At 71.4% G+C, this 56,622-nt stretch carries 54 protein-coding genes (2 of these 54 only partly in view); 27 read left to right on the top strand and 27 right to left on the bottom strand.

Annotated elements, in window-relative coordinates; genetic code table 11:
* The 4 genes in view from AC3AGO_RS09180 to AC3AGO_RS09165 are tightly spaced (at most 22 nt apart) and all read left to right on the top strand, a layout consistent with a single transcriptional unit that may run on beyond the window.
* A protein-coding gene (locus tag AC3AGO_RS09180) for an amino acid ABC transporter ATP-binding protein (RefSeq protein ID WP_487824585.1) crosses the window boundary here: on the top strand, positions 1-401 show its 3' portion. The gene continues 328 nt to the left of window position 1, outside the view; 401 of the gene's 729 nt are visible here — the last part of the coding sequence; its start codon lies off the left edge, out of view; it ends in the stop codon at positions 399-401.
* Positions 402-412: 11 nt separating this feature from the next.
* Positions 413-1,330, top strand: a complete 918-nt coding sequence (locus AC3AGO_RS09175) for a glutamate ABC transporter substrate-binding protein (RefSeq protein WP_487819651.1) — start codon at positions 413-415, stop codon at positions 1,328-1,330.
* Positions 1,331-1,352: 22 nt separating this feature from the next.
* Positions 1,353-2,006, top strand: coding sequence for an amino acid ABC transporter permease (locus tag AC3AGO_RS09170; RefSeq protein ID WP_487819650.1), 654 nt, complete (start codon positions 1,353-1,355; stop codon positions 2,004-2,006).
* Positions 2,007-2,011: 5 nt separating this feature from the next.
* A complete protein-coding gene (locus tag AC3AGO_RS09165; protein ID WP_487819649.1) occupies positions 2,012-2,896 on the top strand; it encodes an amino acid ABC transporter permease in 885 nt (294 codons plus the stop codon).
* 131 nt (positions 2,897-3,027) lie between these two features.
* On the opposite strand, the gene AC3AGO_RS09160 is transcribed toward AC3AGO_RS09165, so the two are convergent.
* From AC3AGO_RS09160 to AC3AGO_RS09150, 3 genes are all read right to left on the bottom strand, one after another.
* Positions 3,028-3,795, bottom strand: a complete 768-nt coding sequence (locus AC3AGO_RS09160) for a hypothetical protein (protein ID WP_487819648.1) — start codon at positions 3,793-3,795, stop codon at positions 3,028-3,030.
* 76 nt (positions 3,796-3,871) lie between these two features.
* Complete coding sequence (locus AC3AGO_RS09155; RefSeq protein ID WP_487819647.1) at positions 3,872-4,213, bottom strand: helix-turn-helix domain-containing protein; 342 nt, start codon at positions 4,211-4,213, stop codon at positions 3,872-3,874.
* Complete coding sequence (locus AC3AGO_RS09150; protein WP_487824584.1) at positions 4,210-4,593, bottom strand: type II toxin-antitoxin system RelE/ParE family toxin; 384 nt, start codon at positions 4,591-4,593, stop codon at positions 4,210-4,212. Before AC3AGO_RS09150 ends, AC3AGO_RS09155 begins: the two co-directional genes overlap by 4 nt.
* Before the next feature lie 127 nt (positions 4,594-4,720).
* On the opposite strand from AC3AGO_RS09150, the gene ggt reads away from it, so the two are divergent.
* The 5 genes from ggt to AC3AGO_RS09125 all read left to right on the top strand — a co-directional run bounded on the left by ggt (position 4,721) and on the right by AC3AGO_RS09125 (position 12,350).
* Complete coding sequence (gene ggt, locus AC3AGO_RS09145) at positions 4,721-6,580, top strand: gamma-glutamyltransferase (RefSeq protein WP_487819646.1); 1,860 nt, start codon at positions 4,721-4,723, stop codon at positions 6,578-6,580.
* A 158-nt stretch (positions 6,581-6,738) separates the two neighbouring features.
* Positions 6,739-7,347: a (2Fe-2S)-binding protein gene (locus tag AC3AGO_RS09140; RefSeq protein ID WP_487819645.1), complete on the top strand. Its 609-nt coding sequence runs from the start codon at positions 6,739-6,741 to the stop codon at positions 7,345-7,347.
* Positions 7,344-8,462: an FAD binding domain-containing protein gene (locus AC3AGO_RS09135; RefSeq protein WP_487819644.1), complete on the top strand. Its 1,119-nt coding sequence runs from the start codon at positions 7,344-7,346 to the stop codon at positions 8,460-8,462. Before AC3AGO_RS09140 ends, AC3AGO_RS09135 begins: the two co-directional genes overlap by 4 nt.
* Entirely contained in the window at positions 8,459-10,573 is a 2,115-nt protein-coding gene (locus AC3AGO_RS09130; RefSeq protein ID WP_487819643.1) for a xanthine dehydrogenase family protein molybdopterin-binding subunit, read from the top strand. The genes AC3AGO_RS09135 and AC3AGO_RS09130 overlap by 4 nt, the downstream gene beginning before the upstream one ends.
* 91 nt (positions 10,574-10,664) lie before the next feature.
* Positions 10,665-12,350: a hypothetical protein gene (locus tag AC3AGO_RS09125; protein WP_487819642.1), complete on the top strand. Its 1,686-nt coding sequence runs from the start codon at positions 10,665-10,667 to the stop codon at positions 12,348-12,350.
* 121 nt (positions 12,351-12,471) lie between these two features.
* On the opposite strand, the gene AC3AGO_RS09120 is transcribed toward AC3AGO_RS09125, so the two are convergent.
* The 4 genes from AC3AGO_RS09120 to AC3AGO_RS09105 all read right to left on the bottom strand — a co-directional run bounded on the left by AC3AGO_RS09120 (position 12,472) and on the right by AC3AGO_RS09105 (position 16,725).
* A complete protein-coding gene (locus AC3AGO_RS09120; RefSeq protein ID WP_487819641.1) occupies positions 12,472-13,026 on the bottom strand; it encodes an isochorismatase family protein in 555 nt (184 codons plus the stop codon).
* The gene (locus AC3AGO_RS09115; protein WP_487819640.1) at positions 13,023-14,471 is read right to left on the bottom strand and encodes an MFS transporter; all 1,449 of its coding nucleotides are present in this window, start codon (positions 14,469-14,471) and stop codon (positions 13,023-13,025) included. The genes AC3AGO_RS09120 and AC3AGO_RS09115 overlap by 4 nt, the downstream gene beginning before the upstream one ends.
* The gene (locus tag AC3AGO_RS09110; protein WP_487819639.1) at positions 14,468-14,899 is read right to left on the bottom strand and encodes a MarR family winged helix-turn-helix transcriptional regulator; all 432 of its coding nucleotides are present in this window, start codon (positions 14,897-14,899) and stop codon (positions 14,468-14,470) included. Before AC3AGO_RS09110 ends, AC3AGO_RS09115 begins: the two co-directional genes overlap by 4 nt.
* A 146-nt stretch (positions 14,900-15,045) precedes the next feature.
* Entirely contained in the window at positions 15,046-16,725 is a 1,680-nt protein-coding gene (locus AC3AGO_RS09105; protein WP_487819638.1) for a CocE/NonD family hydrolase, read from the bottom strand.
* Positions 16,726-17,032: 307 nt separating this feature from the next.
* Here AC3AGO_RS09105 and AC3AGO_RS09100 point away from each other — a divergent pair, with 307 nt between their 5' ends.
* The 4 genes from AC3AGO_RS09100 to AC3AGO_RS09085 are packed head-to-tail and all read left to right on the top strand — an operon-like array spanning position 17,033 to position 21,674.
* Positions 17,033-17,875: a nitrilase-related carbon-nitrogen hydrolase gene (locus AC3AGO_RS09100; protein WP_487819637.1), complete on the top strand. Its 843-nt coding sequence runs from the start codon at positions 17,033-17,035 to the stop codon at positions 17,873-17,875.
* Positions 17,875-19,218: an aspartate aminotransferase family protein gene (locus AC3AGO_RS09095; protein ID WP_487819636.1), complete on the top strand. Its 1,344-nt coding sequence runs from the start codon at positions 17,875-17,877 to the stop codon at positions 19,216-19,218. The genes AC3AGO_RS09100 and AC3AGO_RS09095 overlap by 1 nt, the downstream gene beginning before the upstream one ends.
* On the top strand, positions 19,215-20,624 hold the full coding sequence (gene hydA / locus AC3AGO_RS09090; protein ID WP_487819635.1) for a dihydropyrimidinase: 1,410 nt from the start codon (positions 19,215-19,217) through the stop codon (positions 20,622-20,624). Before AC3AGO_RS09095 ends, hydA begins: the two co-directional genes overlap by 4 nt.
* 36 nt (positions 20,625-20,660) lie before the next feature.
* On the top strand, positions 20,661-21,674 hold the full coding sequence (locus tag AC3AGO_RS09085) for a TIGR03842 family LLM class F420-dependent oxidoreductase (RefSeq protein ID WP_487819634.1): 1,014 nt from the start codon (positions 20,661-20,663) through the stop codon (positions 21,672-21,674).
* A 43-nt stretch (positions 21,675-21,717) separates the two neighbouring features.
* On the opposite strand, the gene AC3AGO_RS09080 is transcribed toward AC3AGO_RS09085, so the two are convergent.
* Positions 21,718-22,101 carry a cupin domain-containing protein gene (locus tag AC3AGO_RS09080; RefSeq protein WP_487819633.1) on the bottom strand — a complete coding sequence of 128 codons (384 nt, stop codon included), beginning with the start codon at positions 22,099-22,101 and terminating at the stop codon, positions 21,718-21,720.
* 70 nt (positions 22,102-22,171) lie between these two features.
* On the opposite strand from AC3AGO_RS09080, the gene AC3AGO_RS09075 reads away from it, so the two are divergent.
* Positions 22,172-23,149 (top strand): helix-turn-helix domain-containing protein, encoded by a 978-nt coding sequence (locus AC3AGO_RS09075; RefSeq protein ID WP_487819632.1) that lies wholly within the window; start codon positions 22,172-22,174, stop codon positions 23,147-23,149.
* Positions 23,150-23,179: 30 nt separating this feature from the next.
* Here the strand turns inward: AC3AGO_RS09075 and AC3AGO_RS09070 are convergent, their stop codons facing one another.
* A complete protein-coding gene (locus AC3AGO_RS09070; RefSeq protein WP_487819631.1) occupies positions 23,180-24,364 on the bottom strand; it encodes a glutathionylspermidine synthase family protein in 1,185 nt (394 codons plus the stop codon).
* Positions 24,365-24,377: 13 nt separating this feature from the next.
* Positions 24,378-24,851, bottom strand: coding sequence for a hypothetical protein (locus tag AC3AGO_RS09065; protein ID WP_487819630.1), 474 nt, complete (start codon positions 24,849-24,851; stop codon positions 24,378-24,380).
* Positions 24,852-25,663: 812 nt separating this feature from the next.
* On the opposite strand from AC3AGO_RS09065, the gene AC3AGO_RS09060 reads away from it, so the two are divergent.
* Together AC3AGO_RS09060 and AC3AGO_RS09055 are read left to right on the top strand one after the other, a co-directional pair.
* Positions 25,664-25,945: a MerR family transcriptional regulator gene (locus AC3AGO_RS09060; protein WP_487824583.1), complete on the top strand. Its 282-nt coding sequence runs from the start codon at positions 25,664-25,666 to the stop codon at positions 25,943-25,945.
* A 420-nt stretch (positions 25,946-26,365) separates the two neighbouring features.
* Positions 26,366-26,569, top strand: a complete 204-nt coding sequence (locus AC3AGO_RS09055) for a cold-shock protein (protein WP_487819629.1) — start codon at positions 26,366-26,368, stop codon at positions 26,567-26,569.
* A 68-nt stretch (positions 26,570-26,637) separates the two neighbouring features.
* Here the strand turns inward: AC3AGO_RS09055 and AC3AGO_RS09050 are convergent, their stop codons facing one another.
* From AC3AGO_RS09050 to AC3AGO_RS09040, 3 genes are all read right to left on the bottom strand, one after another.
* Complete coding sequence (locus AC3AGO_RS09050; protein WP_487819628.1) at positions 26,638-26,841, bottom strand: cold-shock protein; 204 nt, start codon at positions 26,839-26,841, stop codon at positions 26,638-26,640.
* A 268-nt stretch (positions 26,842-27,109) separates the two neighbouring features.
* Positions 27,110-28,174, bottom strand: coding sequence for a lipoate-protein ligase LplAB (gene lplAB / locus AC3AGO_RS09045; protein WP_487824582.1), 1,065 nt, complete (start codon positions 28,172-28,174; stop codon positions 27,110-27,112).
* A gap of 106 nt (positions 28,175-28,280) precedes the next feature.
* Positions 28,281-28,484 carry a hypothetical protein gene (locus AC3AGO_RS09040; RefSeq protein ID WP_487819627.1) on the bottom strand — a complete coding sequence of 68 codons (204 nt, stop codon included), beginning with the start codon at positions 28,482-28,484 and terminating at the stop codon, positions 28,281-28,283.
* 119 nt (positions 28,485-28,603) lie between these two features.
* Here AC3AGO_RS09040 and AC3AGO_RS09035 point away from each other — a divergent pair, with 119 nt between their 5' ends.
* Complete coding sequence (locus tag AC3AGO_RS09035; RefSeq protein ID WP_487819626.1) at positions 28,604-28,888, top strand: hypothetical protein; 285 nt, start codon at positions 28,604-28,606, stop codon at positions 28,886-28,888.
* On the top strand, positions 28,870-29,283 hold the full coding sequence (locus AC3AGO_RS09030) for a DNA-binding protein (protein WP_487819625.1): 414 nt from the start codon (positions 28,870-28,872) through the stop codon (positions 29,281-29,283). The genes AC3AGO_RS09035 and AC3AGO_RS09030 overlap by 19 nt, the downstream gene beginning before the upstream one ends.
* Positions 29,284-29,326: 43 nt before the next feature.
* On the opposite strand, the gene AC3AGO_RS09025 is transcribed toward AC3AGO_RS09030, so the two are convergent.
* Positions 29,327-30,151, bottom strand: a complete 825-nt coding sequence (locus AC3AGO_RS09025; protein WP_487819624.1) for an SIR2 family NAD-dependent protein deacylase — start codon at positions 30,149-30,151, stop codon at positions 29,327-29,329.
* A 254-nt stretch (positions 30,152-30,405) separates the two neighbouring features.
* Between AC3AGO_RS09025 and AC3AGO_RS09020 the strand changes: the two genes are divergently transcribed.
* The 8 genes from AC3AGO_RS09020 (at position 30,406) to AC3AGO_RS08985 (ending at position 40,390) form a co-directional block, all read left to right on the top strand.
* Positions 30,406-32,025, top strand: coding sequence for an ABC transporter substrate-binding protein (locus AC3AGO_RS09020; protein WP_487819623.1), 1,620 nt, complete (start codon positions 30,406-30,408; stop codon positions 32,023-32,025).
* Positions 32,022-32,975, top strand: a complete 954-nt coding sequence (locus tag AC3AGO_RS09015) for an ABC transporter permease (protein ID WP_487819622.1) — start codon at positions 32,022-32,024, stop codon at positions 32,973-32,975. Before AC3AGO_RS09020 ends, AC3AGO_RS09015 begins: the two co-directional genes overlap by 4 nt.
* Positions 32,972-33,898 (top strand): ABC transporter permease, encoded by a 927-nt coding sequence (locus AC3AGO_RS09010; RefSeq protein WP_487819621.1) that lies wholly within the window; start codon positions 32,972-32,974, stop codon positions 33,896-33,898. Before AC3AGO_RS09015 ends, AC3AGO_RS09010 begins: the two co-directional genes overlap by 4 nt.
* A complete protein-coding gene (locus AC3AGO_RS09005) occupies positions 33,895-34,914 on the top strand; it encodes an ABC transporter ATP-binding protein (protein WP_487819620.1) in 1,020 nt (339 codons plus the stop codon). The genes AC3AGO_RS09010 and AC3AGO_RS09005 overlap by 4 nt, the downstream gene beginning before the upstream one ends.
* Positions 34,911-35,945, top strand: a complete 1,035-nt coding sequence (locus AC3AGO_RS09000; RefSeq protein WP_487819619.1) for an ABC transporter ATP-binding protein — start codon at positions 34,911-34,913, stop codon at positions 35,943-35,945. Before AC3AGO_RS09005 ends, AC3AGO_RS09000 begins: the two co-directional genes overlap by 4 nt.
* A gap of 18 nt (positions 35,946-35,963) precedes the next feature.
* Complete coding sequence (locus AC3AGO_RS08995) at positions 35,964-37,760, top strand: gamma-glutamyltransferase family protein (protein WP_487819618.1); 1,797 nt, start codon at positions 35,964-35,966, stop codon at positions 37,758-37,760.
* A 94-nt stretch (positions 37,761-37,854) separates the two neighbouring features.
* Entirely contained in the window at positions 37,855-38,673 is an 819-nt protein-coding gene (locus AC3AGO_RS08990; protein WP_487819617.1) for an inositol monophosphatase family protein, read from the top strand.
* Between the two features lie 301 nt (positions 38,674-38,974).
* The gene (locus AC3AGO_RS08985) at positions 38,975-40,390 is read left to right on the top strand and encodes a phytoene desaturase family protein (protein ID WP_487824581.1); all 1,416 of its coding nucleotides are present in this window, start codon (positions 38,975-38,977) and stop codon (positions 40,388-40,390) included.
* Positions 40,391-40,427: 37 nt separating this feature from the next.
* On the opposite strand, the gene AC3AGO_RS08980 is transcribed toward AC3AGO_RS08985, so the two are convergent.
* The 12 genes from AC3AGO_RS08980 to AC3AGO_RS08925 form a co-directional block, all read right to left on the bottom strand.
* Entirely contained in the window at positions 40,428-41,846 is a 1,419-nt protein-coding gene (locus AC3AGO_RS08980; RefSeq protein ID WP_487819616.1) for an ABC transporter substrate-binding protein, read from the bottom strand.
* Positions 41,843-42,691: a carbohydrate ABC transporter permease gene (locus tag AC3AGO_RS08975; protein WP_487819615.1), complete on the bottom strand. Its 849-nt coding sequence runs from the start codon at positions 42,689-42,691 to the stop codon at positions 41,843-41,845. Before AC3AGO_RS08975 ends, AC3AGO_RS08980 begins: the two co-directional genes overlap by 4 nt.
* A complete protein-coding gene (locus AC3AGO_RS08970) occupies positions 42,688-43,659 on the bottom strand; it encodes a carbohydrate ABC transporter permease (protein ID WP_487824580.1) in 972 nt (323 codons plus the stop codon). Before AC3AGO_RS08970 ends, AC3AGO_RS08975 begins: the two co-directional genes overlap by 4 nt.
* A 407-nt stretch (positions 43,660-44,066) precedes the next feature.
* Complete coding sequence (locus tag AC3AGO_RS08965) at positions 44,067-44,708, bottom strand: hypothetical protein (protein WP_487819614.1); 642 nt, start codon at positions 44,706-44,708, stop codon at positions 44,067-44,069.
* Between the two features lie 827 nt (positions 44,709-45,535).
* A complete protein-coding gene (locus AC3AGO_RS08960; protein ID WP_487819613.1) occupies positions 45,536-45,817 on the bottom strand; it encodes a DUF6881 domain-containing protein in 282 nt (93 codons plus the stop codon).
* A 25-nt stretch (positions 45,818-45,842) separates the two neighbouring features.
* Positions 45,843-46,094, bottom strand: a complete 252-nt coding sequence (locus AC3AGO_RS08955; protein ID WP_487819612.1) for a DNA-binding protein — start codon at positions 46,092-46,094, stop codon at positions 45,843-45,845.
* Complete coding sequence (locus AC3AGO_RS08950; protein ID WP_487819611.1) at positions 46,091-46,501, bottom strand: hypothetical protein; 411 nt, start codon at positions 46,499-46,501, stop codon at positions 46,091-46,093. Before AC3AGO_RS08950 ends, AC3AGO_RS08955 begins: the two co-directional genes overlap by 4 nt.
* Before the next feature lie 123 nt (positions 46,502-46,624).
* Positions 46,625-47,053: a hypothetical protein gene (locus AC3AGO_RS08945; RefSeq protein ID WP_487819610.1), complete on the bottom strand. Its 429-nt coding sequence runs from the start codon at positions 47,051-47,053 to the stop codon at positions 46,625-46,627.
* 438 nt (positions 47,054-47,491) lie between these two features.
* Positions 47,492-47,713, bottom strand: coding sequence for a hypothetical protein (locus AC3AGO_RS08940; protein WP_487819609.1), 222 nt, complete (start codon positions 47,711-47,713; stop codon positions 47,492-47,494).
* 10 nt (positions 47,714-47,723) lie between these two features.
* The gene (locus tag AC3AGO_RS08935; protein ID WP_487819608.1) at positions 47,724-52,349 is read right to left on the bottom strand and encodes a putative T7SS-secreted protein; all 4,626 of its coding nucleotides are present in this window, start codon (positions 52,347-52,349) and stop codon (positions 47,724-47,726) included.
* A complete protein-coding gene (locus AC3AGO_RS08930; RefSeq protein WP_487819607.1) occupies positions 52,349-53,005 on the bottom strand; it encodes a hypothetical protein in 657 nt (218 codons plus the stop codon). Before AC3AGO_RS08930 ends, AC3AGO_RS08935 begins: the two co-directional genes overlap by 1 nt.
* Before the next feature lie 172 nt (positions 53,006-53,177).
* Entirely contained in the window at positions 53,178-54,761 is a 1,584-nt protein-coding gene (locus AC3AGO_RS08925) for an FAD-binding oxidoreductase (RefSeq protein ID WP_487819606.1), read from the bottom strand.
* A gap of 390 nt (positions 54,762-55,151) precedes the next feature.
* On the opposite strand from AC3AGO_RS08925, the gene AC3AGO_RS08920 reads away from it, so the two are divergent.
* Complete coding sequence (locus AC3AGO_RS08920; RefSeq protein ID WP_487819605.1) at positions 55,152-56,294, top strand: glycerate kinase; 1,143 nt, start codon at positions 55,152-55,154, stop codon at positions 56,292-56,294.
* 102 nt (positions 56,295-56,396) lie between these two features.
* On the opposite strand, the gene pssA is transcribed toward AC3AGO_RS08920, so the two are convergent.
* Positions 56,397-56,622 carry the end of a CDP-diacylglycerol--serine O-phosphatidyltransferase gene (gene pssA / locus AC3AGO_RS08915; protein WP_487819604.1) on the bottom strand. 626 nt of this gene lie beyond the right edge of the window, so only the last 226 of its 852 coding nucleotides appear in the window; its start codon lies beyond the right edge, outside the window; it ends in the stop codon at positions 56,397-56,399.

The raw sequence follows: 56,622 nt of genomic DNA, 5'->3' as shown, positions 1-56,622 counted from the left end.
AGGCGGAGGCGGAGAAGAGCGCGCGGCAGCTGCTGGACCGGGTCGGCCTGGCCGCGCACGCGGAGAAGTACCCGGCGCAGCTGTCCGGCGGCCAGCAGCAGCGCGTCGCCATCGCCCGGGCGCTGGCGATGGACCCGAAGGTGATGCTCTTCGACGAGCCGACCTCCGCGCTCGACCCGGAGATGATCAGCGAGGTGCTGGACGTCATGCAGCAACTCGCCAGCGAGGGAATGACGATGGTCGTGGTCACCCACGAGATGGGCTTCGCCCGGTCCGCGGCGAACCGGGTGGTGTTCATGGCGGACGGCCAGGTCGTCGAGGACCGCACCCCCGAGGACTTCTTCACCGCTCCACGGAGCGACCGCGCCAAGGACTTCCTGTCCAAGATCCTGAAGCACTGAGAGGGCGGACCGTGCGCACCACCCGTACCATCCGCTGCGCCGTCGCTCTGTGTGCCGCGGCGCTGTTCGCCGCCGGCTGCGGCCGCTCAGGCAGCCCGCCCGCCGCGGGCCCGCAGCCGGGCCAACTGCCCTCGTACACCGTCGACAAGGGCTTCGAGCTGCCCGGTTCGGCCACGTGGAAGCGGGCCAAGGCCCGCGGCAAGCTGGTCATCGGCTCCAAGGAGGACCAGCCGGGCATGGGCGAGATGAACCCGGCGACCGGCACGTACTCCGGATTCGACGTCGAGATCGGCAAGATGCTCGCCGCATCTCTCGGGTTCGACCCGAAGACACAGGTGACGTTCAAGGCCATCGCCTCCGCGAACCGCGAGACCGCGCTGCAGAACGGCCAGATCGACACGTACGTCGGCACGTACACCATCAACGACGGCCGCAAGAAGCTCGTGGGCTTCGCCGGCCCGTACTACATCGCCGGACAGCGGCTGTTGGTGCGCTCGGACGAGAAGCAGGTCACGGGTCCGGACACGATGAACGGCAAGAAGATCTGCTCGGCCGTCGGCTCCACGCCGTACCAGCGGATCGCGGACGACTATCCCAAGGCGCAGGCCGTCGCCTACGACAGCTACGCCATCTGCGTCGACAACCTCCTCAACAAGCAGGTCGACGCCGTCACCACCGACGACACCATCCTGCTCGGCTACGCCGCCAAGAAGCCGGACGAACTCAAGGTCGTCGGGCCGCAGTTCTCGAAGGAGCCGTACGGCATCGGCATCCCCAAGTCCGACAAGCCGCTGGGCCGCGCACTGGACGCGGCCCTGGAGAAGCGGGTGCAGAACGGCGACTGGAAACGCGCCTACGACGTCACCCTCGCCCTCTCCGGCGTGCCCGCGCCGCGTCCGCCCGCCGTCGACCGCTCCCTGACGAGCTGACAGAAGGAGGGCCGACGCCACCATGAACGGACTCGACGTCCTCACCGACAACTTCGCGCTGTACGGCGAGGGGTTCCTCGGCACCATCAAGCTGACGGTCTACTCGTCCGTGCTCGCCCTCGTGCTCGGCGTGATCATGGCCGGGTTCCGGGTGGCGCCCGTCGGGGCGCTCCGCTCGCTCGGCACCGCGTGGGTGACCGTGCTGCGCAACACCCCGCTGACGCTGCTGTTCTTCGCGATGCTGCTGGGGCTGCCACGGTTCGGAGTGGCGCTGCCCTTCGAGGTGTTCGCCGTGCTGGCGCTCGGCTGCTACACCTCGTCCTTCATCTGCGAGGCGGTCCGCTCCGGCATCAACACCGTGCCGGTCGGACAGGGGGAGGCGGCCCGCAGCCTCGGGTTCGGCTTCGGCCAGACCCTGACCGGGATCGTGCTGCCGCAGGCCTTCCGCACCGTGATCCCGCCCGTCGGCTCGACCCTCATCGCGCTCGCCAAGAACTCCGCCATCGCAGGGTCGTTCAGCGTGATCGAGCTGCTCAGCACGTACAAGACCCTCAGCGAGAACGGCTACAGCGTGATCTGGAGCTTCGTCTGGATCGCGGTGGGCTATCTGATCCTGACCCTGACCATCAGCGCCCTCTTCCACTTCCTGGAACGGCGCTGGGGAGTGCCGAGGTGAGCCCGATGACAGCCCTGCGGAAATCGGCACTCCAGACCCGGTCCAGCGCGCTCTACGACATCCCGGGCCCCAAGGCCCGCGCCCGGCACACGCTGTACGGGGTGCTGACGACGCTCGTGATCGCGGTACTGCTCGCCGGGGTGATCTATCTCCTTGTCGACACGGGCCAGTTCGCCGCGATCCGGTGGAACCCCTTCACGTACGCGGGCATCCAGGAACTCCTGCTGCGCGGCCTCGGCAACACGCTGAAGGCCTTCGCCTGCGGCGCGGTCCTGGCGCTCGCCCTCGGGGCGCTGCTGGCCGCCGGGCGGCTGTCCGACCACAAACCGGTGCGCTGGATCGCCGCGCTGGTCGTGGAGTTCTTCCGGGCGATGCCGCTGCTGGTGATGATCTTCTTCATCTTCGTGGCGCTCCAGGTGCAGGCGCTGCCCGCGCTGGTGGCCGGACTCGCGCTCTACAACGGCTCGGTGCTCGCCGAGGTGTTCCGGGCCGGCGTCAACTCCGTCGACCGCGGTCAGCGCGAGGCGGCGTACGCGCTCGGGCTGCGCAAGACGCAGGTCATGACGCACGTCCTGGTGCCGCAGGCGGTACGTGCCATGCTGCCGACGATCATCAGCCAGCTCGTCGTCGCACTGAAGGACACCTCGCTCGGATACCTCATCACCTACGAGGAGTTCCTGCACGCGGGCAAGCTCATCGCCATCAACCTCGACTACGGGATGCCGTTCATCCCCGTCGTCCTCGTCATCTCCGCGATCTACATCGGGCTGTGCATGCTGCTGTCCTGGTTCGCGCAGTGGGTCGCGCGGCGGGAGCGGCGGAGCGTGAAGACGGAGGCGGTGGCGGTGGCTTCGGCGGAGGCGGGTTCCACGATGCCTGGGGCGCGGTAGGCGCGCCCGGGTTTTCCGGTGATGTGACGGGGTGCGGTGTGCCTTGCGGGTGCGGTTGCGCTGTGCGTTTGCGCAGTTCCCCGCGCCCCTTATCTCGCGCCGTTCCCCGCGCCCCTTTATTTGGCCCCCGCTCAGGCTCCTGCTCTGTGGCGGCGGGTGGGGGTGGGGGAGGAGGTCGGGGGTGGGGTGCGGGCTTGGTCGGTGACGTCCGCTACGAGCTCCACCACATCGGGGCCGTACGCATGGGAGTTGACCACCTTCAGCAGCAGGCAGAAGCTGCCGTCCGCGCCGTACTTGCGGGCCAGCCGCGTGTGGTTGCGGGCGAGGTGGCGGGCCGCCGCCTGGTTGGACATGCCGGTCTGGCCGCAGAACAGGAACACCGGCCGCCGGCTGCCGTTCTGCCCCGCGGTGAGCCGCGCCAGCAGCGCGTACTCGGCGTCCGGCGCCATCCGGTACCGCTCCCCGCCGACGGTGAACGCGCCCCGCTCCGGGCCCGGTTCGGGGTCGGTGTTCACCGTGAAGCCGGGCAGCAGACTGTGCAGATGCGCGGCCATCCGCTGATTCGAGGACGGTCCGCCCAGGCAGAACTCCGTCCGCTCGCCGAAGCCCTGCCGGGCCTCGTCGTGCCCGGTGAAGTTCGCGTTGGCACCGCAGTCCTTGATGAGCGCGGCCAGTTCCAGCAGCGCGTACACGTCGGAACGGTGCACCGACCAGTCCTTCGGGCTGCTGACGTGCCGGTTGACGACGAGCAGGCACTCGGAGTTGGCCGGCAGCCCGAAGAACCGCTGCTTGCGCCGCAGTTTGCGGCGCCACAGGTACGTACGGCCGGTCCACCCCAGCGCCGTCGTCACCCCGGCGGCCAGCACCCCGAGCAAGATCTCCCGCAAATTTTCGACCATGAGGCGGGAGCGTAGTGGTGCTGACGTGTGCGTGACATCGGGGCCCGAGTGGGTGCCCGGTGCGCTGCCGTTCGGCTCAGGCGGCGTCGGAGCGGTGCGCGGTGAAGGTCACCTGTGTGTCGTCCTCGTCGAGGGCGATGTTCAACGCGGCATCCAAGGCCGTGGCCAGACGGGAGAGGAGCGGCAGCGTGGGGACCGTGTCCGAGCCCTCGATACGGGAGATCTTTGCCTGTGTCATGCCGGCGCGGGACGCCAGTTCGCTCTGGGTGAGGCCGAGTGCGGTGCGGCGTTCGTAGACGGCTTCGGCGAGGGCCATGGACAACCGGACCTGACGACGGGCCTCGGCCACCTCCGGGGCTTCGGAGGCGATTTCGGTCAGCTTGCGCTCACGCGCGGTCTTCCAGCGGCTGTGGCTCATCGCTCCAGCTCTCCCTTCCCGATGATCCGGACGAACTCCTCGTGGGCGGGCCCGTGTTGTGCCTCGCACGTCTGACGCGCCAGCAGGGCCCGCTTCACCTCGGCTTCCTCGCGCATCCGCGTCTTGCGGAAGACGGTCAGCAGGACGGCGGTGCGGCCGGGGGTCAGCCAGTACGTGATGCGCATGGCGGCGCCGTCCAGCGTCGGGCGCAACTCCCGTACTCCATCGCCCAAGTATCGCGCGTACGGCTCGCCGAGCGTGGCAGCACGCTCCGCGAGCAGTCCGGCGTATTCCTCGACCTTGAGGAAGTGTCTGGCCGGAAGGATCTCCAGCCAGTCCCGCACCTCGGGCTCGAGCTCGATGTTGAAGAGCGCATCCACCACTCGGACAACCATACATGTCGTTGACGACATGCGCTCGCCCCCGCGGACGGGAGTGTAGTGGTGCTGACGTGTGCGTGACATCGGGGCTAGTGTGCGTGGATCTTCGGTCGACAGGAGGAACGCCATGCGGCATCCGCGTCCGCGCCACCGCCGGTCCGTCAGACTCCTCGCCGCCTGCACCGCGGCGGCCGCCGCCGTGGGCACGCTCGCCGCGGGGACCATGACCCCGCCGGACACCCCACGTGACAACGGGAGTTCGGGTACGGCGCCCGCCGGTACGCCCGCCAAGTCGCCGGTCGCCACGGGCAGCGGCGGCGCCGTGTCCAGCGTGGACCCGGACGCGTCCGCCGCCGGTATCGAGGTGCTCCGCAAGGGCGGCAACGCCGCGGACGCGGCGGTGGCCACGGCCGCGGCGCTCGGCGTGACCGAGCCGTACTCGGCGGGCGTCGGAGGCGGCGGCTACTTCGTGCACTACAACGCGAAGACCGGCAGGATCGGCACCCTCGACGGCCGGGAGAAGGCGCCGCTGAGCGCCGACAAGAATCTGCTGCGCGGCGAGGACGGCAAGCCAATTCCGTTCGACGAGGCCGTCACCAGCGGGCTGGGCGTCGGCACGCCCGGTACGCCCGCCACCTGGCAGGCGGCGCTGGACAAGTGGGGCAGCAAGCGGCTCGGTGACACGCTGCGGCCCGCCACCCGGCTGGCCCGGGACGGCTTCGAGGTCGACAAGACGTTCCGGCAGCAGACCGCCGACAACGAGAAGCGGTTCAAGGACTTCCCCGCCACCGCGAAGCTGTTCCTCCCCGGCGGCCGCCCGCCCGCCGTCGGCTCGACGCTGAAGAACCCCGATCTGGCCCGTACGTACGACGAGTTGGCCCGCAAGGGCCCGGACGCCGTCTACAAGGGGGACATCGGCCGCGACGTGGTGCGGACCGTACGCAAGCCGCCCGTGGCCGACGGCGCCCAACGCACCGTGCGGCCGAGCGACATGACGGCACATGACCTGCGCGCGTACGAGGTGCGGGACCAGAAGCCGGCCAAGAGCGAGTACCGGGGCCTCGACGTGTACGGCATGGCGCCGTCGTCCTCCGGCGGCACGAGCGTCGGCGAGGCCCTCAACATCCTCGAGAACAGCGACATGGGGAAGCTGAGCCAGAAGCAGTATCTGCACCGCTATCTGGAGGCGAGCCGCCTCGCGTTCGCGGACCGCGGCCGCTGGGTCGGCGACCCCTCGCAGGAGGACGTGCCCACGAAGGGGCTGCTGTCGCAGCGGTTCGCGGACTCCCGCGAGTGCCTCATCGACGACGGCAAGGCCCTCACCAGCCCCGTCGCGCCCGGCGACCCGCGCCACCCGAAGGGCTGCGGCTCCGGCGGCGAGAAGGCGGCGCCCACCACGTACGAGGGCCCGAACACCACGCATCTGACGGCCTCCGACAAGTGGGGCAACGTCGTCGCCTACACGCTGACGATCGAGCAGACCGGCGGCAGCGGCATCACCGTGCCGGGCCGCGGTTTCCTGCTCAACAACGAGCTCACCGACTTCTCCTTCACCCCGGCACAGGAGGGCGTACACGACCCGAACCTGCCGGGCCCGGGCAAGCGGCCCCGCTCCTCGATGTCGCCGACGATCGTGACGAAGGACGGCAAGCCCGTCTTCGCGCTCGGCTCACCCGGCGGCGCCACCATCATCACGACGGTGCTGCAGTCCCTGGTCAACCACGTCGACCGGGGCATGCCGCTGGTCGACGCCATCGCCGCGCCCCGTGCCAGCCAGCGCAACGCGGCCACGACCGACATCGAGCCGAAGCTGTACGACAGCCCCGTACGGGCCCAACTGGAGCAGCTGGGCCACAAGTTCAAGAAGACCGCGGAGATCGGCGCGGCCACCGGCGTACAGCGGCTGCCGGACGGCCGCTGGCTCGCCGCGGCCGAACGCGAACGGCGCGGCGGCGGCTCCGCGATGGTGGTGCATCCGCAGAAGTGAGCCGCGGTGACCCGCGGATGCCGGGCACCTGATGCCGGGTCCGTGATGCCGGGTCCGTGAGCCCGCGCGGGTGACCGCGCGGCAGCGCACCGAGCGCCCCTGTACCGAGATGTGCGGGGGCGCTCGCCGCTGCGGCCGTCATCAGCTATGACCTTCGCATGACGACAAACGGTGAACCGACGCTGTTCCTCACCGTCAACGGGGAGAAACAAGAACTGCCGGGTGTCGACGCCCGGACCACGCTGCTGGACCTGCTGCGCGACCATCTCGGCCTGACCGGCGCGAAGAAGGGCTGTGACCGGGGCGAGTGCGGTGCCTGCACCGTGCACGTGGACGGCCGCCGGGTGCTGTCCTGTCTCACCCTGGCACTCGCGGCCGGGGAGCGGGAGGTCACCACTGTCGAGGGTCTGGCTACCGCGAACGGCCAACTTCACCCCATGCAGCAGGCGTTCCACGACTACGACGCCTTGCAGTGCGGCTACTGCACTCCGGGCCAGCTGATGTCCGCCGTCGCCTGTGTCCGGGAGGGGCACACCCGCGACGCGGCGGAGATCCGCGAGTGGATGAGCGGCAACCTGTGCCGCTGCGCCGCCTACCCGCAGATCACCGCCGCCATCGCCGCCGTGGCGGAACAGTCCGGCGCGGATACGGGCGGTATGGATACGGGCGGAACGGCTACGGCCGGCACGGTCACGGGCGGCACGGAACAACCCGGCGCGGGCCGCACCCGTACGGACGGCGGCACAGCCAACGGAGGCCGGTCATGAAGGAGTTCGTGTATCTGCGGGCCGCCGACGAGGACGCGGCCCTCGCCGCGCTGGCCGAGCCCGGCACCCAGCTCCTCGCGGGCGGCACCGAACTGCTCAACTGGATGAAGGAGGGCATCGAGACCCCCGACCGGCTGGTCGACATCGGCGGTCTGCCGCTGGACAGCGTGGCCTACGGCCGCGCCGGACAGGTCATCGGCGCCCTCGCCCGGCTGAGCGACCTCGCGGAGAAGTTCACGGCGCCCGGGGCGCTGGGCGACGCGCTGCGCGCCGCCGCCTCCCCGCAGCTGCGCAACATGGCCACCCTCGGCGGCAACCTCCAACAGCGCACCCGCTGCCCGTACTTCCGCGCCGACCACGAGCAGCTGCCCTGCAACAAGCGCCGCCCCGGCTCCGGCTGTGGCGCGCTCCAGTCCGGAGAGACGGAGACGCACGCACTGTTCGGCTGGACCGAGGAGTGCGTCGCCACCCACCCCTCCGACATCGCCGTGGCACTCGCCGTGCTCAACGCCAGGATCACCGTCCGGGAGGCCGACGGCGGCTGGCGCCAGATACCGGCGGAGGAGTTCCACCTCACCCCGCAGGACGCACCGCCCGAACAGCACACCGCGCTGCAGCCGGGCGAGCTGATCCTGTCCGTGCTGCTCTACTTCGGTGCGGACGGCTGGAGTTCGCGCTATGTGAAGGTCCGCGAGCGCGCCTCGTACGAATTCGCCCTGGTGTCCGCCGCCGCGTCGGTGGCGCCGTCGGAGGTGCCGTCGGAGGAGGGCGTCTTCTCCGGCGTACGGATCGCGCTCGGCGGCGTCGCCCACCGGCCCTGGCGGCTGTACGCGGCCGAGGAGGCGCTCGTGGGCGTCGGCCTGTACGACACGGCGGGCCAACGCCGCGCCCTGGAGCTCTCGTTCGAGGACGCGCGGCCGCTGCCCGGCGGCCGGAACGCGTACAAGAAGGAACTCGCCCTGCGAACCGCCCTCCGGGCGCTGCGCGACGCCGCCCACCGCGGCACGGCGAACGGCGCCACGGCCGGCCGCGGCACGGAGATCCCCGACGCCGACAGCAGCACGCAGGCCCCCGCCGCCGGCGCCGGCGCCCACGAGAACGGGGAGCAGTCATGACCGCCTCACCGCCCACCGACGGCTTCCGGCGCCCCGACGGGCCGGCGAAGCTCACCGGCGCGGCCCGCTACTCCGGCGACACGCCCGCCGACGGCGCCGACCACGCCGTGCTGGTCACCGCGACCGTCGCGCACGCCCGGCTCGCCGGCATCGACACGGCGGCGGCACGGGCCGCCGCAGGTGTCCGCGCGGTGCTCACCGCGGCCGAACTCCCGCCCATGACACCGGAGTCGGCGCCCGTGCTCGGGCAGCCCCTGTTCCCGATGCACGGCGCCCTGGCCGACGAGGTGCGGTACGAGGGGCAGCCGCTGGCCGTGGTGCTCGCCGGCACGCCCGAACAGGCCCGGTACGCGGCCGGCTTGGTGCGCGTCGAGTACGCCGACGTACGGCCCGTCCTCGCCTTCGAGGCGGCGAAGGACGTGACGTCGCAGATCACCATGACCCCGCCGGACGAGGAGAAGGGCGACACAGCCGGCGGCCTCGCCGCCGCACACGTCACCGCGGGCGGTACGTACGAGACCGCCGACCGGCACCACAACCCCATGGAACCGTCCGCCACGTACGCCTCGTGGGACGACGGCAAGCTGACAGTGAACGACTCCGTGCAGTCCGTCTTCCTGACCCGGGACGCCCTCGCCGCCGCCTTCGGCATCCCGGCCGACGACGTCCGCGTCAACTGCCGCTACACGGGCGGCGGTTTCGGCTGCAAGGGGTACATCTGGCCGCACCAGATCCTCGCCGCGGCAGCCGCGAAGGTCACCGGCCGGCTCGTCAAACTCGTGCTGTCCCGCGCGCAGATGTACACCTCGTGCGGACACCAGCCCCGTACCCGGCAGACCGTCACCCTCGGCGCCGACAGGGACGGCCGTCTCACCGCGGTGCGGCACCACGCCGTCAACGCCTCCTCCCTCGACGGCGACCACTCCGAGGAGATGACGGCCGGAAGCACGTGGATGTACGCGAGCCCCGCGCTGGAGGTGCGGCGCCGCATCCGGCACGTCACGCGCGCCATGCCGACGCCGATGCGGGCCCCGCACGAGGGACCCGGCATGTTCGCGCTGGAGTCCGCGATGGACGAACTCGCCCTTGCCGCAGGCGTCGACCCCGTCGAGCTCCGGCTGCGCAACGAGCCGCAGACCGACCCCATGAGCGGGCTGCCGTTCTCCTCGCGGGAACAGCGGGCGTGCCTGCTGGAGGGTGCGGAACGGTTCGGCTGGGCCAGGCGCCCCGCCACACCCCGCAGTTGGCGGGAGGGCGACGAACTCATCGGCTGGGGCATGGCCGCCGCCACCATGGACACCTTCCGCTTCCCCTCCACGGCGCGGGTCGGCGTGGACCGCGGCGGGAACATCATGGTGCAGGCCGGTACGGAGGAGATCGGCACCGGCCAGCCCGGCATGATGGCGATCCTCGTCGCCGAGGTGCTGGGCATCCACCCCTCCGAGGTCCGGCGCCTGGACTGGGGCGATTCCACCCTGCCGACGACCTTCATGACGGCCGGCTCCAGCAAGACCATGGGCCTCGGCTCCGCGGTGCACGCCGCCGCGGTCACCCTCCAGGGGTGGCTGGCGGCGGGCGACGGGCCCGCGGAGGGCGAGGAACTCATCGCCGAGGCCACCTGGACACCGGGCACGGCGGACGCGGGCGCGTACTCGACGCACACGTACGGCGCGGTCTTCGCGGAAGTGCGGGTCGACGAACAGCTCGGCACCGTACGGATGTCCCGGTGCACCGGCGTCTACGCGGCGGGCCGCATCGTGAACCCGCTCGCCGCCCGCAGCCAGATGACCGGCGGCATCGCCTGGGGCCTCGGCCAGGCCCTGCTGGAGGACTCCCGCTTCGACGAACACTTCGGCCGCTTCGGCAGCAAGAACCTCGCCGGATACGCCGTACCGGTCAACGCGGACATCGGGGAGATCGACGTGGCCTTCGTCGACGACTTCGACGAGATCGCCAGCCCGATCGGCGCGAAGGGCATCGGCGAACTCGGCGCGGTCGGCGTCGCCCCGGCGCTCGCCAACGCCGTGCACCACGCCACCGGCGTACGGGTGCGGCAACTCCCCATCAGCGTGCGGGACCTCGTGACGAGCGGGGACGGGACCCCTCTCTGAGCGCAGCCGGCCCCTCTCTGAGCGGAGAAGGAAATGGGGGCTTAGCCCGTACGTAACACCGCCCGAAACACGGTGGTGTCCAATGCCGCCCATGGCAGAACCGTCCGTTCCGGATACCGTGACCGCGCCCCCGCCCGGGGGTGCCGTCGCCGCCTTCGCCGACGGCCTGCGCCGGCTGACGGCGCTGCTCGCGCCGCACGCCGGCTGGTACGCGGTGTTCACCGAGGGCGACCCGGACGGCATGCGGGACTGCCTCGAAGGCCGCGAGATCCCGCCGTGGGACGTGGTCGCGTCGCTGCTGCACGACGTGGCGGAGCGGCACGGGCACCGCGTGGCGGACGACGCGCAGGCGGAACTGGCGGAGAGGTACGGGCCGGCGGTCCGTGCGTACGACGAACTCTCCGGCGGGGAAGGCGCGTTGCGCGGCCGGCTGGACACCGCCCGCGGGGAACGGGACGCGGCGGCGTCCCGCGTGCACGCACTGACGGCGGCGGGCCCGGCAGGCGCCGCGGACCTGGCCTGGGCCCGCGACTACCACGCCCGTACGGCATCACGCTGCGCCGAACTCGAAGCACGGCTCCGCGCCTTCGCCCCGGGGCCGCGTGAGGCGGGTGGGGCGGTCGGCGCGGACGCCGGTGCGCGCCGTCGGGGCGGGTACGCGCTGGAGGACATTCCGTATACACAGCAACAGGGCGTGTGGCAGCCGGAGTCGGCGGGTGGAGGCGAGGTCGCCGGGTCCGCCGGGTCCGCCGGGTCTGCCGGGTTCTTCGGGGGCGAGGTCGCCGAGGCGCCGGACGGGGAGCGCGCGGGCCCTTCGCGGCAGGCGGCGGAGGCGCCGGACGGCTCCCGGTCGCAGGGGGGCGCGGAGCCCGTGGGGGAGTCCGCTCCCGGGACCTCACCCGCGCCCGCGTCCGCGGCCCGGGGCGACGAGCCGGCCGGGCACGCGCCGGCGGGGCCCGGTCCGGCGGCGGAGACCGGCGGACCGGGCGGGGGAGCGGCGGCCGGGCCCGTACAGGCGCCGCCCTCCGGGAAGAAGGCGCGGGCTGCCAAGAGGCGGACGCGCGGCCGGGGTTCACGGTTCGCGGGCGCGGAGGGCACGGACGAGGGGCCCTCCCTCGTGCCGCCCGGCATGGATGCCGCGGCTGCCGGACCGGCCCGGGGCGGGGCCCGGTTCGCCGGGGCCGTCGAGCGGGTGGAACCCGAACACCACGACCCCGGCCCCGGAGAGCTCTCCGCGGCGCGGGAACGGGCCCGCGACACCGTACGGCAGCTCGCCGCGCTGCACGCCGAGGACCGCGGCGGCGAGGCGCACGTACTCCTGTGCGCGGCCGCCGCCGGTCCCGCTCTCGAACTGGCCGCGCTCGCAGCCGAGTTGGAGCAGTCCGGGAGGGCGGCGGACGGCGCGACCCTGCTGTGGGAGGCGGCGTCGCTGCCGCCCGAAGCGCTCGCCGCCGCGGCGGACTCCCTCGCGGCGACCGGCCGCGACGCCGACTGCGCGCAGCTGCTGCGGCAGGGCGCCGCCCGCCCCGTGGACGAGACCGCCGCTGCGGCCCTCGCGCTGTACGCGGCGGGCCGGTTCACGGAGGTGACGCTCCTGCTGGCGGCGCTCGTACGGTCCCGTACTCCTGTGGAGGTCGCCCGCTGCGCGTACGCGGGCCCCGACGTCCTCGTCCCCGCGCTGCTCACCGCCTCCGGTGAGGTGTCGGACCACCACTACCGTTCCCTCGCCAACGCGCTGCGCGGCACGGGGCTTCCGGGGGTCCCGGAGGCGGGCTGAGTGCTGTGCGGGGGCCGCGTGCGGTGGCGCCCCGAAGGAGCGGCGGGGAACTGCGCGAACCCGGCCACAGCGAGGCCGCAGCCGCCCGACATCCGCACGGGCACCCGCGGCGGGGTGCTTGTCAGCCCAGCAGCTTCAGCAGCGCGTCCGTCGTGTCGCGTTCGCCGAGCCGCGGGAAGATCCGCTCGATGCTGTTCTCGTGCGCGTCGGCGTCCAGGTCGGTCATCGCGTCCGTCGCGAGGGTGACGTGGTAGCCGAGTTCGTGCGCGGCGCGGGCCGTCGACTCCACGCCGATGCTCGTGGCGATGCCGGTCAGCACGATCTGCGTGACACCGCGGCGGCGCAGCTCCAGATCGAGGGCCGTGCCATGGAAGGCGCCCCACTGCTGCTTGCTGACGAGGATGTCGCTGTCGCGGACGCCGAGTTCGGGCCGCAGCTCGGCCCAGTCGGCGGGCGGCGCCGCACCGTTGCCGCCGGCGGCCTCCGTACGTCCGGGGGCGCCGCCCGTCACGTTGACGAGCACCACCGGGAGTTCCTTCGCGCGGAACGCCTCGGCGAGCCGCGCCGAACGTTCGATGACGGGCTCGGCGGGGTGGACGGTGGGCAGCGCGGTGATGCCCTTCTGGAGGTCGACGACGACAAGTGCCGTACGGGGGTCGAGCGTGGTGGCTGTCATGACTGCGGGGCCTTCTCTTTCTGTGGTGCGGTCACCGGCGCGGCAGTGCTGTGCGCGGCGGGCCGGCGCAGCGCGCGGTCGGTGAGGGTGAGTGCGAGCAGGGCCAGGCTGAGCAGGCCCGCCGCGCCGGCGATCTGGTGCAGGCCCGCGTCGTCGGCGCGGGTCCCGTAACAGAGCGCGATGAGGCTGGAGGCGGTGATGGCCCCCAAGTACTGTGCGGTGCGCTGGAGTCCGGCCGCCGCGCCCACCCCGTCCCGCGGGGCCTGAGCGGCGACCGCGGCCTGGTTTCCCGTACCGGCCAGGCCCTGCGGCATCCCGAACAGCACCGCCGCCACGAGCAGCAGCGCGACCGGCGTGGCGTGCCCGGAGACCAGCAGCACGCCGGAACCCGCGAGGAGCAGCAGCCCCGACAGGGCGAGCGGCCCGCGGATCCCCTTCGTACGGGCACCCAGCAGCGAACACGCCGCGGCGGCAAGGGACATGGGCAGCGTGACGAGCCCCGCGTGGAACGCGGACATCCCGTGCGCGTCCTCCAGCCACTGCGCGAAGCCGTACATGACGAGGTAGATGACCAGATACGCCAGCCCGTGCCGCAGATAGGTGCGGACGAGCGGGCCGTTGCCGGCGAGCATGCGCAGATCGAGGAACGGTTCCGGGCGGCGCAACTGCCACCACACGAGGGCCGCGCCGAGTGCGGCGAACGGCGCCAGGAGCAGCCACTGCGGATGCCGGAGATCCATCAGGAACAGCATCCCGGCGGTGAGGGCCGCGGCGAACAGCAGAATCCCGAGCCCGTCGACGGAACGGCGCGGGCCGTTCCCTGGCGTCGTGCGGGAGTCCTTGGGCAGCCACAGCGCGGCGAGCAGCAGACCGGCCAGCGCCACGGGGACGTTGACGGCGAAGATGGCGCGCCAGCCGAGCGTCGCCGCGAGCGCGCCGCCGAGCACGGGGCCCACGGCGGCGCTGCCGAGCGAGGCGAGCGAGAGCCGCGCCAGCACCGTACGCGGTACGGGCGCGCCCAGTTCGGCCGCGCGACTGCGGAGCATCGTCATCGCGCACGGGTACGCGGCGGACGTGCCGATGCCCAGCAGCACCCGCGACACGATCAGCCACCCGAACGCGGGCGCCGCCGCGCCCACGACACCCGCGGCCACCACGACGACAAGACCGGCCTGGAACACCCGGCGCGCGCCGAGCAGATCGGCCAGCTTCCCCATGGTGGGCTGCGCGACGGCGCTCGCCAGATACAGCGAGGCGACGAGCCACGCGGTGTCGGCGGAGCCGACGCCGAAACCGTGCCCGATGGCGACCAATGCCGTGGCGATCATCGTGGAGTTGACCGGATTCAGCACGGCGCCGAGCAGCATCGGCGTCATGAGGCGGGCGCCGAAGGCGGGTATGTGAGGGGGTGCGCTGTCGCTCGGCGCCGTGCCGCCGCGGCTCATTCCTCGATCAGCCGCTTCATGAGCGCGGCGGCCTCGTCGAGCGTGCGCTGCTCCTCCGGCGCGAGCCGGGTGCCGATCGCCTCCGCCAGCCAGTCGTACTTCGCGCGACGCAGCTCGCTCAACGTACGGCGGCCCTCCTCGGTGAAGTCGAACACGACCTGCCGCCCGTCACTGGGATGCGCACTGCGCTCCAGCAGCCCGCGCTCCTCCAGCGCGCCGACGGTCGCCCGCATCGACTGCGGCCGCACGAGCTCCGCACGCGCGAGCGCGGCGATCGTGGTCGGCCCGCCACTGTGCACACGGTTGAGCACCGAACGCATGGAGGGCGACAGTTCGCCGACCGGCGACGCGGCCCTGAGCCGCCGCATCATCCCGCCGACGACGGTGGCGAGGTCGGTGGCGATTCGGTCCTGCTCGGCGTCGGGCATGAGTCCACGCTAAGCGAGCGACAGCCAAACTTGCAAGTTTGCCTGTCGAGTGTGGGTGCGGGGTGCGAACCCTGCGCGGGTGCGGTTCTGCGCTGTGCCCACCCTGCGCCCCTGGCGCAGACTGCCCACAGCGCAGCGCGCAGGGGCTAGTCCCTCACCGGGACGGTCAAGGTGGTGCCGGTCAGGGTGAGGGACGCGGGGCGTGGGTTGTGGTCGATGTAGAGGGGGTCCGCGCCGTCGACCACGACGGCCAGGCGGTGACCCGCCGGCACGTCGTACGCCGTCGAGAAGAGGTCGACGTTCACGCCGAACGGCGCACCCGGCGTCTTCCCGTGGAAGGTGAACGGCGCATGCGAAACCAGCTTCCCCGTACCGAGCGGCCCCACGTCGTACAGGTACGCGACCCCCGTACCGCTCTCGTTGCCGCTCGTCACCGTCGTGCGGAGGTTCGCCGTCCCCCGCACCCGCTGCTGCGACGCGTACCGCTCGCTCTGCCACACCGCCGCGCGCGAGCGCGACAGCAGCGGCACGTTGACCGACGGCGGGGTCCGGAGGAACTGGTCGAGGGTGTTGGACAGCAGCATCACGCCGCCGTTCGCGCCGGAGTCGCGCCCGTCGATGCGCTGCGTGCCGCGCAGCGGCAGCGAAGTCCGCTGCGAGGGGACGTCCTGCCAGCTGCGGTACCCCTCGTACGCGCCGGTGGAGCGGGACTTGAGCCGTACGGGCGCCTCGTGGTCGACGCCGTTCCGCTCGCCCTTGAGGTAGCGGTCGAACCACCGGTGCGCACTCGTCCACGTGTCGTTGGGCAGCCCGAGCAGTCCCGTCGCCTCCGCCGTGGCGTGGTCGCCGGGGCGGAACTCCAGCCGCTTGGGGCCCTTGAGCTTCTCGTAGAAGTCCGCGTACTGGTTCGGCGGGAAGATCGAGTCGCCCCACGCGTTGCCCAGCATGATCGCCGCGCCGTTCCGGTTGATCTTGTCGAGGTACGTCGCGGGGGAACGCTTCTTCCCCCAGGCGATCATCTCGTCCTCCTTGTCGAGCCGGGAGGAGAGGAAGTCCTTGAGCGTCTGCCGGAGTTCGTCGCTGGGCCGGCCGGTGAGCTCGCCCGCGCCGCCGAGCAGCCCGGCCGCCTGCGCGTGCTGCGTACGCCCGCTGTAGATGGAGCCGATGAGGTCCGCCCAGCCGCTGAGCGCGGCCACCGACCGGATCCGCTTGTCGTGTCCGGCGGCCAACAGGCTGATGCCCGCGCCGTACGACACGCCCGCCATGCCGACCTTCCGCGGGTCGGCGGGCGTGTGGGCCAGCGCCCAGTCGATGACCTTCGAGGCGTCCGCGACGTCCTGCGGCCCGGCCGTCTCGATCTTTCCGCCGGACCGCCAGAAGCCCCGCGAGGTGTAACTGACCACCACATAGCCGGAGTCGGCGAGCTTCTGCGCCTGCGCCAGATATTCGACCTGCGGCATGCTCCAGCTGGTCGGCAGCACGATGACGGGGAACCGCTCGCCGGGCGCGGCGCCGCGCGGGGTGACGGCGTTGCCCTTGAGGGCGATCCCGCCGGAGCCCGGGATGTCGGCGAACCGGATGCCGCCGCCGGACTGCCCGGCCGCCGCGGGAGCGGCCCCGGTGTGCCCGGCCGACGAGGCGTTCCCGGCCGACGAGACGTGCCCGCCCGGCGAGACCTGCGCGGCAGGCGCCGCGTGCACGTCCGGCGCCGCCGCCAGCGATCCCGTGGCGACGAGGCCGGCCGCCACGGCCGTGACCACGGTGCGGCGCGCGGCGCTCCTGGCCGCGGGGGAGGGGGCGGTCCGGTGCCCGGGGGAGACCGTCATGTACTGCTCCAGACGTCGTCGTCATGGGGGGTGAGCAGAGGTGCTGCGTCACGGCGGCCCCGCACACGGGAGGCGCCGGACCACTGAAGTGACCGAAGAGTAAGCAGAGTTGCTTACCTCAGGTAACCCGTCAGTAGGTTACGTACGGGTAACGACCCGTCAGGCGCCCCCGCGCCGCGGCGAATCGGGGCAGATCCCGCGACGTCCCGCAGATGGTCTTGCCACGGACGACCCGGGGTTTTACGGTCACAACCTCACGTGATCTACGCGTGTCGAAGCGGCTGACGCCCTTACGGAGGAGCCGATCATGCCCGACGTCGTGCGTGCCGCCCTGGTCCAGGCAACCTGGACGGGCGACACCGAATCCATGATCGCGAAGCATGAGGAGCACGCCCGCGCCGCCGCGGCGCAGGGTGCCCGGATCATCGGCTTCCAAGAGGTCTTCAACGCCCCGTACTTCTGCCAGGTGCAGGACCCCGAGCACTACAAGTGGGCCGAGCCGGTGCCGGACGGGCCGACCGTACGCCGGATGCAGGAGCTCGCGGCGGAGACCGGCATGGTGATCGTCGTCCCCGTCTTCGAGGTCGAGGACTCGGGCTTCTACTACAACACCGCCGCCGTCATCGACGCCGACGGCACGGTGCTCGGCGCCTACCGCAAGCACCACATCCCGCAGGTGAAGGGCTTCTGGGAGAAGTTCTACTTCCGCCCTGGCAACCTCGGCTGGCCCGTCTTCGACACCGCCGTGGGCCGCGTCGGCGTCTACATCTGCTACGACCGGCACTTCCCCGAGGGCTGGCGCGAACTCGGCCTCGCCGGCGCGCAGCTCGTCTACAACCCCTCCGCCACCTCCCGCGGTCTCTCCGCGTATCTGTGGCAGCTGGAGCAGCCCGCGGCGGCCGTCGCCAACGAGTACTTCATCGCCGCCATCAACCGCGTCGGCACCGAGGAGTACGGCGACAACGACTTCTACGGCAGCAGCTATTTCGTCGACCCGCGCGGCCAGTTCGTCGGCGAGGTCGCCAATGACAAAGAAGAAGAACTCCTCGTCCGCGACCTGGACTTCGCGCTGATCGACGAGGTCCGGCAGCAGTGGGCCTTCTACCGCGACCGACGGCCCGACGCGTACGAGGGACTGGTGCAGCCGTGATGCACGACTCCAGTGGCGAGCTCTACGACCGGCACCGCGCCGTCCTGCCCGACTGGCTCGCCCTCAACTACGGGCGGCCCATCGAACTCACCCACGGCGAGGGCCGGTACGTCTGGGACGGCGACGGCAACCGCTACCTGGACTTCTTCGGCGGCATCCTCACCACCATGACCGCGCACGCGCTGCCCGAGGTCACCAAGGCCGTCAGCGAACAGGCCGGACGCGTCCTGCACACGTCCACGCTCTACCTCAACCGGCCCATGGTGGAGCTCGCCGAGCGGATCGCCGCGCTCTCCGGAATCCCGGACGCGCGCGTCTTCTTCACCACCTCAGGCACCGAGGCCAACGACACCGCGCTGCTGCTCGCCACCGCGTACCGCCAGTCCAATCAGATCCTGGCGATGCGGAACAGCTACCACGGCCGGTCGTTCTCGGCGATCGGCATCACCGGCAACCGCTCCTGGTCGCCGACGAGTCTCTCGCCGCTGCAGACCCTCTACGTGCACGGCTCCGTCCGTACCCGCGGCCCGTACGCGCACCTCGACGACGAGTCCTTCATCGCGGCCTGCGTCGACGACCTGGAGGACGTGCTCGGGCAGACCGGCGGCAACGTCGCCGCGCTGATCGCCGAACCGGTGCAGGGCGTCGGCGGGTTCACCTCCCCGCCTGACGGACTGTTCGGCGCGTTCCGCGAAGTGCTCCAGCGGCACGGCATCCTGTGGATCAGCGACGAGGTGCAGACCGGCTGGGGCAGGACCGGCGACCACTTCTGGGGCTGGCAGGCGCACGGCCGGGCCGGGCCGCCCGACATCCTCACCTTCGCCAAGGGCATCGGCAACGGCATGTCCATCGGCGGCGTCGTCGCCCGCGCCGACGTCATGAACTGCCTCGGCGCCAACTCCCTCTCCACCTTCGGCGGCAGCCCGGTCACCATGGCGGCGGGCAACGCCAACCTCGGCTATCTGCTGGAACACGACCTGCAGGGCAACGCGCGCCGCGTCGGCGGACTGCTGCTGGAACGGCTGCGGGCCGCGGCTGCACCCCTCGGCGTGGTCCGCGAAGTCCGCGGCCGCGGACTGATGGCCGGCATCGAACTGGTGCTGCCCGGCACCGGAACGCCCTCGCCGGAAGCCGCCTCGTACGTCCTCGAAGCCGCGCGCGAGGGCGGGCTCCTCGTCGGCAAGGGCGGCGGCCACGCCACCGCCAGCGTGCTGCGCATCGCCCCGCCGATGACGCTGACCGTGGCGGAGGCGGAGGAGGGCGCGGCCATCCTGGAGCGGGCGCTGCGCGCGGCCGACGACAGGCTCGGAGACAGCAGGCTCGGCAAGAGGGGGGCACAGTGACCCGCACCCGTACGGTCGTCCGCGGCGGTCTCGTCATCACCGCGGCCGACGAACTGCACGCCGACGTCCTCGTCGAGGACGGCCGCGTCGCCGCGCTCGCCGCACACGGCAGCGACGCGGCGCGGGCCTGGGGCGACGACGCCCAAGTCCTCGACGCCACCGGCAAGTACGTGCTGCCGGGCGGTGTCGACGCACACACCCACATGGACTTCCCGTTCGGCGGGACGTTCTCCTCCGACGACTTCGCGAGCGGCACGCGTGCGGCGGCCTGGGGCGGCACCACCACCATCGTCGACTTCGCCGTGCAGACGAAGGGCCACCCGCTGCGCGAGGGGCTCGACCACTGGCACGCGAAGGCCGACCAGCAGTGCGCCGTCGACTACGCGTTCCACATGATCCTCTCCGATGTGAACCAGGGGACGCTGAAGGAGATGGACCTCCTCGTCGAGGAGGGCATCACGTCGTTCAAGCTGTTCATGGCCTATCCGGGCGTCTTCTACAGCGACGACGGGCAGATCCTGCGCGCCATGCAGCGCTCCGCGGACAACGGCGGACTGATCATGATGCACGCGGAGAACGGCATCGCCATCGACGTCCTCGTCGAACAGGCCCTCCAGTCGGGACGGACCGATCCGCGGTATCACGGCGAGGTCCGCAAGGTGCTCCTGGAGGCCGAAGCGACGCACCGCGCCATCCAGTTGGCGCGCGTCGCCGGAGCGCCGCTGTACGTGGTGCACGTGTCGGCGGAGGAAGCCGTGACCGAGCTGTCGCAGGCGCGCCGCGCGGGGCATCCGGTCTTCGGCGAGACGTGCCCGCAGTATCTGTTCCTCTCCACGGACAATCTGGCCGAGCCGGACTTCGGCGGCGCCAAGTACGTGTGCTCCACGCCGCTGCGGCCCCGCGAACACCAGGCCGCGCTGTGGCGCGGGCTGCGCACCGGCGACCTCCAGGTGGTCTCCACCGACCACTGCCCGTTCTGCTTCTCGGGCCAGAAGGAGCTCGGCCGCGGCGACTTCTCGAAGATCCCGAACGGGATGCCGGGCGTCGAGCACCGTATGGACCTGCTCCACCAGGGCGTCGTGGAGGGCCACTTGACGCGCCGCCGCTGGATCGACCTGGCCTGCGCCACGCCGGCCCGGATGTTCGGCCTGTACCCGAAGAAGGGCACCCTCGCGCCGGGCGCGGACGCCGACATCGTGCTCTACGACCCGCACGCCGAACAGACCCTCTCCGCCGAGACGCACCACATGAACGTCGACTACTCGGCGTACGAGGGCAAACGCGTCACCGGACGCGTCGAGACGGTGCTCTCGCGCGGTGAGACCGTCATCGACCGGCGGGAGTTCACCGGACGTGCGGGCCACGGCCAGTACGTACCGCGCGGCACCTGTCAACTGCTGGGCTAGCGACGCCCGTCCGGGCGCATACCACTGGGGAGCACCGTGGATTTCGGACTCGTCCTGCAGACCGACCCGCCCGGCGCGCGGACCGTCGGCCTGATGCGCCGCGCCGAGCGGAACGGCTTCCGCCACGGCTGGACCTTCGACTCGGCCGTGCTGTGGGAGGAGCCGTACGTCATCCACAGCCGCATCCTCGACAACACCACCAAGCTCACCGTCGGCCCCATGGTGACCAATCCGGGCACCCGCGCCTGGGAGGTCACCGCCTCCACCTTCGCCACGCTCAACGAGATGTACGGCAACCGCACCATCTGCGGCATCGGCCGCGGCGACTCCGCGATGCGCGTCGCCGGCCGCAAGCCCAACACCCTCGCCGTACTGAGCGACGCGATGCGCGTCATCCGGGACCTCGCCGAGGGCCGCGAGACGGACGTCGACGGCACGCCGCTGCGCCTCGCGTGGGTACGGGACGGCCGGCTGCCCGTGTGGATGGCCGCGTACGGGCCGAAGGCCCTGGCCCTCGCGGGACGCGAAGCGGACGGCTTCATCCTCCAGTTGGCCGACCCGTACCTGACGGGCTGGATGGTCACGGCGGTACGCGAGGCGGCCGCGTCGGCGGGCCGCGACCCCTCCGACGTCACCATCTGCGTCGCCGCGCCCGCGTACGTCAGCGACGGCACCCCGCAGGGGCTGGAGCACGCCAGGGAACAGTGCCGTTGGTTCGGCGGCATGGTCGGCAACCACGTCGCCGACCTCGTCACCCGCTACGGGGAGCGCTCCGACGCGGTGCCGTCCGAACTCACCTCGTACATCAAGTCCCGGAACGGCTACGACTACGCGCACCACGGCCGCGCCGGCAACCCGGACACGGCCTTCGTCCCCGACACGATCGTCGACCGCTTCTGCCTGCTCGGCCCGCCCGAGACCCACATCGACCGCCTCCGCGAACTCCGCGCCCTGGGCGTCGACCAGTTCGCCGTCTACGCCATGCACGACGCCATCGAACCCACCATCGACGCCTACGGCACAGACATCATCCCGGCCCTGCAGAACTGACCCCCAGGCAGGGCCGGCCGAAGCGGTGTCTCCCGAAGCGGCGTCAGCCCTCCGGGTAGAAGAGGAAGAGGGTGCAGCCTGTGGTGGTCTGGGGGATGTGCCAGGAGCCGGCGGGGGCGTGGAGGAACGTGCCCGCGGGGTGGTCGTGTTCGCCGTCGTTGAAGGTGCCGGACACCACGTACACCTCTTCCGGGCCCGGCTCGTGCACGTCGATGCCCTGCCACCGGCTGCCCGGGTCCATCTCCAGTACGTGGGCCGTCGCGCCGGAATCGCCGCCCCGCCACAGGGGGCGCAGGCGGATGCCGGGGAAGAGTTCACGGACCGGGGCCTCGCCGGTGCGGGCCCACTCGTAGCCGGGGCCGTTCGGGCCGCGCTCGGGGCTGTGCTCCTCAGTGCTCTGCTGTCCGGTGCTCTGCTGTGTGGTCATGCGACCAGCCTGGTCGCGGAGGCGACGCCGCCCCAGTGTCAGGAAAGACGCGATGCGGTACTTTTCTGCCATGGATGCCGCCGAGGCCATGGACGCCGCTCCGCACCGCGTCACCGCCGTGGTGAACTCGCCGCAGTCGCCCTTCGAACTGGCCTGTGCCACCGAGGTGTTCGGCCTCCGGCGGCCCGGCGTCGCGCCGCGCTACTCGTTCGGCGTGTGCGCGGTGGAGCCCGGAGCCGTCGCCACGCTCGGCGGCTACGACATGCTCGTACGGCAGGGGCTCGAAGCCCTGGAGGAAGCGGACACCGTCCTCGTCCCCGGCTGGACACCGGGCGACGTCCCGCCGGAGCTGGCCGACGCGCTGCGCGCCGCCCACGCGCGGGGTGCGCGGGTCATCAGCATCTGCTCCGGAGCGTTCGTCCTCGCCGCGAGCGGGCTGCTCGACGGCCGGAGCGCCACCACGCACTGGCGGCTGACAGGCGAACTGGCGCGCCGCTTCCCGGCGGTCACGGTCGACGCCGACGTGCTGTACATCGACCACGGCGACGTCGCCACCAGCGCCGGAGCGGGCGCCGGCATCGACTTGTGCCTGCACCTCGTACGGGAGGACCACGGCGCCGCGTACGCCGGCCGGGTCGCCCGGCACATGGTGATGCCGCCGCACCGGGAGGGCGGCCAGCTCCAGTACGCGGCGCCCGCGGAGTCCCCGGTACGGGAGGCCGACTCGCTCGCGCCGCTGCTGGAGTGGGTGGGCGAGCGGCTGGGCGAGCCGGTCGGCGTGGAGGAGATGGCGGCGCGCGAGGGTGTCTCGCCGCGCACCCTCGCCCGCCGGTTCACCGAACAGCTCGGCACCAGCCCGGGCCAGTGGCTCCTCGCGCAACGGCTGTCCGCCGCGCGGGAGTTGCTGGAGAACACCGACCTCCCCGTGGAGGCCGTCGCCACCCGCGCCGGACTGTCCTCCGCGACCAACCTCCGCCGCCGCTTCCAGGGCGCGCTGCACACGACCCCGGCCGCCTACCGCCGCGCGTTCCGCAGACGGCCGTCCTAGAAGCCCGAACGGCCGTACAGCGGACCGCGGTTACAGGATCACGTGCGGCAGGAAGCGGGCGTACTCGTCCGTGACGGGGCCCGCCGACTCGCGGATGCCGAGGCCGGCCGCCTCGTCGTCGACGACCCACGCGCCGAGCACCGTACGGTTCCCGTCGAAGTCCGGGAGCGGGTTCAGCGCCTGGTAGCAGCACTGTTCGGCCCGTACGAACGGCTCCGTGCCCGGCTCGTGGAGCGTCACGCCCGCGCCCTCCCGGCCCAGCAGCGGCTTCGCCGCCCAGCCCGTCGTACGCGACAGGTCACGCGGCCCGTCGAGATGGGCCGGCAGCAGGTTCGGGTGCTCCGGGTACAGCTCCCACAGGACGGCCAGCAGCGCCTTGTTGGAGAGCAGCATCTTCCAGGCCGGTTCGATCCACAGCGTGCTGCCCGTCCCGCCGCCGTTGTCCAGCGTGTCCAGGACGTGCCCGCCGAACGTGTCGGTCGCCAGCCACTCCCACGGATACAGCTTGAAGCAGGCCCGGACGAACTTGAGCCGCTGGTCGACGAAGCGGCCCGACAGCCGGTCCCAGCCGATCTCCTCGACGGGGATGGACACCGTCTCCAACCCGGCCTGCTCGGCGGTCTCCTGGAGGTAGGCGACCGTCATCAGGTCCTCGCCGAGCTCGTCGCCCGCCGAGTGCGCGAAGTGCAGCGGCGCGCCCGGCGGCAGCAGCGCCGCGTGCTTCTTCCACGCGTCGACCAGCCGCTCGTGCAGCGAGTTCCACTGGTCGGCGCCGGGAAAGCGCTCCTCCATCCAGAACCACTGCGGGGAGGCGGCCTCCACCAGCGACGTCGGCGTGTCCGCGTTGTACTCCAGCAGCTTCGCGGGACCCGTACCGTCGTAGCTCAGGTCGAACCGGCCGTACAGGGAGGGGAGTTCGTCCCGCCGCCGCCATGCCTCGCTGATCCGCGCGACGAGCGCCGGATCGGTGATGCCCAGGTCGGCGAACCGGTCCCGTTCCACGATGTGCGCGGCCGCCTCCAGGCACATGCCGTGCAGTTCCTCGACGACCTCCTCCAGCGCCTCCACCTCGGGAAGGCCGAACGAGTAGTACGCGCTCTCGTCCCAGTAGGGCCGCAGCGAGTCGTCGGGGAAGCGGGTGAGCGGGTAGATGCAGCCCTGCTCCTCGACGGTCTGCTGCCAGCCGGGGCGGGGTTCGATGGTGTGACGTTCCACGGTGCGCCGGGCCTCAGCCGCCGGACGTGCCGGACGAGTCCGAATCGTCGTCGTCGCAGCCGAAGCCGCCGCGCTCGACGGCGAGATTCCTGTCGAACGTGCCGTCGTGGGCGCGGCGTCCGTCCGTCTCCCCGTCGTAGTACCAGCGCGGTTCGGTGCTGCGCGCCGCGGTCCGCGCCGCCGTGGACGCGCCGGACGCGTGCGTGGCGGTGGAGGCGTGCACGGCCGTGGACGCCTGCGCCGCCGAGGACGCGGGCTTCGCCGCTGCGCCCGCCCGGTTGCCCGCCGCGCCGCTCTCGCACTGGCTCGCGCTGAGCGTCTTGTAGCCGCGTACGGCGTCGTAACTGTCCTTGTCCACGCACCGCTTGTCGGGCTCCGAGGCGCATCCGGACAGCGCTGCCGCGAGCGCTCCCATGCTGCCGAGTACGACGGTGCTGGACCGCAACTTCCGTGTCTTGCGGCCCTGTTGGCGTTCGGTCTGCGTCATGCCGACGTGACTCCCCCGTGTGGCAGTTCCCTTGATCGCGCGCCAGCCTAGTGGCTGCGGTGGCATGCCCGCGACGAGTGCTGGATCACAGTCAGGGCGTGCGCGCTGCCGGGCTCGGTGAGGGGCCGGCCAAGACCGCCGTACTGCCGCGCCGTCGCCCTGGAGAGCCCGGCGGTCCCGGAGTACAGCGGCAGCGGCTGGCGCAGGCTTCCGTCATATGGAGGGATGAGACTCACGGATATCCACCCTGGAGAAAACCTGTGATCGCGGGAGTAGACATGCGCGGGTGCCGGGGGTAGTGTCTTACTCGTACTCGCAGAGATCAGAAGGGCGGGGCAGCGGACGGATCTGCCCCGCATGCAGGTCAAGGAAGTTGTGGACCGGCGGTCGAGTGGTGTGGCCGGATGGTGAGGGCTCCACCGCTGGCCGCCGGGCCGGGCGACCCCAGGGGTCGCATGCAGTTCCGCAGTATCGAGCAGTGCAGAAGAGATCAGTAGAGAAGAAGAAGGAGGAGGAGAGAAGCGCCATCAGGATCGCCCGGGCAGGCACAACCGCCCGGGTACCGCAGGCCCCGGATTGGAAGGTGGTCCCCGGTCACGCAGCTGCGATCCCCGTACCCGTCCTCCCGGACGGCGGTGCGGACTAGGAACCCGGTGCATATAGCCGGTAGATGGTGTTGATCCCCTCGGGGCCCTGGTGCCGTACGGCGCCAGGGCCCCTCGACGCGCGTTACCCGAGAGGTGCCAGTGGCCGCAGAAAACCGCACGACCCCGTCGAGCAATCTCGACGACGACGATTACCCCGCCTTCACCATGGGGCGGGCCGCCGAGATGCTCGGCACCACGCCCGCTTTTCTGCGGGCCATCGGCGAGGCGAAGCTGATCGTGCCGCTGCGCTCGGAGGGCGGCCACCGCCGCTACTCGCGCTACCAGCTGAGGCTCGCCACCCGGGCCCGTGAACTGGTCGACCAGGGCACCTCCGTGGAGGCGGCCTGCCGCATCATCATCCTGGAAGACCAGCTCGAAGAGGCCCAGCGCATCAACGAACAGCTCCGCAACCCGGAAGCATCCTCGGACTCGAAGACCGACGCCTGACGACATCCGGCCCACCCCCTGCGATGAACCGGCGCCTGAACGCCGCCTTGTCCGCGGGGGGCCCACGGAGACGGAACCGGAGCGAGGGCCCCACCCCGTTCGGCGTCGCCGCTCGAAGCCGGCCGGCGAATTTCGACAGCCGCCCGGACATGGAACTCTCTTTTCGCCGTTACAGAAACACGAGTAATGCGCGGGGAGAAGTCCTGACCTCGCGAATCCGAAACGGAGAAACGTCGCACACGCCGGAAGACCCGTGTTACGGTTTCGTCAGTTGCGGTTGTGGTTCCCCAAACTCCAAGGCACTCCTCCAGGGCACCTGGAAAGAGTCTTGTGTATTCGGTTCTCCGTAGGGTTATCATCGCGGCAGCTCCGGTTCCCGCACAGTGCAGGTTCCGGGTACCGCCTTGAAGGAGATTTATTTTGGCTACTGGCACCGTGAAGTGGTTCAACGCGGAAAAGGGCTTCGGCTTCATCGAGCAGGAGGGTGGCGGCGCTGACGTGTTCGCCCACTACTCGAACATCAACGCCACCGGCTTCCGCGAACTGCTCGAAGGCCAGACAGTGAACTTTGATGTCACGCAGGGCCAGAAGGGCCTGCAGGCGGAGAACATCGTCACCGCCTGACGCTGACACGTACAACGAGCTGGGGCCGCACGCACTCGCGTGCGGCCCCAGCTCGTTGCGTCATGTCGTCAGACAGGAACGATGTTCTCGGCCAGGGGGCCCTTCGGGTACAGCACGATGTCGAAGGTGACTTTCTGGCCGTCGAGCAGCTCGACGAAGCCCTGGGCGGCGATGTTCGAGAAGTGGGCGAACACATCGGCGCCGCCGCCGTCCTGCTCGATGAACCCGAATCCCCTCGCTGCGTTGAACCACTTCACAGTGCCGGACGCCATGTCATCTCCTTCGGGTCAGCACGCCGGAATCGCAATTCACGGATACCGGGTTGCGGTCGTGGCGTACCGCCCGGACGTAATGGCTGAAGACAGAGCCCGCTTTCCGGTGGCTGAAGAGCCCACGAAAGCCTGGAAGTCCGGAACCACGACTGCAACTGAGGCCGACGCTAGCATGCGGTATCGGCCTTTCCGAAGCGGAGAATTTATCGATCCCGCTGTTTGCCGCTCGTGGCACCCAACTCTGAGGCCGTGGTGCCCACGACTGCGATCACGGCACGCGCGCGGTCCACTCCGGGTTGCCGAACTTCGTGCGGACGAGTTCCTCGGCCCGGGCCAGTTCGTGGTCGGTCACCCGGCCCGTGGTGAGGCCGTACCGCTTGCGGAAGGAGCCGATCATGCGGTCGATGACCTCCTCGCGCGGCAGGCCGGTCTGGCGGCGCAGCGGGTCGACGCGCTTCTTGGCGGACTTGGTGCCCTTGTCGGAGAGCTTCTCCTTGCCGATGCGCAGGACGTCCGTCAGCTTGTCCGCGTCCACGTCGTAGGACATCGTCACGTGGTGCAGCACTGCGCCGGGGCCGTGGTCGGGCCCCACCACGCGCTTCTGTGCCGCGCCCGCGATCTTGCCGACCTCGGTGGCGATGTCGTTGAGCGGCTGGTACCAGGCCTTGATGTTCATGTCCCCGAGCGCTTCGAGGACCCAGTCGTCGAGGTAGGCGTAGCTGTCCGCGAAGGAGAGTCCGGACACGAGCGACTGGGGCACGGCGAGGGAGTAGGTGATGGCGCTCTTCGGCTCGGCGAACATGGCGCCGCCGCCGGAGATGCGGCGCACGACGTCCACGCCGTGCCGCTCGGTGCCGGCGAGATCGACCTCGTTGCGGAGCGACTGGAAACTGCCGATGATCACGGCGGGGGAGTCCCACTCCCACACGCGGAGCGTCGGAGGGCGGTTCCCCGCGGCGACCTCGGCGGCGATCACCTCGTCGAGGGCCATGTGCAGGGCGGGAGGCTGCGGGGTGTCGTGGATGAGCTGCCAGTCGTAGTCGCCCCACTCGGTGGCCTGCGCGAGGGCCCGCCGTACAGCGGTGGCGACGCCTTCGGAGGTCAGGCCGAGCATCACGGTGGATTCGGGAAGCGCCGCGTCGATACGTGCTGCCAGGCCGGCCGCGTCCGTATTCGCGGGCGCGCCTTCGAGGGCCGCGTCGATGGCGAGGATGGCGTCGTCGGGTTCGAGGAAGAAGTCCCCCGCCACGCGCACGTCGTGCAGCGCGCCCCCTTCGACGTCGAGGTCCACGACAACGAGCTTGCCCCCGGGAACCTTGTACTCACCGTGCACGCCTGCCTCCAGCTCCGACCCGGTCACGTCCGTGATCAGTGACAACGCCGGCGGCGGGCGGTTTCATCCCCAGGGCCGGCGGCGGCCGCCGACGCCCCGCGGGCGGTCAGCGCCAGGTGTCGGGGCCGCCCTCGCACCATTCGATGAGCGTCTCGTCGTGCAGATCGATCGTGGCCACGTCGAGCCCGACCCTGCGCAGGAACTCGATGACGTCGACCATGCCGTACGCGTGGCCGAGCGTGTTGCCGTGGGAGGTGACCCGCCGGCCGCCGTCGGGCCCGGGCGGGTGCACCACGATCGATGCCGTCATGCTCCCCAGCCTGCGCCCGAGCCCCACCCGACGCATCCGCCCCGAGTACCGCGCTCCGGCCTTCGGCTCCTCCTCCGGAGGGGGTAACGGGTTTCCCACTCCTTTGATAAAAAGAGTGCATGGCGGAGACGGAGTACGGCATCGGTGAGGGCCCGGCGGTCCGGGTCAGCCTGTCGTTGCCCGAGGGCACGGCCCAGGCGATAAGAGGGCGCGCGGGCAAGCGGGAGTTCTCCGCGTTCATCACGGCCGCTGTCGAGCGGGAGCTGCGCGGCCAGGCGCTCGACGAGTATCTGGCCGACTACGAACGCCGTGAGGGGCCGATTCCGGACGCCGACCGGGAGCGGGCACGCACGGCTTTCGACGAGGCGCTCGGAGGGGAAGCCGAGTGGCCCGCCGCAAGTTGAGCCACGAGGGGACGCTCGTCCTCGACTGTGCGGGTCTCTCAGGGCTGATCGGAGACGAAAAGCCTGTGGTGGCACTGGTTGCGGAGGCCCGGGCCCGCGGTATGGAAGTCATGTACTGCGCCATGACGCTGATCGAGGCGGTTCACGCCCGTACGGACCGAGCGCGCCTGAACTGGCTGCTGTCGACGCTCCGTTCGGAGCCCGTCACGGACGAGAACGCCAGAGCGGCCTCCGCCCTCCTCGCGGACACGGGGCTGCACGGCCACAAGTACGCGATCGAGGCCGCCGTCGCAGAGGTCGCTCTGCGGCAGCGGCGGCCCGTTGTCATGCTGACGTCCGACATCGACGACATGACGAAGCTGTGCGGCGACCGGGTCCGGCTCGTCGCCGTCTGAGCGCCCTTCACGTGTGTGCGGGTGCGACCGGTGTCCATGATGATCACTCGCCGAAGCCCGTCTCGCGCAGGGTCTCCTCCGTGCGTGCGGAGGTGTCGCCGCGTCCTGAGCGGCCCTTGCCGATGAAGGGCTCGGTTCCCGCAGGGGCCAGGCTCTCCAGGAGGCGGGGCAGCGCCTCGCCGATCGGGTCGCGGACTACCTCGTCGGCGAGGTCGTCGTACGGGGTGGGTTCCGCGTTCACGATGACGAGGCGCGCGCCGTGGTCGACGGCGAGGCCCGCGAGCGACGCCGCGGGCTGGACCTGGAGGCTCGTGCCGACCGCGAGGAGCGTGTCGCACGACTTCGCGACCGTCATCGCCTCGCCCAGCACCTCCGGGTCCAGGGCCTGGCCGAACATCACCGTCGCCGACTTCAGGATGCCGCCGCACGCCTCGCACGCCGGGTCCGGGTCGCCGGCCTCGACCCGCTCCAGGGTCTCCGCCATCGGGGACCGCGCACCACACCCGGTGCACAGCACGGTCCGTGAACTGCCGTGCAGCTCCAGCACCTTGCGGTCCGGGAGACCCGCGAGCTGGTGCAGCCCGTCGACGTTCTGGGTGATGACCCGTACGGGCACGCCGGAGCGCTCCAGCCGGGCCACCGCCTCGTGCGCGGCGTTCGGGCGGGCGCTCCACGTCGTGCTCTCCCGCCGCATCCGCCAGGAGCGGCGCCGGATCTCGGGGTCGTTCATGTAGTAGTCGTACGTGACGAGCTTCTCCGCCTCCGGGTCGCGGCGCCAGAGGCCCTGCGGGCCGCGGTAGTCGGGGATGCCGGAGTCCGTGGAGATCCCCGCGCCGGTGAGCAGGGCGACCAATCGCGGTGCTGACATGTGGGCAGGGTAACGCCGCCGTTCCTCGTGTGGCCCGGGCGTTGCTGGGCGGGTGCGGTTCCGCCGGGGTTTGCGCAGTTCCCCGCGCCCCTTGTCCGCGCCCCCCGTTCGCGCCGTTCCCCGCGCCCCTTGTTCGGCGGGTCGTACCTGCGCAAACGACCAAACGATCAAGCGTGTACGCGGTCTTGTCAGGTGACTGCATACGGCATACGGTCGCCCGCATTCCGCGCCAAGTCCCCAGGAGGTGGGGGTCGTTGCACTGCCGCAGACGCCGGACCGCCCTCGTCGCGGCCGTGCTCCTCGCGACGGCCACGGCCGGCTGCGCCCCGCTGACGACGGCCGCCACGGACGCCGGGCAGGTGCGCATGAGGGACGACCGGCCCGTACGGGACGGCGGCACGCTGACCGTCGGCTTCAAGTCCGACCCCGACAAGCTCGACCCGAGCCTCGGCTCCACGCTCGTCGGCCGCACCGTGTTCGCGGCCATGTGCCAGAAGCTGTACGACACCGACGCGCACAACCGCATCCGGCCCCAACTGGCCACCGCCCTCCCGAAGGTGACCGACCGCGGCAGGACCGTCACCATCCCCGTACGGGACGACGCCCGGTTCAGCGACGGCACCCGCCTCGACGCCCGCGCCGTCCGCACCTCGCTGCTGCGCCACCGTGATCTGCCCGCCTCGGCGCGCGCCAGCGAGCTGGAACCGGTGCGCAGGGTGCGGGTCCTGGACGGGAACCGGGTGCGGATCCGGCTGAGCGAGCCGTACGAGCCGCTGCTCGGCGCGCTCGCCGACCGGTCCGGGATGATCATGTCGCCGCGGGCGCTGAAGAAGTACGGGGACGACTTCGCGGCGCACCCCTCCTGCGTCGGCCCGTTCCGCTTCGTGGAGCGGGTGACGGGCGACCGGATCGTGCTGGAGAAGGATCCGCACTACTACGACGCGGACAAGGTGCCGTTGAGGAAGGTCGTCTACCGCACGATCGTCGACGGCAACGTCCGCCTCGCCAACATCCGTTCGGGGGATGTGCAGATCGGCGACCAGACGGCGCCGCTGGAGGTGCAGAGCGCGCTGACCGACGACAAGCTGCGGCTCTTCAACTCGCCCGCGCTCGGCTACCAGGGCATCACCGTCAACGTCGCCAACCGGAACGGTGTCGGCGAGCCGCCCGCCCGTACCGGCAAGCCGCTTGCCCAAGACCGCCGGATACGCGAGGCGTTCGCGCTCTCCCTCGACCGGAAGCTGATCAACGAGATCGTCTTTCAGGGCATGTACGACCCGGCGTGCGGCCCCGTCGCTCCCTCCAGCGAACTCGGCTCGCCCGAGAAGTGCCCCGGCCGCGATCTGAGGAAGGCGAAACGGCTGCTGCGCGAGGCGGGCGTCAAGGGCCCGGTGCCGGTCGAACTCGCCGTCTCCACCACCGTCGAGGACCAGCGGCTCGGGCAGGTCGTGCAGGCCATGGCCAAGGACGCGGGCATCGACGTACGGCTGCGGCCCACCGAGTTCGCCACCCTCCTCGAACACGCCGACGCGGGTGACTTCGAGGCCGCGTCGATGGGCTGGTCCGGACGGCTCGACCCGGCGGGCAACACCGACGCGTTCGCGCAGACCCGCGGCTCGGAGAACCGTTCCGGCATCTCCGACCCGCAGATCGACCGGCTCGTCGCCGAGGGCCGGAGAACTGCGGACGACGGTGAACGCCGCCGCATCTACCGGGAGTTGAGCGCCGCCATCAACCGGCAGCACGCCATCGTCTATCTGTACCGGCAGCGCAACTACGTCGTCGCCTCGCGGGACGTCGCCGGGGTGCGGGTGTACGGGGACGGTCTGATCCGCGTGGACCGCGCGGGCTACACCGAGGGGGCCGCGAAGTGACCCGCTATCTGCTGCGCCGGCTCGGCCAGTCCGTACTGACCCTGTTCCTCGTCAGCGTCGTCGTCTTCGCCGGGGTACGTGCCATGCCCGGCGACACGGCCCGCGCCCTCGCGGGCGAGGAGTCCACGCCGGAGGCGCTGGCCGCCGTCCGCGCGCAGTACGGGCTGGACGAGAACATCGCCGTGCAGTACGCCCGTTACCTCCAGCACGCCGTCACCGGCGACCTCGGCACCTCGGCCCGTACGGGGCTTCCCGTACTGGACGGCATCCTCGGCGCGCTGCCCGTCACCCTCGAACTGGCAGCGCTCTCCCTGCTGCTGGCCGTCGTCCTCGGCGTCGGTACGGGGATCGTCGCCGCCGTACGGCGCGGCCGCCCCGAGGAGTGGCTGGTCAACGCGGTGGCGCTGCTCGGCCTCTCCGTGCCCAACTTCTGGCTCGGCATCGTGCTCATCCTCGGCTTCGCCATCGCGCTGCCGGTGTTCGCCGCGTCCGGCTATGTGCCGTTCGGCACCGACCCGTTGGAGAACCTGCAGCGCATGGTGCTGCCCGCGATCGTCCTCGGCACCGGCCTCGCCGCCGTGCTGATGCGGCAGACACGGGCCGCGATGCTGGAGGCGCTGTCCGCCGACTACGTCCGTACCGCGCGCGCCAAGGGACTCACCCGCCGGCAGGTCCTCGGCGGGCACGCCCTGCGCAACTCCCTGGTCACCGTGGTGACCGTACTCGGCCTGCAGTTGGGCCACCTCATCTCCGGCGCCGTCGTCACCGAGCAGATCTTCGTGCTGCCCGGCTTCGGCAAGCTGATGATCGACGCCGTGTTCACCCGGGACTACGCGATGGTGCAGGGCGTCGTCCTCTTCACCGCGAGCGCCTACATCCTCGTCAACCTGGCCGTGGACCTGCTTTATTCGGTCATCGACCCGCGGATCCGGCTGGGAGGGGCCCAGTGAGCAGCACAGCGCGCACACAGCAGCCCGAGCACGCCCCGGACACCGCCGCCCCCGAGGCGGACCCGGCCGCCGCGCCCCCACCGCACGCGGAGCTCTCCGCGCTGCGCCGACTGCGGCGCAACAGGCCCGCGTTCGCCGGCGCCGTCATCGCCGCACTGGTGGTCCTCGCCGCCGTCGCGGCCCCGCTGCTGGCGCCGTACGACCCGGCGCGCGCCGACTTCGGGGCCGCGCTCCAGGGCCCCGGCTGGAGCCACTGGCTCGGCACCGACGACCTCGGCCGGGACCAGCTGTCGCGGGTGCTGTACGGGGCGCGGGCCTCGGTGCAGGTCGGTGTGGCGGCGGTGGCCCTGACGTTCGTCGTGGGCGTCCCGCTCGGGCTGGCCGCCGGCTACTACGGGCGGTTCGCGGACTCCGCGGTCTCCCGCCTCACGGACACCCTGCTGGCCTTCCCGTTCCTGGTGCTGGCCGTCGGGCTCGCGGCGGTGCTCGGCCCCTCCCTGCTGAACGCGACGATCGCCATCGGCGTCTATCTGCTGCCGCAGGTCGTCCGGGTCACCCGCGCCGAGACGCTGCGGCTGAAACACCTCGACTACGTGGGCGCGGCCATCGCGAGCGGCGGCGGCGACGGCACCGTACTGTTCCGGCACATCCTCCCGAACGCCGTGTCCGCGCTGATCGTCCAGGCCACCGTCGGTATCCCCACCGCCATCATCAGCGAGGCGCTGCTGAGCTTCCTCGGCCTGGGAGTCCAGCCGCCCGACCCGTCGCTGGGCGTGATGCTGTCCAGCGCCCAGCCGTACATCGCCGCGGCCCCGTGGATGGCGGTGTTCCCCGGGCTCGTGATCGTCGCGGCGACCCTGGCGTTCAATCTGTTCGGCGACGGGCTGCGGGACATCCTCGACCCGAAGGGGGTACGACGGTGACCGGTACGCATCCGGCGGGCCCCGGTACGCAGGCCGGCGGCCCCGTGCTGCGCGTCCGCGACCTGAGCGTCGTCTTCGCGGGGGAGGGCGGCCGTACGGTGCACGCCGTCGACGGCGTCGGCTTCGACGTCGCACGGGGTGAAGTCCTCGCCGTGGTGGGCGAGTCCGGCTGCGGCAAGTCCGTCACCTCGCTGGCCCTCATGGGGCTGCTGCCGTCGAACGCGACCGTCACCGGCTCCGTCGCGCTGCACGGGCGCGAACTCGCCGGCTCGGGCGAACGCGAGCTCCGGGACGTCCGCGGCAAGGACATCGCGATGGTGTTCCAGGAGCCCATGACCTCCCTCAACCCGGTGCTGACCGTCGGCCGCCAGATCGGCGAAGTCCTGCGCCGGCACCGGGGGATGAGCCGCAGGGAAGCGCGGGAGCGGGCCGTCGAACTGCTGGAACTCGTCGGCATCCCCGCGCCCCGCCGCCGCGCCGCCGAGTATCCGCACCAGCTGTCCGGCGGCATGCGGCAGCGCGTGATGATCGCCGTCGCGGTGGCCTGCGACCCCGCCGTACTCATCGCCGACGAGCCGACGACAGCCCTCGACGTCACCGTGCAGGCCGGCGTCCTGGAGGTCCTGACGTCGCTGCGCGAACGGCTCGGCACGGCCGTCGTCCTCATCACGCACGACCTGGGCGTCGTCGCGGACACCGCCGACCGGGTGCTGGTCATGTACGCGGGCCGGACCGTCGAACAGGCCCCGGTGGCCGAGCTGTTCGACGGTCCGCGGCACCCGTACACCCGCGGCCTGCTCGACGCGGTACCCCGACCCGGAACGGCCCGCTCCGGGGCCCGGCTGCGGGAGATACCCGGCCTGGTGCCCAGCCTGGGCAGCATCCCCGACCACTGCGCGTTCGCGCCGCGCTGCGCGGCGGCCGACGACGTCTGTACGGCGTCCCGGCCCCCGCTGGAGGAGACGGCCCCGGACCATCTGGCGGCCTGCCGGCACCCCCTGGAGGCGGCACGATGACGCACAGCTCACCCCCTGTCCCCGAACCCGCTTCACCTCCGGCTCTCGAAGTGGACGGCCTCACCCGGCACTTCGGCTCCCGCGGCGGCACCGTACGCGCCGTCGACGGGGTGTCGTTCCGCATCGGACGCGGCGAAGTCGTCGGCCTCGTCGGCGAGTCGGGCTCCGGAAAGTCCACCGTCGGACAGTGCGTCGTACGCCTCGACGAACCCACCGGCGGCACCGTCCACATCGCCGGCACCGACGTCACCCGCCTCTCCCGCCGCGCTCTCCGCCCGCTCCGCAAAGGCTTCCACCTCGTCCACCAGGACTCCGGCGCCTCCCTCGACCCGCGCATGAGCGTCGCCGCGCTCGTCGCCGAGCCGCTGCGGCTGCACCGCGTCGCCCGCGGCGACACCCTCCGCGACCGCGTCGCCGGCCTGCTGCGGCAGGTCGGACTGCGGCCCGAACTCGCCCAGCGGCGCCCGCACGAACTGTCCGGCGGGCAGCGGCAGCGCGTGTCGCTGGCCCGCGCCCTGTCGGTGGGCCCCGAACTGCTCGTCGCCGACGAACCGACCTCCGCACTCGACGTGTCCGTGCAGGCGTCCGTTCTCAACCTCCTCGCCGACCTGCAACGCGACCGCGGCTTCGGGTGCCTGTTCATCACCCACGACCTCGCCGCCGTCGAATACCTCGCCGACCGCATCGCGGTCATGTACCTCGGCCGGATCGTCGAACAGGCCCCCGCCGCCGACCTGTTCGCGCGGCCCCGGCACCCGTACACGCAGGCCCTGCTGTCCGCCGTACCCGTCCCCGACGTGACCGTGCAGCGCACCCGGCAGCGCATCGTGCTGCACGGCGAACCGCCCAGCCCGCTCGCCGTCCCGCCCGGCTGCCGCTTCCACACCCGCTGCCCCGTGGCGGAGGACCGCTGCCGCAGTCACGAGCCCGCGCTGCGGGCCCTGCCCGGCGGCGGCGAGGCCGCCTGCCATCTGATCACCGAGGACGGTACGCCGCCGGACGCGGCGGCCGCCCCCTCCCGCACCGCGTAACGAGGAGTATCAGCACCCGTGTTCACCACCCGCCCCACCCTGCAGGGCACCTTCGGCATGGCCGCCTCCACCCACTGGCTCGCCTCGCAGAGCGCCATGGCCGTCCTGGAGGACGGCGGCAACGCGTACGACGCCGCCGTCGCCGCCGGCTTCGTACTGCACGTCGTCGAGCCGCACCTGAACGGCCCCGCAGGCGAGGTGCCCGCGATCCTCGCCCCCGCGGGCGGACCCGTACGGGTGCTGTGCGGGCAGGGCGTCGCACCGCGCGGCGCGAGCGCCGCGCACTACACCTCGCTCGGCCTGGACCTGGTGCCCGGCACGGGCCCGCTGGCCGCCGCCGTGCCCGGCGCGTTCGACGCGTGGATGCTGCTGCTGCGCGACTACGGCAGCAAGCCCCTCGCGGACGTGCTCCGTTACGCCATCGGCTACGCCGAGTACGGGCACCCCGTCGTGGAACGGGTGGGGGAGACCGTGGAGTCCGTACGGGAACTGTTCGAGACCGAGTGGACCGGCTCCGCCGACCTCTACCTGCGCGGCGGCCGCTCCCCGGCCCCCGGCACCCTCTTCAGGAACCCCTCCCTGGCGGCCACTTGGCGCCGCCTGCTCAGCGAGGCCGAAGCCGGCGGCGGCCGCGACCGCGAGGCGCAGATCGAGGCGGCCCGGCACACCTGGCGCACCGGATTCATCGCGGAAGCCCTGGTCAAGGCAGCCCGCACCCCGACACTCGACACGAGCGGCGAACGGCACACCGGCACCCTCACCGCCGAGGACCTCGCGGGCTGGCAGGCCACCTACGAGGAACCCGTACGGTACGACTGGAACGGCTGGACCGTCTGCAAGGCCGGCCCCTGGTCCCAGGGCCCCGCGCTGCTCCAGCAACTCGCCCTGGTCCCCGAGGACATCACCTACGGGGACGAGACCTACACGCACCGCCTCGTCGAGGGCGCCAAGCTCGCCATGGCCGACCGGGAGGCCTGGTACGGCGACGCGTCCCCCGTCCCCCTGCACGACCTGCTGTCCCAGGCCTACACCCGCGAACGGCGCGAACTCATCGGCGCGGACGCCTCGTACGACCTGCGCCCCGGACACCCGGCAGGGCTCGCACCCCGGCTCGCCCGGCACGCGACGGCCGTCGCCGCGGGCCACGAGAGCTTCCACCCCACCGGCGCCGCCGGAGCGGGCGAACCGACCGTGTCACGCGACGGCGCCACCCGCGGCGACACCTGCCACCTCGACATCGTCGACCGCTGGGGCAACATGATCAGCGCCACCCCCAGCGGCGGCTGGCTGCACTCCAACCCCGTCGTCCCCGAACTCGGCTTCCCCCTCGGCACCCGCCTCCAGATGACCTGGCTCGACACCGGCCTGCCCAACACCCTCACCCCGGGACGCCGCCCCCGTACGACCCTCACCCCGTCCCTGGCACTCCGTGAGGGGGAACCCGTACTGGCCTTCGGCACCCCCGGCGGCGACCAGCAGGACCAGTGGCAGCTGCACTTCTTCCTCGCCGCGGTCCTCCGCGCACCCGTACGGGGCGGCCTCGACCTCCAGGGCGCCATCGACGCCCCCAACTGGCACACCGAGAGCTTCCCCGGCTCCTTCTACCCGCGCGCCATGCGGCCCGGCCACGTGACCGTCGAACCCGGCATCGGCGCCGGCGTCATCGCCGACCTGCGCCGCCGCGGCCACGTCGTGGAAGTCGGCCCCGCCTGGTCCGAGGGACGGCTCAGCGCCGTGGCCCGCGACCCCCGTACGGGTGTGCTCAGCGCCGCCGCCAACCCCCGCGGCATGCAGGGCTACGCGGTGGGGCGGTGACCGGCCCGCGCCGGGGGCCCGCGGGGCTGAATCGTGACATGTCCGCCGCCGCGGAACGACGGGTACCGCCCCGCAGGCATGGTTTTATGGACACATGATCGACGATGAGCTGGTGGCCCGGGTCGAGCACGCCGTACGGGAAGCCGTCGCGGAGGAGGTCATGCCGCGCTGGCGGCAGCTCGAAGCCGACGAGGTCGACCAGAAGAGCGGACCACACGATCTCGTCACCGTCGCCGACCAGCGAGCCGAGGAACATCTCACCCGCGCCCTGACCGCGCTGCTCCCCGGCTCCGTCGTCGTCGGTGAGGAAGCCGTACACGCCAAACCCGCCATGTACGAGGCGCTGCACGGCGAGGCACCGGTGTGGATCGTCGACCCCGTCGACGGCACCCGGCAGTTCGTCCGCGGCGAGGAGGGCTTCGCCACCCTCGTCGCGCTCGCCCGGCACGGTGACGTCCTCGCCTCCTGGACGTACGCACCGGCCACCGGCGAGATGGCCATAGCGCGCCGCCGCGGCGGAGCCCTCCTCAACGGCGAGTCGCTGCGCGCCGGTTCACCCAAGCCGGACCAGACCCTCCAAGTGGCGACCTCCCACCCGGACTTCACCACAACGGAGCAGAAACGGGCACTGCTCGGCCTGCGTACGGAAGGTGTCGAGCCCCGCCCCTGCGGCTCGGCCGGACTGGAGTATCTGGCCGTGGCCCGCGGTGAACTGGACGCCGTCGCGTTCAGCTGGGAAGCCGCCTGGGACCACGCGGCCGGACTGCTCCTCGTCGCCGAGGCCGGCGGGGCGAGCGCGACCGTCTCGGGAGAGCCGTTCCGCCTCGCCGGTGACAACGCGCTGCCGTTCACCGCGGCGCGGGACGCGGGAACAGTGCGGCGTATGGTGGGGCTGCTGCGCGCCGGCAGCTGACGCGGACCTCGTCAGACCTCGCCGGCGAGGTGCGGAACCTCGGTGGCGCGGCGTGAGGACCTCGACGGCGGGGTGCGGAACCCCGCCGGCGAGACGTGAGGGCCCCCGTGGCGGGGTGCGAGAGCCTCGACGGTGAGGTGAGAGAGCCCCGGTGGCGCGGGGTGCGAGAGCCTCGACGTCGAGGTGAGAGAGCCTCGGTGGCGGGGTGCGAGAGCCCCGCTGGCGGGGTGCGAGAGCCTCGATGGTGAGGTGCGAGAGCCTCGATGGTGAGGTGCGAGGGGAGAGCAGATACGTGACCGCGATCCGTGACGCCGTCGTCGTCGGGGCCGGACCGAACGGCCTCACGGCCGCCGTCGAACTGGCCCGCCGCGGCTGCAGCGTGGAGATCTTCGAGGCCCACGACACGGTGGGCGGCGGCGCCCGCACCGAGGAACTCACCCTGCCCGGCTTCCGGCACGACCCGTGCTCCGCCGTGCACCCCACCGGCGCCGGCTCGCCCGCGTTCCGCTCCATGCCGCTGGAGCGGTACGGGCTGGAGTGGCTGCACCCCGAACTCCCCCTGGCCCAGCCCTTCTCCGACGGCACCGCGGCCGTACTGGCCCACTCCGTCGGTGAGACCGCCATGTCGTTCGGGCCGCGCGACGCCGGCGCCTACCGCCGCCTGGTCGCCCCCTTCACCGGCCACTGGGACACCCTCGCCGCCGACTTCATGGGCCTCGGCTCCGTGCTCAACGGACGGCTGCCGCGCGACCCCGTACGGCTCGCCCGCTTCGGCATGCTCGCCCTGCAGCCGCTCACCTGGATCAACGCCAGATTCCGCGACGAGAAGGCCAAGGCGCTCCTCGCCGGCCTCGCGGGACACGTCATCGCACCGCTGTCCAACCCGCTGATCACCGGCCCCGCGCTGTGCTTCGCGCTCGCCGCGCACGAACACGGCTGGCCCGTGCCGCGCGGCGGCTCCCAGGCCATCTCCGACGCGCTCGCCGGCTACCTGCGCGCCCTCGGCGGCACCGTGCACACCGGCGTCGAAGTGAAGCGGCTCGACGAACTCCCGCCCGCCCGCGCCTACCTCTTCGACACCTCGCCCACCGCGATGGCCCGCCTCGCCGGCCTCGGCAGCGCCTACGACGGCTACCGCTACGGCCCCAGCGCCTTCAAGATCGACTACGCGCTGGACGGGCCCGTCCCGTGGACCGCCGAGGAGGCGCGGCGCGCCGGCACCGTGCACGTGGGGGAGTCCGCCGCGGAGATCGACACCGCGATGCGGGCCGCGGTGGGCGGACGCGCCCCGGAACGGCCCTTCCTGATCACCGCTCAGCCGTCCCTCGTCGACCCCTCACGGGCACCCGAGGGCAAGCACGTGCTCTGGGCGTACGGGCACGTGCCCAACGGCTGGGAGGGCGACGCGACGGAAGCCGTCGAGCGGCAGATCGAACGGTACGCGCCCGGCTTCCGCGACCGCGTGCTCGCCCGCGCCACGTCCGGGCCGCCCCAACTCGCCGCGCGCAACGCCAACTACGTCGGCGGCGACTTCGCCTGCGGCGCGGCGGACGGGCTGCAGCTGGTGCTGCGGCCGAAACTGAAGCGGGTGCCGTACGAGACGGCCCACCCCGCGGTCTTCCTCTGCTCCTCCGCCACCCCGCCCGGCCCGGGCGTCCACGGCATGCCGGGCCACCACGCGGCCCGCGCCGCCTGGCGCCACCTACGCCGAGCGTAACCGCTACGCGGCGGGCCCCGCCGAGGGGCTGCGCCCCTCAAGTCGCATAGCGCCGCAAAATATTGTCGCCGGACGACACCAACCGCCCCCGCAACCCCGCAAGGGACAACCGCCCCGCGTAGAACTCCTGAAACCCCGGCGTGGCGATCTTGTCCTTCCACTCCGGATACCCCCGCACCCGCTGCGCCACCGGCGCCCGCAACGTATCCAGCGCGGCGAGCCCCACATCCCACCCGTACCGCGCACCCTTCGGCATCGAGGGCTGCGACGCGGCCCGCCGCGTCGTGGGCACCAGCCAGTCGCCCGCCGCGAGTTCGGCCGTCGCGGAGGGCGAGAGGAAGTGGGCGATGAACTGCGCCGCGGCCGACGGCGCGGCGCACTCGTAGGACACCGACAGGGTCTGCGCGCTGCTGCCCTGGACCGCGCCGCGCGGCCCCACGGGCGCGGGCAGTACCACCCAGTCGAAGCCCTTCGGCGCCTGTTGCGCGACCTGCTGGCGGAACGCGAAGCCCAGCGGCAGCATCGCGTACCGGCCGGCGAAGAAGCCCGGCAGTGTGTCCGAACCGCCCAGTCCCAGCGCGCTCTTCGCCGCGGACCGGTGCCGGTGCACCTGGTCGTGGATCAGCCGGGGCACTGCCTGCTCGCCCTCGTCGAACCGTACGCGGTGCCCTCCGCCGTCCGGCGTGAAGTACGTTCCGCCGAACCCGGGGGAGAGGCCCAGCGTGACGCTGACCGGCTCCTTGAGGCCCCACGCCACCCCGTACCGGCGCTTCTCGCCCTTCCCGTACGAGAGTTCGCGCGCCACCTCGGCGAACTCCGCCCACGTCCACGGCTTCCGTACGGTCGGCAGCGGCACCCCCGCCGCATCCAGCCGTTTCCGGTCGGCCACCAGGACCCGCGGCTCCTGCAGGAACGGCACCCCGTACAGCTTCCCCTCCCAACGCCCCGTCGCCGCCGCCGTCTCCGGCAGCGTCCGCAGGAACGACGCGGGCAGCAGCGGGCCGAGATCGCGCAGATAGCCGCCGAACGCGAAGTCCGACAGATCGTCCGACGCGTCGTGCACGATGTCCGGCGCCTCACCCGCCTCGAACGACGTCACCAGCTGATCGTGCACGGTGTCCCAACTGCCCTGCTGATACTGGACCTGGACGTCGGGATGCGCCCGGTTCCACTGCGCCACCAGCCGCTTGTTCGCGGCGATCGACTCCTGCTGCCAGGCGAGGGAGAGGAACCGCAGCCGTACGGGCCCGCCCCGCTCCGTACCGCCGGTGCACCCCGTCGCGGCGGCGGCGCCCGCCGCCAGTCCCGCGCCGAGCAACGACCGGCGGCGCAACGACCGTTGGTGCAACGGCCCTCCGCCGGGCCCGAGTTCGCCGTGCCCTGCTGCGTCGTGCCCTGCTGCGTCGAGTGCCCGTTCGGCGGATTCCCGCCGGTTCGCCGCCGCTTCGCCCCTCATCCCTTCACCGCCCCCGTCAGCAGGCCGCCGGTCAGCCGGCGCTGGATCAGCAGGAACAGCAGCAGCGACGGCAGCGTCGCCAGCAGAGCCGCGGCGGCCAGCGGACCCAGATCGGCCGCGCCCTCCTCGCCGATGAACCGCGTCAGCATCAGCGACATGGTCTGATTCCCGGGCGACTTGAGCAGCACCAGCGCGAAGAAGAACTCGTTCCACGCGGTGATGAACGAGAACAGCAGCGTCACCACCAGCCCCGGCGTGAGCAGCGGCAGCACCACGGAACGCAGCGTCCGCCAGCGCCCCGCACCGTCCATCACCGCCGCCTCCTCCAGCTCGCGCGGCACCGCACGCACGAAGCTCTGCAGCATCCACAGCGCGAACGGCAGGCTCCACACGACGTAGACGATCAGCAGCCCGCCCAGCGTGTCGACCAGATGCAGGCCCTTCAGCACGAGGAACAGCGGGATGATGATCAGCACCAGCGGGAACAACTGGCTGACCAGCGTCCACACCAGCGTCGCCCTGCCCAGCCCCGTACGGAACCGGGCCACGGCGTACGCGGCGGGCGCGGCCAGCAGCACACACAGAATCGCCGAACCCCCGGCCACGAGCAGGCTGTTGAGCGCCGACTGCAGCAGCGGCTGCTGGTCCACTGCGGCGGTGAAGTTCCCCGTGGTGGGGTGCCGGGGGATGAGGTCCGGGTCCGCGGATCCCAGTTCGCGCGGCCCCTTGAACGCCACGGACGCCAGCCAGGCGGGCGGGCCGACGAGGAAGAGGAGATAGGCGAGGAGGGCGGCGTACTGGGCCGCGCGTTTGACGCGGCTGGTGTGCGGCGCGCGTGGAGTCATACGTCCACCGCCTTCAGCCGGTTGCGCAGCGACACCGCGAGCAGCACCGCGACGATCGCCGTCATGGCGACACCCATCGCCGCGGCATACCCGAACTGCCCGTAACGGAACGCCTCTTCGTACGCGAACAGCATCGGCAGCCGCGTGCTGCCGCCGGGCCCGCCGTTCGTCAGCACGTACACGAGCCCGAACGAGTTGAAGTTCCAGATGAAGTTGAGCGACGTGATCGCCACGACCACCGGCCGGATGGCCGGCCACGTCACCGCCGTGAACCGGTGCCACGCGCCGGCCCCGTCCAACGCCGCTGCCTCGTACAGTTCGACGGAAATGTTCTGCAGCCCGGCGAGCAGAGTGACGGTCGTCTGCGGCATGCCCGCCCACACGCCGACCAGGATCACGGCGGGCAGCGCGAGGTCGAAGTCCGCCAGCCAGTCGACCGGGTGGTCGAGCAGGCCCACCGCGGTCAGCGCCTCGTTCAGCGCCCCGGCGTCCGGGTGGTACACGAGCCGCCACATGACGCCGACGACCACCTCCGGCATCGCCCACGGTACGAGCGCGAGAGTGCGGGTCAGCCAGCGCAGCCGCAGATTCTGATGCAGCAGCAACGCCAGTCCGAGCGCGAGCACGAACTGCAGCGCCGTCACGGACACCGCCCACAGCAGCCCCACCCCGAACGAGTCCCAGAACAGCGAATCACCCGCGAGTGAGGTGAAGTTGACCGCTCCGGTGAAGTGGCTCTCGGCGGTGCGGCCGAACCGTGCGTCCGTGACGGACAGCCCGATCCCGTACAGCAGCGGCCCCACGCTCAGCAGCAGAATCGGCACAAGAGCGGGCAGGATCAGGAACCAGGCGTCGACGCGGAATCCCGCGGGGCGGGGCCTCGCGGGGCGGGTCCTCGCGGGGCGGGGCCTCTTCGGGCCGCTTCCCGGACTGTGGCGCCGGAAGTGCTTCCGGCCGGCTCGGCTCAGGGACGCCCCGCCGCTCGACGGGGTGCCGGAAGACGGTGACCGGTCGCTTGCGGCTGGCACGTCATCCGGCTCCTCTGCGGCGTGTCGGGGTTCCCCTGGGGGAGGCCCCTGGGGGAGGGTCCCTGGATCGTGACCGCTGCATCCGTGCGGGTCAACAGCCCGTACGGGGTGCGGGGTTGGCCTTCGCTTGTGCTCCGCTCATGGCGAGCCGTGCGCCCCTCCGTACGCGCTGTACGGGGTGCCGATTCCGGTGTACGGGGGCGCTCGCGCTGTGCGGGCCGCGCTTGGTCTGTGCGGGGCGCCTCGCGTGCGGGTCGCGCTTCCCACGTGGGTCCCGTTTCCGGATGCGCGTCGCGCTTTCCGGCGTGCGGGGCGCGACTCTCGTGTCAATCGCGCCCCGTTGTCCCTTACTTGACCGGCTTGCTGATCTCCCCGCGCAAGCCGTCGACACGCTCCGCGAACGCCTTGAGGTCGATGTCCTGCGGGTCCTTGAGCATCGTCCGCGGGTCGGCGTCCGTGACGGACGCCGACGAACCGGGGTCGCCCCACGCGCACACCGCCATCGCCAGCTTCTGCCCCGCCTGCGTCTGCGTGGCGACCTCGCACTTTAGGTCGTCGTCCGCGCCCTTCGGCGTGATCGACTCCCGGGGCACGGCCACGCTCGTACGCGGGTCCTTGTCGATGCCGTCCAGGATCTTGTCCGGCGACGCGTCGGTGGTCCGCTCGGAGTTGATGCCCTGATACAGCACTTGCCCGGTGCCGGCGTCGGCCTTGTACCGGCCCATGTACATCTGGTCGTCGCCGGTCAGCCCAGGTGTCTCCCTGCGTGCCCGGTCGCTCATGTCCTCGGCGAGCGTGAGCTTTCCGTCCTCCAGCGACTTGGGGAGGCTCACGCGGTACCGGGTCTCACTGGGCCCCGGGCCCATGTCGGCAGGGCCGACCACCTCGTAGACCCCGCGGCCGATGATGAAGAGCCCGGCGAGGCACGCCGCGATGATGCCGATCACCTTGGCGGTGTTGTTCTTCTTCGGGGGCGGCGGGCCGCCCATGGGCGGCTGCCCGTAGGGGGGTTGACCGAAGGGGGCCTGTCCGTAAGGGGGTTGACCCGCGGGCGGCTGGCCCCAGCCGGGTGGTGCGGCCTGCGGGGGCGGCGTCCCGTACGGCGACGGCGCCTGCGGGGGAGGCCCGTACGGGGCCGGGGGCGGCTGCTGCGGCGGCCCGCTCGGAGGGCCGAACCCTCCACTGTTCGCCGGCGGTGGCGTCGGTGCGCCCATGTCGAACCCTCCCCGTTGTACGACCCCGTTGATGTTGCCGGGCCACACTACAAGTGGGGTGCGTGGGGCGGGGTTTGCCGGTGTGCGGGGGTGGGTGTGGTGGCTCCGGGGGACCCCGGGACGCATGATTTACGGGCCGCGCCCCCCGACACGTTCGGGCCGAGGGCACATTGGCTGTGCACGGCCCGAAAATCACGCTGTATTGTCCCGGGGCGCCCCCTACACCCCCACCCCCACCCGCGACCACGCAAATGGGGAGGTGGGAGGGGGTGGGGCCGGCCCCCGCTCCACGCTGCGGGCCAACGCCCACCCCGGTGTGGGCACCCCCCCCGCCCTGGTGTGGGCACGCGGTCCGCCCAAGGGGCGGAACGGGTGGGCACACCGGACCGCACCCGCGAGGTCAACGTCCCCCGCACCCAACGCACGCGCACCCCACCCCGTCACGGCGCACCCGAGCAGGGAATCGCACCCAACGCCCGCGCCCCCACGAGGGGTTACCCGCACAGAAGCCCGCCCCGGACGAGGGGATTCCGCACAAGGGGCCCAACGGGACGGGTGCGGGCCCTCACAAGGGAGACCCTCACCGAGCGAACCCACAGGGGCTACCGCTCACGTGCGTGCTCCCACACCCCCAGAAACGCTTCGCGAGAAATCACCCACGCCGAGAACTCAGCCTGACTCCGCACGTCTTCGATCGACCCCACGGGAACCACCCCGAGCCCCATGCTGCCCTCGCTCGCATGCGTCTCGTCCGCCCACGCGGTACGCCCGTCCCGGAACGTCTCGACCTTCCGGGTCTCGTACCCGTCCTCACCGATCTCGTTGTGGATGAGAACGGGCTCATCGTCGAAGTCGTGATGCCACGCAACTTCCCAATACTCCACGCCCCGCGCCCGCGGCGCCGAAGCCTCACTCTGCCGGGGAATGGCGGAACTCCTCGAACCACACCGCGAAATCCTCCGGCCCGTGCAGGGGTACGTCCGGCCCCGCCAACAGGTCCGCCCCGCCCAACCTGTCGAGCGCCCGCCACACGTCATCATCCTTGAGCTCGGCCGAGTCCTCCTCCATAACCGAGACGGCCCACCCGGAAGCCCACTCAGCCGTAACCAGCCCCTCGGCCAACTGCCCCAACACCCCCGCCACCTCATCCCGCAAACTCACCCACACCCCTCCTCAGACGCCGACAGGTGCCCGTCAGCCTTCGACCTGCTCGCATCCACCCGGCCCTCACCAACGGCCCGTTGGGCGGCGGAGGCCGTCGCACGCAGTGCGTGCCAGCGCGGGGCTGTGTCGAGGTTGGGTTCGCACCACAGGTCGGAGATGCCCGGCGACATGTCCTCCAGCAGCGCGTTCACCCGCTGCAGGGCTTCGAGCGCGTCAGCGGAGAGCCGTCCCGCTTCGACCCGGCCGGCGGCGAGACGGAAGACGTCGTCGAATTCGAGGGCGAGTTCGTCGAGACCGACGCCCAGATCCCGTACATAGGCCATCTGCTCGGCAGGATCCTTGCCCAGATTCTCCAGCACACGCGCCAACTCCGCGAAGAACCACTCATTGCCTTCTCGGCACATGACACCCCCCCCGCTCCACTGGCCGGGTCGACGTTACCCCTTCGCGGAACCCACCGCCGCCGCGTTTGCCCCCAATGGCGTCCTCCCCAATGCTGTCGTGGTCGACCTGCTGCGGCATTCCGCTCACTGTCCAGCGTCAAGTGCGGATGCCAACGCTTCGACGGCGGCCTGTAGTTCCGCGTGGGAGTATCCGGTCCGAAGGAACAGCTCTTTCGGGCTGGGGCCCGAAAGTGCAATCGCCAGCGCCTCAGGCCACCAGGAGGCTGCTGTGGAACTGACCGGCACGGTGACCACAGTCGCGGCATCAAATCGGGGCGAAAGAGCATCCAGCGAATGCGCATCGGCAGTGAAGGCGGCGCGTACTTCCGGGGCCCCGTCCAGGAACTGTCGGGCATTCCGCAGCCGGGTGAGCAGGTCGCCTAACGTATCCGGCGTGCATCCGACTTCGGCAAGACGGGCGTCCTCGAACTCGGGAAGTTGGAGCGAGATCTGTACGAGCGCCTTGAACTGGGCCGTGCTGAAGTGGACTTCCCCCTTGGGCCCTGCGCTCACGTGCCTTCTCCCGTGTCGAACCAACCCTGCCCTTCGCCGGGGCCCTTGCCTGATCCCCAACGACCGCAATCCTGCCGAGTAACTCTCCACCGGTGCCGACGTGTTCACTATGAGCATCGAGCCATGCACTCTCCACTCGGCCCGGCCTGACTCGATGTGTCCAGCACGCGTGACTGAGTCGCCCAGGGACTAGATCAGTGACTTGATCGGAGCCCAGGCTTCGCTGTTGAGGCTCCGACGAAACCAGATGGCGAATCAAGCCCAGGAATATATCTCTGGGGACGGTCACCTCGTTCTCTCTAGTAGGGAGGGGGTGAGCCTTCGGTTGTCGAGCGTGCAGAGATAGTTGCCCTTTGCTGTCGAGCTCGTCCGGGCGACACGCGAAAACCCATCTGCGCAACCCGCATTTGTACTGAAATACCGAGTTTTGGTGACAGGTCACTCTTCCCACTCGATAATCCACTGGCCTTCCTGGATGAACTGCTCGAGGGAAGGGAAATCTTCCACCCAGTAATCCCCACCCTGCGTCTTGAATTCATGGTCTGCCGCGATGAGGATAAGATAACTTGGCGGATTTTCCGGGTGAAGTTCCTGGATTTTTACGAATTTTCCTTTCTCGTCTCCGGAGACGATCCTTCCGATCACACCTACTTTGATCACAGCCGGCTCACTATTCCGTCAGGGGTACATGATTGTTCACTCGGGGCTTCTTGTCTCCTGCGTGCTCAAATATTTCGAAATGAACATGCGGGATGTCCGGCCAGTGGTTTCCATCAAGTGAATCTGGGTCCATCCGGAACTGCCGCAATCCGTCAGCGCTACGAAAAACTCCCCGGTTGACCCCAAGCTCCCTGTAGCCGTCTCCGAGGAATTTATCGCCAGCTTCCAACGCTTCATTGGGAGTCATTGGGTGCTGACTGACGATACTCCCTGTGCCGGACCGGGTTTCATCGACCGCCGGATGTTCACACTTCATCAGCCCCAGGGGGTCCGCCCATGTGTGGGGGTTGTCCACGTACGTGGCCGGGTTGGGGGCTGGATCCAATCCGAGGGGGTCCGGGGAGGCGTAGCGGGCCGTTTCCGGGTCGTAGTGGCGGTGGTGGTTGTAGTGGAGGGCTGTTTCGGGGTCGTGGTATTGGCCGGGGAAGCGGAGCGGGGTGTAGGCCGTGGCGTTCGCGGACCATGTTGTGGTGCCCCAGAGGGTGGTGCGGGTGCGCCAGGCGATGTCGCCTTGTTCGTCGAGGAGTTCGGTGGGGGTGCCGATGAGGTCGGTGATGATGGCGAAGAATCGGGAGTCGATCTCCCGCTGGGTCGACTCCTCCACTCGGCGTTCCGTCTGGGCGATCGGCTGCAGGCCGTTGTGGTCCCAGGTGAGGACCACAGGGTCCGGCAATCCCGGCCCGGTCGTGGTCTGTTCGATGAGGGTGGGGCCGTCCCAGGTGAAGTCCACCTGTTCCGCGACCGTTTCGCCGTCGGCGGCGAGGCGTTGTTTGGATAGGCGGCGGCCGAAGGGGTCGTAGCGGTAGCGCCAGACCGTGCCGTCCGGAGTGGTGCAGGCAATCAGGCGGTCTTCGGCGTCCCAGGTGTAGCGCCAGGTGTCCGGTTTTTTCGACAGGCGGGACTTTTGGCGCAGGACCATGCGGCCGGCGGTGTCGTGTTCGTAGCGGACCGCGCCTGCCGACTTGATGCGCGTGCCGGAGTACGTACGCTCACCGCGCGCCTCCGGTGACGCGTGGCGGTCCGGCCAGGCCGCCTGGGTCTGGTTGCCGGCCGCGTCGTAGGCGTACGTTTCCGTCCAGTTGTGGGCGTGGACCGCGGTGACCCGGCCGACCGCATCCACATCGAAGCGGCGCTCGCCGTTCAACTGGTCGTCGATACCGACCAGGTTGCCGTCCGGGCGGTAGTGGTACGAACGGTGCTGGACCGTCCCGGCATCCGGCCCCGTCACGGTCTGAGCGCTCAACCGCCCCGCCGGGTCCCACAGATGCGAAAGCTCCAGGCCCGAACCGCCCACCCGGCGCTCCGTCTCCCGGCCCGCCGCATCATGGCTGAAGGCGAACGTACGCCCCGAGGCCGTCACCGCCGTACGGTTGCCCGCCGCGTCATACGCGAACGTGGAGACCGCCCCGGAGGGGGTGACCCGCCGCACCGACCGGCCCAGCGCGTCGTAAGTGTGCGAGAGCGCCCGCCCGTTGACCAGTTCCGTCTTGATGCGGCCCAGCTTGTCCCGCTGATAGACCAGCTCTACGTCCGGGCCCTGAGCGGACGAGAGCCGGCCCGCCGCGTCGTAGGCGAACGACGTCGATGCCCCCGCCGCGTCCTTGCGCACGATGCGGCCCAGCAGGTCCCGTTCGAAGCGGACCGTCTCACCCAGCGCCGTCGTCCGCGCGACCAACTGGTCTGCCGCATCCAGCTCATAGACAACGGTGCGGTCGTCGAAGTCCGTCTCGGCTACCAGCCGGCCCGCCGGGTCATACGTGTACTCCCACGTCAGCCCCTGCGGATTGGTCACCTGCGAGAGCCGCAGCTCCGCGTCATGGGCGAACTCATAACGCACCCCGTCCGGACCCGTCTGCGCGGTGAGCAGGTCGAAGTGACCGTACTCGTACCGCGTCACCCCGCCACAAGCGTCCACATGCGCAACGCAGTTGCCCTCGCCGTCGTACTCCCACGACTCCTCCCCGCCATCCGGAGCCGTACGACGCGAGAGCCGCCCATCCACCGTCCACGCAAGCCGCGTCACCGCCCCCGCCGGGTCGACCACCGCCGTCGGGCGCCCGAACGCATCCCGCGCATACGACGTGACACCCCCGCCCGGATCGGTGATCTCCACCGGCAGCCCGGCCCCGTCACACCGCACCCGCGTCACAGACCCCAACGGATCGACGACGGAAACGAGTCGACCAGAAGCGTCATACCCGTACGACGTGGTCTGCCCCGCAGGATCCGTCACCGCCACACGGTTGCCCCGCGCGTCGTACTCGGAGCGCCAGCGTGCCCCGTCCGGGCCGACCGTCTCCACGGGGAGACCCAGCACGTCGTACGTCACCGACGTTTCCGTGCCGTCCGGGCGGGTCACTGCCACCACCCGGCCGTCGTCGTCCCGGCGGAGGTGCACCGTACGGCCCAACGCATCGGTCTGCGCGATCTGTTGGCCGTAGCGGTCGTAGTCCGTGCGTACGGTGTGGCCCAGTGGGTCGGTGAGGGCGACGACCTTGCTTGCGTCGTTCACCAGGCGGCGGGTGACGTGTCCGGCGCCCGTCGTGACTGTGGTGACGCGGTGGCCGGTGGTCTCGTCGAAGCCGTCGTAGTCGACGTGCAGCGCTACATGGCCTTCCGGGCTGCCCTCGGAGATGCAGCGGTGCTGGTCGTCGTACGCGTACTCGTAGCGGCGCGCGTTGGAGTCCGTCCAGGCGGTGACCCGGCGCTCCTCGTCGTACTCGAACTCCAGGATGCCGCCGGATGAGTTGAGCACCCCGGTGAGGTTCCCCGCCGCGTCGTAGCCGTACCGGTAGAGCACCTGGTCGCCGCCGTCCGGAGCCGCACCCGCCAGGGCTAGGGAGGCGACGCGGCCGGCTTCGGTGGCGATCTGGAGCCGGTAGCCGCCGGAGTGCACGATGGCTGTCGGTGCGCCCTCCGCGTCGTACTCGAACGTCAGCCGGTTGTCGTTGCGGTCGGCGATCTGCTCCAGCGGGGCCACGCCGTCGTCGCCGCCGGGCGGTGCGTTGAAGTGCCAGATCTGGCCGGAATCCGCGACGTTGAGCACATAGTCGCCGTCGGCCGTGCGCTCCAGGGGCCAGCGCGGGCCCGACACCGGGAGTGTCGGTACGTCGGGGGCCGGATGCGGGTACTGGAGCAGCATGCCGACGTCCGTCACCAGGACGACGCCCTCCGCCGAGACCTCCAGCCGCTGGTCGACGGTGCTCGCCCAGGACGGGCCGAACCAACGGCCCGCCCCGTAGCCGGACTCCACGCGCCGCCGGAACACCAGCGGCAGGGCACCCGGCAGCGCCACATCGGTCTGCGGCAGGAACATCTTGCCCGTGCCGAAGTCGATGGGGTCCGAACCCTTGCCGTCCCGCGCCGAGTTGGGGCCGTCGGACGCGCCGGGACCGTCCTTGTCCAGCTGGTTCAGGCCGGGCGGCTTGCCCTCCGGGGCGTGCTTCGCCAGGCCCGCCAGCTTCTTGACCGCGCCCGCGCCCTTCGTACCGGCCAGCTCGGGGATCAGCCGGCCGATCCCCTCGGCGGGATCCTTCTTGAACGTCTCCCAGGCGCTCTTCAGCGCCGGGCCCGGGTTGTTGGCCGTCTGGACGAGGCCGGTGACGGTGCTGTTGAGGTTGGTGACGTACTCGGCGGGGTGCGTGAGGTTGTACGGGTCGACCGGATTGACGCTGCGGACGAAGTTGTTGAGCCCGGCCGTGCCCTTGACCACACCGCCCACGAGGTGCGAGGCGGCCAGGTTCATTCCGGTGGCGCCGTCGCCGAGCTGGTCGCCGTAGTCCGGCTTCGCGGGCGCCTCGTCGCGGGCGCCCTCCACCGAGCTCTTCGCCCGTCCGGCCGCCTCGTTGCGCTGCCGCCGCGCCTCGTCGAGGAGGTTCTGCGCCTCCTTCCGCAGCGCGTCCCCGGGATCGGTGTCCGGCGGCTTCTCCGGCCCGCCGTCCTTCCCCGGACCGGAGCCGGATCCCGCACCCGTACCCGAGCCGGAAGACCCGCCCTTGTCGTCCTGCCGCGCCTTCTCGTACGCCTCGACCTTGCCCCGGTGGGTGTCCGAAGCGGTCTGCCCCTCCTTGTACTTGGCGACCGCCTCCTTCGCCTGCCCCTGCGCCCACTGCACCGTCCCGGCGAAGTCCGTGAGCGCCTTCGCGGCCTTCTCCAGCGCGTCGGCCGCCTTGAACCACTTGGGCGGCTCCCCGGCCACATGCTCCCGGTACGCGTCCGCCGCCTCGCCCTTGAGGCGGGACGAGTCGACGCCCTTCATGCCGTTGCCGACCTTGTCGAACGCGCCCTGCAGATCCGTCAGATGCTTCGCCGTCCCGCGCAGCTTCTCCGGCGAACCGTGGACGAGTTTCGTCTCGTCCTCCGTCTCGCCGAGCGCCATCTCGCCGACCGTGGCGCCCATGGCGTTGGCCGCCGAGTCGGTCTTGTCGCGCACCCAGTCGGCGCCGCTGTTCCAGCCGGCGGAGTCCATGAGGTCGCCGGCGCGGTCACCCGCCCAGTCGACGCCCTCGCCGACCTTCTCGGTGAGGTCCTCCGCCGCGTCCTCCCACGAGTCGGGTACGAAGTCCCCGAGCCCCATCAGCCCTCACCCCCGCCGGACTGCTGCCCCTGCTGCCCCTGTTGCTGTGACTGCTGCTGTGCGCGCTCCTCCGGTGAGGGGCCGAACGTGTCGTCCACCGCCCGGTCGAAGGCCTGGTCGTCCATGCCGGTGGCGGAGTTCATACGGTCGACGTACTCCCCGCCCGCGCCCTCCGTCATCAGCGAACGGCCGGTGTCCTTCCAGTCCTGGCCCATCTGCGAACCGGCCTCGTCCCAGCCGCCGTAGTCCGGCGTGTTGTCCTGGAGCATCTGCGTGTAGCTCTTGTCCAGGACCTCTTCCTCTGTGGCGTGCGGGTTGCCCGCCAGCGAGTTGGCGCTGATCTTGAGCACGCCGCCCCAGTACTGGTCCTCCTCGTGCAGCATCCCCGCCGACAGACCGACGCGCTGCGCCAGCCCGTTGGCGTTCTGCACGAGCGCCCGTACGCCCCACTCCCAGCGGTCGCAGAAGCCCTCGAAGGCCTCACCGAGACCCGGGTCGCCCGCCTCCATCTTGGACATCTGGAGGCTGTTCATCCCGCTGCCCATCAGGGAATCCGTGGCCGAACCGAACTCCTTGAGCTCGTCGATGGCGCCCTGCAGCCCCTTGGTGATCTGGTCGACGGACTCCTTGTCGAAGCCCAGTTCTTCCGCGCCCATGTGTCGACTCCCCGTCCTCCCCGCCGGCAACTCCTTCACCTTACGAAGAGCCGCGCTCCTGGGGAACGGTGTTCCAGAACCGTTGCACAGGACACGCCACGGCGTGACAGAGCTGCCGGAGCCGCCCGCGAACACCTCACGGGCCGCCCGGGGGAGGCCTCTTGGAGAGCCGTCAGAGCGCCTGCGGATACGTGAACAGGCGCTTCGGGTCGTACGCGGTCTTGACCTTCGCGAGGCGCGCCGCATTCGCGCCGTAGTAGGCCTGCCGCCAGTTCTTCAACTTCGGGTCGCTGTAGTTCTGGTAGGCCTGACCGCTGGCCCACGGACGCATCGCGTCGTACGTGCCGTCGAGCCACGCGCGGTGCCCGGACACCGTGCCGGACGCGGCGTCGTCCGGCCAGGAGGCGATGTACTGCGCGAGGAACCGTGCGTCGCGGTGCACGAACGCCGTCTTCTGCGCCCCGACCCGGTTGGCGGCCCCGCCCAGCGCGTCGAACGCGACGCTGCCCGAGCCGCCGCCGCTCAGCCGCGCGAGCTTCTCGACGCGCGCCAGCAGTGCCTTGATCCCGTCGGCGGGGATGCTGCGGGTGTAGAAGTCCGAACGGGCCGCGTACGACTCGCGGGCCAGCTTTCCCTCACCGGTGCAGCCGGGGAGGGTGCCGGGGAGATGCGCCTGCCGGGCACTCCAGCCGGAGACGCCGCCCATCACCTTCATCGCGTCCATGAAGGTGTGCGCCTTCACGGACAGCCCGGTGGCGGGCTTGCCGACGCGGTCGGCGAACCGGTCCAGACGGTTCTCCAAGTCGCCGCGCGTGCCCAGCGAGAGACCGCCCACGGTGACCTTGCCCGGACGTCCGCCCGCGGGCGCCGAGAGGTGCAGATTGGCCCAGATCTCGTCGGGCGCGTCCGGCGCCCAGGCCTGCCATTCGCGCAGGACGGCGGCGGCGTACGACCAGGGCCAGCTGAGGAAGAACGTGACGCAGTCCGACGCCTCGTGGGTGCGGTACCGCAGGGAGGTCACAACGCCGAAGTTGGCGTTCCCCGCGCCGCGCAGCGCCCAGAAGAGGTCCGGGTCGTGTGCGGAGTCGACGTCGCGTATCCGGCCGTCCGCGGTGACGATACGGGCGCCGGTCAGACTGTCGGAGGTGAGCCCGTACGCACGGGCCACCACGCCGACGCCGCCGCCCAGCGTGAGTCCCGAGACGCCGACGGACGGACAGGAGCCCGCCGGTATGGTGCGCTGCCGCGCGGTCAACTTGTCGTAGACGTCGATCAGTTTGGCACCCGCGCCGACGGTGGCCGTCTTCCCGCTGACCGCGACGGACGCCATCTTCTGTACGTCGACGACGAGCCCCTTGCCCGTGGACCAGCCCGCGTACGAGTGGCCGCCGCTGCGTATCGCCACCGGCAGGTCGTGGCGGCGCGCGAAGGACAGGCACTCCCGCACGTCCCCCGCGGTCGCGCAGTAGGCGAGCCCGGCCGGACGGGCCCCGTCGAAGCGGGGGTTGAAGAGCGTGCGCGCCGTTCCGTACCCCTGGTCGCCGGGCCGTATGAGCGCGCCGTCCAGGCCGTCCCCGAGCGCGTTCCAGGCGGCGGCTGATATGCCGCCCGTCGCTGCCCAGCCGGTGCCCGCCGCGCCCGCCGTCACGGCGAGCCCCGCACCCGCGCGCAGCAGCGTGCGGCGTCCCCACGCGCGGGGTGCCTTCCGCTCCTCGTGCGCCGCGGTGCCGGTACGGCGCTGTGCACCCTCGTGCATCCCCGATTCCCCCTCGGAATCCTGCGTCGCGCCGGTCTCTCGCGCCACGCTGGTCTCTTGTGTAAAGCCCGATTTCTTGCGTAACGCCTGGTCTCTTGCGTCACGGTCGTGCTGTCGAAGACGGGCTGTACGGGGGCGGGGTTGCCCCGCACGGGCAAAGAAGATCCAAAAGCTTGTTCGGACGGCGCCCCGCAGGGAGGATGACCCACCTGTTCAATTCGGTGTGACTGGTGAACGGTTGAGGGCGGAAACGGGCGGTTTCTGTCACTTGCGGGACGGGATGCGGGGCTGTGCCGCACCGTTGCCCGTAGAGGCCGAGGGGACCCGCCGGATAGGCTCGGGCGGGCGCGACTGCCTGTTCGACGCACAGAGAGCCAGGGGCAGATACACATGACAACGACGGCACGCGTGCTGATCGCCGCGGACAAGTTCAAGGGGTCGCTGACGGCCGTCGAGGTCGCCGAGCGTGTGACGGCGGGCATCCACGCGGTCCGCCCGGAGGCGCGTGTCGAGGCCCTGCCGGTCGCCGACGGCGGGGACGGCACCGTCGACGCGGCGGTCGCGAGCGGCTTCGAGCGCCGCGAGACCGACGTCACCGGGCCGACCGGCGCCCCGGTCCGTGCCGCGTTCGCGCTGCACGCCGAGAGCTTCACCGCCGTGGTCGAGATGGCCGAGGCCTCCGGGCTCCAGCACCTGCCGCCCGGCGCATTCGCGCCGCTCACGGCCACCACGTACGGCACGGGCGAGCTGCTGCGCGCGGCCGTCGACGCCGGCGCGCGCACCATCGTCTTCGGCGTCGGCGGCTCCGCGACCACCGACGGCGGCGCGGGCATGCTGGAGGCGCTGGGCGCCCGCTTCCTGGACGAGGACGGCGACCCGGTGCCGCACGGCGGGGGACCGCTGCGCGAGATGGTCTCCGCCGACCTGTCGGGGCTCGACGAGCGGCTGCAGAACGTGGAGTTCGTGCTCGCCAGCGACGTCGACAACCCGCTGACGGGCCCCAAGGGCGCGCCGGCCGTGTACGGACCGCAGAAGGGCGCCAGCGAGGAGGACGTGGCCGTCCTGGACGCGGCGCTGGAGCACTTCGCCAAGATCCTCGGCGAGTCGGTCGGCGAGCGCGCCTCGCAGGCGGCACAGGCGCCCGGCGCGGGCGCGGCGGGCGGCATCGGGTACGGGGCGCTCGTCGGCCTCAACGCCCGCTTCCGGCCCGGTATCGAGGTGCTGCTGGAGGTGCTGGGCTTCGCCGCCGCGCTGGACCGGGCCGACCTGGTGATCACCGGTGAGGGCTCGCTGGACGAGCAGACGCTGCACGGCAAGGCGCCGGCGGGCGTGGCCGCGGCCGCGCGCCGCGAGGGCAAGCCGGTGCTGGCCGTCTGCGGGCGGCTGGCGATCGACAGGAAGGCGCTCAAGGGCGCCGGCATCGAACGGGCCTACGCGCTCACGGACCTGGAGCCCGACCCGCAGACCTGCATGGCCAACGCGGGTCCCCTCCTGGAGCAGGCGGCGTCCCAGCTCGCGGAGAACCACCTGTAACCCGCCCGGGAGCGGAACAGCACAACCCCGGAATCGGAACAGCACAACGAGGAGGGGCCCGGTCCACCGGACCGGGCCCCTCCTCGTGTTGTGCGTGGCGCGTCAGCTGCCGGGCGCCGCCGCGCGGGACTCGCGGCGGTTGTCGCGGAACGCGTGCACCCTCCGCGCGGTGGCGAACAGCGGGATCATCGCGCCGATGACCACCTGCAGCGCGCAGCCGGTCTGCAACAGCAGTTCACCGCCGGGCGCTTCGAAGGCCCAGGCCGTCAACAGGCCCATGCTGGCGACGATCCAGCTCAGCATCGCGACCGCGAGCCGGCCCTGCGGC

Source organism: Streptomyces sp. BL1, assembly GCF_057628045.1.
Note: the sequence above shows the minus strand (reverse complement) of the source record. Positions and strands in the feature narration are given on the sequence as shown.

Excerpts from the sequence above, each read along its gene's own strand:
- AC3AGO_RS09140 (WP_487819645.1), top strand. The coding sequence starts at position 6,739 with ATGACGACAAACGGTGAACCGACGCTGTTCCTCACCGTCAACGGGGAG.
- AC3AGO_RS08975 (WP_487819615.1), bottom strand. The coding sequence starts at position 42,691 with ATGACTCCACGCGCGCCGCACACCAGCCGCGTCAAACGCGCGGCCCAG.
- AC3AGO_RS09100 (WP_487819637.1), top strand. The coding sequence starts at position 17,033 with ATGCCCGACGTCGTGCGTGCCGCCCTGGTCCAGGCAACCTGGACGGGC.
- AC3AGO_RS09130 (WP_487819643.1), top strand. The coding sequence starts at position 8,459 with ATGACCGCCTCACCGCCCACCGACGGCTTCCGGCGCCCCGACGGGCCG.
- AC3AGO_RS09170 (WP_487819650.1), top strand. The coding sequence starts at position 1,353 with ATGAACGGACTCGACGTCCTCACCGACAACTTCGCGCTGTACGGCGAG.
- AC3AGO_RS09060 (WP_487824583.1), top strand. The coding sequence starts at position 25,664 with ATGGGGCGGGCCGCCGAGATGCTCGGCACCACGCCCGCTTTTCTGCGG.
- AC3AGO_RS09095 (WP_487819636.1), top strand. The coding sequence starts at position 17,875 with ATGCACGACTCCAGTGGCGAGCTCTACGACCGGCACCGCGCCGTCCTG.
- AC3AGO_RS09025 (WP_487819624.1), bottom strand. The coding sequence starts at position 30,151 with ATGTCAGCACCGCGATTGGTCGCCCTGCTCACCGGCGCGGGGATCTCC.
- ggt (WP_487819646.1), top strand. The coding sequence starts at position 4,721 with ATGCGGCATCCGCGTCCGCGCCACCGCCGGTCCGTCAGACTCCTCGCC.
- AC3AGO_RS09115 (WP_487819640.1), bottom strand. The coding sequence starts at position 14,471 with ATGAGCCGCGGCGGCACGGCGCCGAGCGACAGCGCACCCCCTCACATA.
- AC3AGO_RS08965 (WP_487819614.1), bottom strand. The coding sequence starts at position 44,708 with ATGGGCGGCCCGCCGCCCCCGAAGAAGAACAACACCGCCAAGGTGATC.
- AC3AGO_RS09155 (WP_487819647.1), bottom strand. The coding sequence starts at position 4,213 with ATGAGCCACAGCCGCTGGAAGACCGCGCGTGAGCGCAAGCTGACCGAA.
- AC3AGO_RS09080 (WP_487819633.1), bottom strand. The coding sequence starts at position 22,101 with ATGACCACACAGCAGAGCACCGGACAGCAGAGCACTGAGGAGCACAGC.
- AC3AGO_RS09165 (WP_487819649.1), top strand. The coding sequence starts at position 2,012 with ATGACAGCCCTGCGGAAATCGGCACTCCAGACCCGGTCCAGCGCGCTC.
- AC3AGO_RS09120 (WP_487819641.1), bottom strand. The coding sequence starts at position 13,026 with ATGACAGCCACCACGCTCGACCCCCGTACGGCACTTGTCGTCGTCGAC.
- AC3AGO_RS09110 (WP_487819639.1), bottom strand. The coding sequence starts at position 14,899 with ATGCCCGACGCCGAGCAGGACCGAATCGCCACCGACCTCGCCACCGTC.
- AC3AGO_RS09000 (WP_487819619.1), top strand. The coding sequence starts at position 34,911 with ATGACGCACAGCTCACCCCCTGTCCCCGAACCCGCTTCACCTCCGGCT.
- AC3AGO_RS09050 (WP_487819628.1), bottom strand. The coding sequence starts at position 26,841 with ATGGCGTCCGGCACTGTGAAGTGGTTCAACGCAGCGAGGGGATTCGGG.
- AC3AGO_RS09040 (WP_487819627.1), bottom strand. The coding sequence starts at position 28,484 with ATGACGGCATCGATCGTGGTGCACCCGCCCGGGCCCGACGGCGGCCGG.
- AC3AGO_RS09075 (WP_487819632.1), top strand. The coding sequence starts at position 22,172 with ATGGATGCCGCCGAGGCCATGGACGCCGCTCCGCACCGCGTCACCGCC.
- AC3AGO_RS09160 (WP_487819648.1), bottom strand. The coding sequence starts at position 3,795 with ATGGTCGAAAATTTGCGGGAGATCTTGCTCGGGGTGCTGGCCGCCGGG.
- AC3AGO_RS09105 (WP_487819638.1), bottom strand. The coding sequence starts at position 16,725 with ATGACGGTCTCCCCCGGGCACCGGACCGCCCCCTCCCCCGCGGCCAGG.
- AC3AGO_RS08920 (WP_487819605.1), top strand. The coding sequence starts at position 55,152 with ATGACAACGACGGCACGCGTGCTGATCGCCGCGGACAAGTTCAAGGGG.
- AC3AGO_RS08980 (WP_487819616.1), bottom strand. The coding sequence starts at position 41,846 with ATGAGGGGCGAAGCGGCGGCGAACCGGCGGGAATCCGCCGAACGGGCA.
- AC3AGO_RS09125 (WP_487819642.1), top strand. The coding sequence starts at position 10,665 with ATGGCAGAACCGTCCGTTCCGGATACCGTGACCGCGCCCCCGCCCGGG.
- AC3AGO_RS08950 (WP_487819611.1), bottom strand. The coding sequence starts at position 46,501 with ATGTGCCGAGAAGGCAATGAGTGGTTCTTCGCGGAGTTGGCGCGTGTG.
- AC3AGO_RS08935 (WP_487819608.1), bottom strand. The coding sequence starts at position 52,349 with ATGGGGCTCGGGGACTTCGTACCCGACTCGTGGGAGGACGCGGCGGAG.
- AC3AGO_RS08925 (WP_487819606.1), bottom strand. The coding sequence starts at position 54,761 with ATGCACGAGGGTGCACAGCGCCGTACCGGCACCGCGGCGCACGAGGAG.
- AC3AGO_RS09035 (WP_487819626.1), top strand. The coding sequence starts at position 28,604 with ATGGCGGAGACGGAGTACGGCATCGGTGAGGGCCCGGCGGTCCGGGTC.
- AC3AGO_RS09065 (WP_487819630.1), bottom strand. The coding sequence starts at position 24,851 with ATGACGCAGACCGAACGCCAACAGGGCCGCAAGACACGGAAGTTGCGG.
- AC3AGO_RS09135 (WP_487819644.1), top strand. The coding sequence starts at position 7,344 with ATGAAGGAGTTCGTGTATCTGCGGGCCGCCGACGAGGACGCGGCCCTC.
- AC3AGO_RS08990 (WP_487819617.1), top strand. The coding sequence starts at position 37,855 with ATGATCGACGATGAGCTGGTGGCCCGGGTCGAGCACGCCGTACGGGAA.
- AC3AGO_RS08930 (WP_487819607.1), bottom strand. The coding sequence starts at position 53,005 with ATGGGCGCGGAAGAACTGGGCTTCGACAAGGAGTCCGTCGACCAGATC.